The organism is Paenibacillus sp. FSL H8-0260 (assembly GCF_045040625.1).
GTDB lineage: Bacteria > Bacillota > Bacilli > Paenibacillales > Paenibacillaceae > Paenibacillus_AQ > Paenibacillus_AQ odorifer.
This window is the reverse complement of record NZ_CP150298.1, coordinates 3,806,315-3,863,985: the sequence shown is the minus strand read 5'-3', so window position 1 is coordinate 3,863,985 and position 57,671 is coordinate 3,806,315. Positions and strand designations below refer to the sequence as shown.

The 57,671-nt window shown below is 42.7% G+C and carries 58 protein-coding genes (2 of these 58 running past the window's edge); 46 read left to right on the top strand and 12 right to left on the bottom strand.

From position 1 onward, the window contains the following. The 6 genes from MHI51_RS17140 to MHI51_RS17115 form a co-directional block, all read left to right on the top strand. Nucleotides 1-76: the end of an SDR family oxidoreductase gene (locus tag MHI51_RS17140; RefSeq protein WP_405173120.1), read on the top strand. 791 nt of this gene lie to the left of the window's left edge; 76 of the gene's 867 nt are visible here — the last part of the coding sequence; its start codon lies off the left edge, out of view; it ends in the stop codon at nt 74-76. Between the two features lie 545 nt (nt 77-621). Then, entirely contained in the window at nt 622-2,763 is a 2,142-nt protein-coding gene (locus tag MHI51_RS17135) for a peptide ABC transporter substrate-binding protein (protein ID WP_405173119.1), read from the top strand. A 75-nt stretch (nt 2,764-2,838) separates the two neighbouring features. Further along, entirely contained in the window at nt 2,839-3,801 is a 963-nt protein-coding gene (locus MHI51_RS17130) for an ABC transporter permease (RefSeq protein WP_036687660.1), read from the top strand. A gap of 36 nt (nt 3,802-3,837) precedes the next feature. After that, nucleotides 3,838-4,740 (top strand): ABC transporter permease, encoded by a 903-nt coding sequence (locus MHI51_RS17125; protein WP_081383373.1) that lies wholly within the window; start codon nt 3,838-3,840, stop codon nt 4,738-4,740. A gap of 1 nt (nt 4,741) precedes the next feature. Continuing rightward, nucleotides 4,742-5,728: an ABC transporter ATP-binding protein gene (locus tag MHI51_RS17120; protein ID WP_036687658.1), complete on the top strand. Its 987-nt coding sequence runs from the start codon at nt 4,742-4,744 to the stop codon at nt 5,726-5,728. Continuing rightward, nucleotides 5,718-6,674 (top strand): ABC transporter ATP-binding protein, encoded by a 957-nt coding sequence (locus MHI51_RS17115; RefSeq protein WP_076218222.1) that lies wholly within the window; start codon nt 5,718-5,720, stop codon nt 6,672-6,674. The genes MHI51_RS17120 and MHI51_RS17115 overlap by 11 nt, the downstream gene beginning before the upstream one ends. Nucleotides 6,675-6,816: 142 nt before the next feature. Here the strand turns inward: MHI51_RS17115 and MHI51_RS17110 are convergent, their stop codons facing one another. The 3 genes from MHI51_RS17110 to MHI51_RS17100 all read right to left on the bottom strand — a co-directional run bounded on the left by MHI51_RS17110 (nt 6,817) and on the right by MHI51_RS17100 (nt 9,333). Then, nucleotides 6,817-7,524, bottom strand: a complete 708-nt coding sequence (locus tag MHI51_RS17110) for a DsbA family protein (protein ID WP_036687653.1) — start codon at nt 7,522-7,524, stop codon at nt 6,817-6,819. 108 nt (nt 7,525-7,632) lie between these two features. Next, nucleotides 7,633-8,379, bottom strand: a complete 747-nt coding sequence (locus MHI51_RS17105; protein WP_076277039.1) for an HAD family hydrolase — start codon at nt 8,377-8,379, stop codon at nt 7,633-7,635. Nucleotides 8,380-8,415: 36 nt separating this feature from the next. Then, entirely contained in the window at nt 8,416-9,333 is a 918-nt protein-coding gene (locus tag MHI51_RS17100; RefSeq protein WP_036687649.1) for a helix-turn-helix transcriptional regulator, read from the bottom strand. Between the two features lie 178 nt (nt 9,334-9,511). Between MHI51_RS17100 and MHI51_RS17095 the strand changes: the two genes are divergently transcribed. The 6 genes from MHI51_RS17095 (at nt 9,512) to MHI51_RS17070 (ending at nt 15,998) form a co-directional block, all read left to right on the top strand. After that, nucleotides 9,512-10,648, top strand: a complete 1,137-nt coding sequence (locus MHI51_RS17095) for an MFS transporter (protein WP_341004285.1) — start codon at nt 9,512-9,514, stop codon at nt 10,646-10,648. Between the two features lie 90 nt (nt 10,649-10,738). After that, entirely contained in the window at nt 10,739-11,464 is a 726-nt protein-coding gene (locus MHI51_RS17090; protein ID WP_036687647.1) for a phosphonate ABC transporter ATP-binding protein, read from the top strand. Nucleotides 11,465-11,498: 34 nt separating this feature from the next. Then, the gene (locus MHI51_RS17085; protein WP_256719017.1) at nt 11,499-12,779 is read left to right on the top strand and encodes a hypothetical protein; all 1,281 of its coding nucleotides are present in this window, start codon (nt 11,499-11,501) and stop codon (nt 12,777-12,779) included. Continuing rightward, nucleotides 12,772-13,470 (top strand): response regulator transcription factor, encoded by a 699-nt coding sequence (locus tag MHI51_RS17080; RefSeq protein ID WP_036687642.1) that lies wholly within the window; start codon nt 12,772-12,774, stop codon nt 13,468-13,470. The genes MHI51_RS17085 and MHI51_RS17080 overlap by 8 nt, the downstream gene beginning before the upstream one ends. Then, a complete protein-coding gene (locus tag MHI51_RS17075) occupies nt 13,467-14,933 on the top strand; it encodes a HAMP domain-containing sensor histidine kinase (protein WP_081387528.1) in 1,467 nt (488 codons plus the stop codon). Before MHI51_RS17080 ends, MHI51_RS17075 begins: the two co-directional genes overlap by 4 nt. 6 nt (nt 14,934-14,939) lie before the next feature. After that, nucleotides 14,940-15,998 (top strand): GNAT family N-acetyltransferase, encoded by a 1,059-nt coding sequence (locus tag MHI51_RS17070; RefSeq protein ID WP_081387185.1) that lies wholly within the window; start codon nt 14,940-14,942, stop codon nt 15,996-15,998. A 100-nt stretch (nt 15,999-16,098) separates the two neighbouring features. Here the strand turns inward: MHI51_RS17070 and MHI51_RS17065 are convergent, their stop codons facing one another. Beyond that, nucleotides 16,099-17,322, bottom strand: coding sequence for a glucose-1-phosphate adenylyltransferase (locus tag MHI51_RS17065; RefSeq protein ID WP_076130041.1), 1,224 nt, complete (start codon nt 17,320-17,322; stop codon nt 16,099-16,101). 216 nt (nt 17,323-17,538) lie between these two features. On the opposite strand from MHI51_RS17065, the gene glgB reads away from it, so the two are divergent. The 6 genes from glgB to MHI51_RS17035 all read left to right on the top strand — a co-directional run bounded on the left by glgB (nt 17,539) and on the right by MHI51_RS17035 (nt 25,265). Further along, the gene (glgB, locus tag MHI51_RS17060; RefSeq protein WP_280753134.1) at nt 17,539-19,476 is read left to right on the top strand and encodes a 1,4-alpha-glucan branching protein GlgB; all 1,938 of its coding nucleotides are present in this window, start codon (nt 17,539-17,541) and stop codon (nt 19,474-19,476) included. 47 nt (nt 19,477-19,523) lie between these two features. After that, nucleotides 19,524-20,948 carry a glycogen synthase GlgA gene (gene glgA, locus MHI51_RS17055; RefSeq protein ID WP_036687636.1) on the top strand — a complete coding sequence of 475 codons (1,425 nt, stop codon included), beginning with the start codon at nt 19,524-19,526 and terminating at the stop codon, nt 20,946-20,948. A gap of 326 nt (nt 20,949-21,274) precedes the next feature. Next, a complete protein-coding gene (locus MHI51_RS17050) occupies nt 21,275-22,093 on the top strand; it encodes a transporter substrate-binding domain-containing protein (protein WP_036687634.1) in 819 nt (272 codons plus the stop codon). Nucleotides 22,094-22,198: 105 nt separating this feature from the next. After that, nucleotides 22,199-22,864, top strand: coding sequence for an amino acid ABC transporter permease (locus MHI51_RS17045; RefSeq protein WP_232061382.1), 666 nt, complete (start codon nt 22,199-22,201; stop codon nt 22,862-22,864). Next, the gene (locus MHI51_RS17040) at nt 22,851-23,573 is read left to right on the top strand and encodes an amino acid ABC transporter ATP-binding protein (protein ID WP_076130044.1); all 723 of its coding nucleotides are present in this window, start codon (nt 22,851-22,853) and stop codon (nt 23,571-23,573) included. Before MHI51_RS17045 ends, MHI51_RS17040 begins: the two co-directional genes overlap by 14 nt. A 162-nt stretch (nt 23,574-23,735) precedes the next feature. Continuing rightward, on the top strand, nt 23,736-25,265 hold the full coding sequence (locus MHI51_RS17035) for a Ppx/GppA phosphatase family protein (protein WP_076218218.1): 1,530 nt from the start codon (nt 23,736-23,738) through the stop codon (nt 25,263-25,265). On the opposite strand, the gene ppk1 is transcribed toward MHI51_RS17035, so the two are convergent. Next, complete coding sequence (ppk1, locus tag MHI51_RS17030) at nt 25,213-27,327, bottom strand: polyphosphate kinase 1 (RefSeq protein WP_076130046.1); 2,115 nt, start codon at nt 27,325-27,327, stop codon at nt 25,213-25,215. The genes MHI51_RS17035 and ppk1 overlap by 53 nt on opposite strands. A 400-nt stretch (nt 27,328-27,727) precedes the next feature. Between ppk1 and MHI51_RS17025 the strand changes: the two genes are divergently transcribed. Next, nucleotides 27,728-28,384: a 3D domain-containing protein gene (locus MHI51_RS17025; RefSeq protein WP_076277037.1), complete on the top strand. Its 657-nt coding sequence runs from the start codon at nt 27,728-27,730 to the stop codon at nt 28,382-28,384. A 100-nt stretch (nt 28,385-28,484) separates the two neighbouring features. On the opposite strand, the gene MHI51_RS17020 is transcribed toward MHI51_RS17025, so the two are convergent. Then, nucleotides 28,485-29,366 carry a polysaccharide deacetylase family protein gene (locus MHI51_RS17020; protein ID WP_076184412.1) on the bottom strand — a complete coding sequence of 294 codons (882 nt, stop codon included), beginning with the start codon at nt 29,364-29,366 and terminating at the stop codon, nt 28,485-28,487. A 187-nt stretch (nt 29,367-29,553) separates the two neighbouring features. Here MHI51_RS17020 and MHI51_RS17015 point away from each other — a divergent pair, with 187 nt between their 5' ends. From MHI51_RS17015 to glp, 8 genes are all read left to right on the top strand, one after another. Continuing rightward, nucleotides 29,554-30,588, top strand: coding sequence for an NADH:flavin oxidoreductase/NADH oxidase (locus MHI51_RS17015; RefSeq protein ID WP_076218217.1), 1,035 nt, complete (start codon nt 29,554-29,556; stop codon nt 30,586-30,588). 87 nt (nt 30,589-30,675) lie between these two features. Next, nucleotides 30,676-31,380, top strand: coding sequence for a dihydroorotate dehydrogenase electron transfer subunit (locus MHI51_RS17010; protein ID WP_076277035.1), 705 nt, complete (start codon nt 30,676-30,678; stop codon nt 31,378-31,380). Continuing rightward, nucleotides 31,373-32,305 carry a dihydroorotate dehydrogenase gene (locus MHI51_RS17005; protein ID WP_076218216.1) on the top strand — a complete coding sequence of 311 codons (933 nt, stop codon included), beginning with the start codon at nt 31,373-31,375 and terminating at the stop codon, nt 32,303-32,305. Before MHI51_RS17010 ends, MHI51_RS17005 begins: the two co-directional genes overlap by 8 nt. Nucleotides 32,306-32,329: 24 nt before the next feature. Further along, nucleotides 32,330-32,668, top strand: a complete 339-nt coding sequence (locus MHI51_RS17000; RefSeq protein ID WP_076218215.1) for a hypothetical protein — start codon at nt 32,330-32,332, stop codon at nt 32,666-32,668. A 70-nt stretch (nt 32,669-32,738) separates the two neighbouring features. Then, a complete protein-coding gene (locus MHI51_RS16995) occupies nt 32,739-33,407 on the top strand; it encodes a PspA/IM30 family protein (protein WP_036687619.1) in 669 nt (222 codons plus the stop codon). A gap of 123 nt (nt 33,408-33,530) precedes the next feature. Continuing rightward, nucleotides 33,531-33,935: a DUF350 domain-containing protein gene (locus MHI51_RS16990; RefSeq protein ID WP_036687618.1), complete on the top strand. Its 405-nt coding sequence runs from the start codon at nt 33,531-33,533 to the stop codon at nt 33,933-33,935. Between the two features lie 14 nt (nt 33,936-33,949). After that, the gene (locus MHI51_RS16985) at nt 33,950-34,456 is read left to right on the top strand and encodes a DUF4178 domain-containing protein (protein ID WP_076130052.1); all 507 of its coding nucleotides are present in this window, start codon (nt 33,950-33,952) and stop codon (nt 34,454-34,456) included. A 168-nt stretch (nt 34,457-34,624) separates the two neighbouring features. Beyond that, entirely contained in the window at nt 34,625-35,887 is a 1,263-nt protein-coding gene (glp, locus tag MHI51_RS16980) for a gephyrin-like molybdotransferase Glp (protein ID WP_341002930.1), read from the top strand. A 669-nt stretch (nt 35,888-36,556) separates the two neighbouring features. Here the strand turns inward: glp and xerS are convergent. After that, nucleotides 36,557-37,639 carry a tyrosine recombinase XerS gene (gene xerS, locus MHI51_RS16975; protein ID WP_076130054.1) on the bottom strand — a complete coding sequence of 361 codons (1,083 nt, stop codon included), beginning with the start codon at nt 37,637-37,639 and terminating at the stop codon, nt 36,557-36,559. 165 nt (nt 37,640-37,804) lie between these two features. On the opposite strand from xerS, the gene MHI51_RS16970 reads away from it, so the two are divergent. From MHI51_RS16970 to MHI51_RS16935, 8 genes are all read left to right on the top strand, one after another. Further along, on the top strand, nt 37,805-38,314 hold the full coding sequence (locus MHI51_RS16970; RefSeq protein ID WP_076184408.1) for a GNAT family N-acetyltransferase: 510 nt from the start codon (nt 37,805-37,807) through the stop codon (nt 38,312-38,314). Nucleotides 38,315-38,677: 363 nt separating this feature from the next. After that, on the top strand, nt 38,678-38,779 hold the full coding sequence (locus MHI51_RS16965) for a sporulation protein YjcZ (RefSeq protein ID WP_197069683.1): 102 nt from the start codon (nt 38,678-38,680) through the stop codon (nt 38,777-38,779). 183 nt (nt 38,780-38,962) lie between these two features. Then, nucleotides 38,963-39,586 carry a TetR/AcrR family transcriptional regulator gene (locus MHI51_RS16960; RefSeq protein ID WP_076277031.1) on the top strand — a complete coding sequence of 208 codons (624 nt, stop codon included), beginning with the start codon at nt 38,963-38,965 and terminating at the stop codon, nt 39,584-39,586. Between the two features lie 60 nt (nt 39,587-39,646). Beyond that, nucleotides 39,647-40,498, top strand: a complete 852-nt coding sequence (locus tag MHI51_RS16955; protein ID WP_341002929.1) for a hypothetical protein — start codon at nt 39,647-39,649, stop codon at nt 40,496-40,498. 33 nt (nt 40,499-40,531) lie between these two features. Further along, the gene (locus MHI51_RS16950) at nt 40,532-41,011 is read left to right on the top strand and encodes a flavodoxin domain-containing protein (protein ID WP_076220204.1); all 480 of its coding nucleotides are present in this window, start codon (nt 40,532-40,534) and stop codon (nt 41,009-41,011) included. A 241-nt stretch (nt 41,012-41,252) separates the two neighbouring features. Continuing rightward, nucleotides 41,253-42,125 (top strand): AraC family transcriptional regulator, encoded by an 873-nt coding sequence (locus MHI51_RS16945; RefSeq protein WP_076220205.1) that lies wholly within the window; start codon nt 41,253-41,255, stop codon nt 42,123-42,125. A 227-nt stretch (nt 42,126-42,352) separates the two neighbouring features. Then, nucleotides 42,353-43,327 carry a phosphotransferase enzyme family protein gene (locus MHI51_RS16940; protein WP_405173118.1) on the top strand — a complete coding sequence of 325 codons (975 nt, stop codon included), beginning with the start codon at nt 42,353-42,355 and terminating at the stop codon, nt 43,325-43,327. 178 nt (nt 43,328-43,505) lie between these two features. After that, a complete protein-coding gene (locus MHI51_RS16935; RefSeq protein WP_081387526.1) occupies nt 43,506-44,246 on the top strand; it encodes a class I SAM-dependent methyltransferase in 741 nt (246 codons plus the stop codon). 158 nt (nt 44,247-44,404) lie between these two features. On the opposite strand, the gene map is transcribed toward MHI51_RS16935, so the two are convergent. Together map and MHI51_RS16925 are read right to left on the bottom strand one after the other, a co-directional pair. After that, entirely contained in the window at nt 44,405-45,151 is a 747-nt protein-coding gene (map, locus tag MHI51_RS16930) for a type I methionyl aminopeptidase (protein WP_076277026.1), read from the bottom strand. Nucleotides 45,152-45,158: 7 nt separating this feature from the next. Then, complete coding sequence (locus MHI51_RS16925; RefSeq protein WP_256719015.1) at nt 45,159-45,704, bottom strand: TetR/AcrR family transcriptional regulator; 546 nt, start codon at nt 45,702-45,704, stop codon at nt 45,159-45,161. Nucleotides 45,705-46,231: 527 nt separating this feature from the next. Between MHI51_RS16925 and MHI51_RS16920 the strand changes: the two genes are divergently transcribed. Then, on the top strand, nt 46,232-46,504 hold the full coding sequence (locus tag MHI51_RS16920; RefSeq protein WP_076277024.1) for a hypothetical protein: 273 nt from the start codon (nt 46,232-46,234) through the stop codon (nt 46,502-46,504). A gap of 169 nt (nt 46,505-46,673) precedes the next feature. Then, nucleotides 46,674-47,627 (top strand): hypothetical protein, encoded by a 954-nt coding sequence (locus tag MHI51_RS16915; protein WP_341002925.1) that lies wholly within the window; start codon nt 46,674-46,676, stop codon nt 47,625-47,627. A 29-nt stretch (nt 47,628-47,656) separates the two neighbouring features. Here MHI51_RS16915 and MHI51_RS16910 read toward each other — a convergent pair whose 3' ends face one another. Then, the gene (locus MHI51_RS16910) at nt 47,657-47,890 is read right to left on the bottom strand and encodes a hypothetical protein (protein WP_076217729.1); all 234 of its coding nucleotides are present in this window, start codon (nt 47,888-47,890) and stop codon (nt 47,657-47,659) included. 319 nt (nt 47,891-48,209) lie between these two features. Here MHI51_RS16910 and MHI51_RS16905 point away from each other — a divergent pair, with 319 nt between their 5' ends. From MHI51_RS16905 to MHI51_RS16875, 7 genes are all read left to right on the top strand, one after another. Beyond that, nucleotides 48,210-48,617, top strand: coding sequence for a hypothetical protein (locus MHI51_RS16905; RefSeq protein ID WP_256719014.1), 408 nt, complete (start codon nt 48,210-48,212; stop codon nt 48,615-48,617). Nucleotides 48,618-48,683: 66 nt separating this feature from the next. Then, nucleotides 48,684-49,109: a hypothetical protein gene (locus MHI51_RS16900; RefSeq protein WP_076217730.1), complete on the top strand. Its 426-nt coding sequence runs from the start codon at nt 48,684-48,686 to the stop codon at nt 49,107-49,109. Between the two features lie 48 nt (nt 49,110-49,157). Beyond that, a complete protein-coding gene (locus tag MHI51_RS16895) occupies nt 49,158-49,409 on the top strand; it encodes a hypothetical protein (protein WP_081387525.1) in 252 nt (83 codons plus the stop codon). Nucleotides 49,410-49,657: 248 nt separating this feature from the next. Next, nucleotides 49,658-50,470, top strand: a complete 813-nt coding sequence (locus tag MHI51_RS16890; RefSeq protein ID WP_076217732.1) for a hypothetical protein — start codon at nt 49,658-49,660, stop codon at nt 50,468-50,470. 558 nt (nt 50,471-51,028) lie between these two features. Next, nucleotides 51,029-51,991 (top strand): YafY family protein, encoded by a 963-nt coding sequence (locus tag MHI51_RS16885; protein WP_076190218.1) that lies wholly within the window; start codon nt 51,029-51,031, stop codon nt 51,989-51,991. Nucleotides 51,992-52,100: 109 nt separating this feature from the next. After that, entirely contained in the window at nt 52,101-52,727 is a 627-nt protein-coding gene (locus tag MHI51_RS16880; RefSeq protein ID WP_076217733.1) for a type 1 glutamine amidotransferase family protein, read from the top strand. Between the two features lie 196 nt (nt 52,728-52,923). Further along, a complete protein-coding gene (locus tag MHI51_RS16875) occupies nt 52,924-53,394 on the top strand; it encodes a DUF3889 domain-containing protein (protein WP_405173117.1) in 471 nt (156 codons plus the stop codon). Between the two features lie 356 nt (nt 53,395-53,750). On the opposite strand, the gene MHI51_RS16870 is transcribed toward MHI51_RS16875, so the two are convergent. Next, a complete protein-coding gene (locus MHI51_RS16870) occupies nt 53,751-54,686 on the bottom strand; it encodes a Gfo/Idh/MocA family oxidoreductase (protein ID WP_339243659.1) in 936 nt (311 codons plus the stop codon). Nucleotides 54,687-54,797: 111 nt separating this feature from the next. Here MHI51_RS16870 and MHI51_RS16865 point away from each other — a divergent pair, with 111 nt between their 5' ends. Next, complete coding sequence (locus MHI51_RS16865) at nt 54,798-55,754, top strand: WYL domain-containing protein (protein ID WP_341002923.1); 957 nt, start codon at nt 54,798-54,800, stop codon at nt 55,752-55,754. Nucleotides 55,755-55,917: 163 nt separating this feature from the next. Here MHI51_RS16865 and MHI51_RS16860 read toward each other — a convergent pair whose 3' ends face one another. Further along, on the bottom strand, nt 55,918-57,162 hold the full coding sequence (locus MHI51_RS16860) for an MFS transporter (RefSeq protein ID WP_076126732.1): 1,245 nt from the start codon (nt 57,160-57,162) through the stop codon (nt 55,918-55,920). A gap of 143 nt (nt 57,163-57,305) precedes the next feature. Between MHI51_RS16860 and MHI51_RS16855 the strand changes: the two genes are divergently transcribed. After that, nucleotides 57,306-57,671: the start of an ABC transporter substrate-binding protein gene (locus tag MHI51_RS16855; protein ID WP_248548704.1), read on the top strand. Its footprint extends 1,407 nt past the window's final position; 366 of the gene's 1,773 nt are visible here — the first part of the coding sequence; it begins with the start codon at nt 57,306-57,308; its stop codon lies beyond the right edge, outside the window.

The window sequence follows — 57,671 nt, the reverse complement described above, 5'->3', positions numbered from 1 at the left end:
TGTGAAGCGTTTACTCGACAGAGATCCACGCACATTAGACGCCTTTCTACATGAGTGTGTAGATAATTTCCGGTAGAGGCGGAGTCCACCTATTCTGATATTTGTATCGATAACAGTATTTTATTCCGATTCCCATATCTAAATGGTTCAGAGTGTATCCCAAAGGTCATAAAATGACTGCCGGGATGCACTCTTTTTATTGTGTCCTAAGGAACTCAACTCATAGAACTAGTTCTTCTATAGCATTTATATCAGCATTACAAGAAATAAGCTAAAATTCGTCAATAAGTTAGTGTTATTTACGAAATAACACTAAAAAAGCTAATAAAAAATTAACGAAAAATTCATATTATAATATTAAGTTATATTAATAATAACTAGTTATGCTAACTAACGTAACATTTTTTCTTGACAATCTTTGTGGAAAATTTTAGAATGTAAGCGATTACTCTTAGTTTACTAAGTGATATTCAAAAGAAGACATTCGTAAGTTCACAAACAAACATCGGAGTTTAAATTTAGGGGGGCAAAGCATGAAAAGGTGAAGGATAACATAATAGATAACAAGATAATAAAATGTTAGTTTTTTTTATGACTATGTATGAGGGGGTTCACTTGAGGATGAAAAAAAAGAACGCGTTCTTAGCTCTACTTCTGTCATTTTCTTTGTTATCTGTGACTGCTTGCAGTAATTCCTCTAATAGTGCCAATGAGAACGGTAAAAATGCTGCAGGTAATAGCAATACTTCGGTAAAAGCAACCAGTGATGTGGGTCAAACGGCAGTTAAGAATGAGGGCGCTTCTGATCTTGAAATTAAAGCGGGAAGTTCGGTAACCGTTTTCAATCCAAAGATCCCGACGCTCGATCCTACACAATGGCAAGGACAAATTCTGGTAGGGCAAGGAACTTTGCTCGAAGGGCTTTATGGCTACAATCAGGATAATGAAATCGTTCCGAAAATTGCGACAGGTTATACCGTTTCCGATGACAAAAAAACTTGGACATTTACCCTCCGTAAAGATGCCAAATGGTCAAACGGCGATCCAGTAACCGCCCATGATTTTTATTTTTCTTATATGTATCAATTGGATCCAGCTAACACAACCGCACAACTTTGGCTAAGCGTACTTAATTTTGTGAAGAACGGATATGCATACCATGCCGGATCTGTAAGTAAAGAAGAAGTTGGTCTAAAAGTAGTTGATGATTACACGCTGGAAATTACGACCACGCTGCCTCACGCTATTCTGGGGGATATGGTTCTTTCCGGGTCGATGCCTATGAATCCTAAAGCGGTCGAAGCGAACCCTGGTAAGTGGTTTGAACCGGGGAATTTTGTGAGCAATGGCCCTTACATGGTTAAATCTTTTACACCTAACGGTGAACTGGTCATGGTGAGCAATCCGAATTATGTAGGTGCAGCCGGCCAGCTTAATCACGGCAATGTAGAGACCATCCATGTTCTTCCGGCGACAACCGTGCCGGTGGAGGATTATATGTCCGGCCATGCAGATGTCGTTCTAATCCAAAGCGCGTCTGATTTACAATACGTGAAGAAAACGGAGGAGCTAAAGTCCCAGCTGTATACTGCAGCGACTTATGCGATCAAATATTTGCTCTGGAGCAACCCGACAACGGAATCTCCATATGACAAAAAAGAGGTGCGCCAGGCTATCGCCAAAGCGATCCAGCGTAAACCGATCGTAGAATCGGTGCTGAACGGCATGGGCGGGGCGACCAATATCTTTGCTTCACCAGGTTGGCCAACGGAAAAACTGGAGCAAGGACTTCCGGAAGATCTCGAGGCAGCCAAACAATTATTGAAGGATGCTGGTTATGAAGGCGGTAAAGGTCTGCCAACCCTATCGTTGTATGTTGGGGTCAAGCAAGTAGATGCTCAGGGTGAACAAATCGCTTTGGCGTTAGGTCAATTACTGCAACAAAATCTTGGTATCAAAACAGAGCTAGTTCAGCTCAATGAGGCGCAGTTTAACGCTTATCAGTACAGCGGACCTCAGGGCGATGCAAAACCAGGCTTTATTCTGGCGTCGGGCGCAACCAACTGGAGTGAACCAGGAAGTTTGGACATGGGTGCAACGCAGCAACTATATTCCATAGGAACACTGGATGCCCCGCTAGAAGCTACGAAACAATTCGTGGATTGGACCAAGGAAACTTATTATAAACCGGCCATTGAAAAATATGGGGATCCGGATAATAAGAACGCCGGTGTGGAATGGAGCGACTGGGCAGCATTAGAAAAAGCTGCTAATGAGGATATCGCCTTTTTGGATAAATGGACAGCAGAGCAGCCTGCAGATTGGCAGCCTTATTTGAAACAACCGGGGCTTCCAACGGCCGCTGAACAATGGCAACAGATTGTAGACCTTTGGAAAAATGCTAAAAATAACGATGAAAAACATGCTGCCTTTGTAACCGCTTGGACCTTCGTAGCACCAAACGCGCCAGGTGGCAAGTTGAATCAAAATGCACTTGATGTACAGGTATATTACAACAGTTATCAATCTGATACCTTAAGAGATTTGAGAATGTGGCAAGCGCAATTCGTAAATGCGCTGACCGTCGAAGACGCTGCTCCTATCGCGGCTAAGGTAGTTAATAACCTGCTCGAAGAAGCTTATGCTGTTCCGTTGTATTATCAACAGCAATACTTCTTGGTAAAACCCGGCATTACAGGAGTGCAATCAAATCCTTGGGCATGGGGCAACTTCTATGGGCTACATCTTTTATCTGTAGAATAATCCTAAATGGGTTGAATAATTACCAATCACGGGCGCCAATTATGGTGCCCGTGAATCGGTAAAGGAGGGTCGGATTTGACCATATTGAAATTTATTTCAAAGCGCATTTTACAAATTATTATCACTTTAATCTTGGTCATTTCAGTTAGCTATACCATGATGTATTATTCACCTGGCGGTTTCATGAATACGAATACCATGGCTACGGCACTGGCTCCGCTGCAAGGGCAAAACCCTGTTCTCTATCAACAAGTCATGGACCAGTTTCAAAGCCGGTATGGTTTGAATTTACCGCTGTGGCAACAAATCATGAAGTATATTTGGCATCAATTAACCTTCGATTTCGGTAATTCGATGCAGAATCCGTCTTTGCAAATTGCGACTCAACTGAAGCAGGCTTTGCCGATCAGTACACTTTTGGCCTTTGGATCTGTTGTTCTTTCGGTAATTATCGGGGTTCCGCTTGGCATTATTGCAGCACTCAAACGTAACACTTGGATTGATTATGTTGTTAGCACCATCTCATTGACGGGTCAGGCTATTCCGGCATTTGTTCTCGCGGTGATTATGGTTTTGTTATTTGGTGTTGTGTTTCAAGGGATTCTGCCCGTAACGGGATGGGGTCACTGGAGGCAAGCAATTTTGCCGATTATTTGTTTATCTGCGGCGAATGTCGGTGTTGTTGCCAGATATATGCGGGGCAGTCTGATCGAAACCATGAGGTCGGATTTTATGCGAACCGCAAAAGCTAAGGGTGTCAAATATTGGCCGATGATTTTTAAGCATGGTGTCAAAAACTCGCTGACTGCGATGATAACCGTCATCGGACCTCAATTTGCTTTTACAGTGATGGGCACGATCTGGGTGGAGCAAATTTTCGCCATTCCAGCGCTTGGTCAGGTGATGCAGACGGCATTTACCAGTTTCGACTATCCGCTCGCCATCACATCTGTATTTCTGCTGGGATCCATGATTATGATTATGAATTTACTCGTTGACATTATTTATGCCTTTATTGATCCGCGTGTCAGATTATAAGCGGCACAGACTATACGAACCTAGGAGGGGGAGCAATTGGCTGGCACAGTTGCAGCAACTCAATCGGATGTAGCTTTGAAGAGAAAAAAGAATCTTCAGAGATCCCAGTTTTATCAAGGTTGGAAGCGATTTAAAAGACATCGTCTTGCCGTTATTGGTTTGGTCTGGGTTATCCTTTTTTTGATCGCGGGGATCATTGGACCTTGGGTGGCCCCATATGACTATCGCACGGGAGATTTTTTGGCTATCAATCAAGGGCCGACCTGGCAGCATATTTTTGGTACGGATAATGTGGGGCATGACATGTTCAGCCAGATTCTGTTCAGTGTTCGAAGCGCTCTGATTATTGCTTTTGGCGCGACTTTGGTCAGCTTCATTATCGGGATCATATTGGGCTTGTGGGCCGGATTGCGCGGCGGAATCGCCGATATGATTATTATGCGTGCTGTGGATTTTATGATGACCTTGCCGGGATTTTTGTTCGCCTTGATATTAGTCATTATGCTGGGACGTGGGTATTTATCTTTGATTCTAGCAATTGGAATTCCGGGTTGGGCGGGGTATGCACGCTTGATCCGAAGTCTGGTCCTAAGTATGCGGGACGGGGAGATGGTGGAAGCGGCAAGAGCGTTAGGCGCATCTCAGGCGCATATTGCCAGACGGTATATGTTGCCGAATGTTATCGGCAGTATGGGTGTCTCTCTCGCTTTCGGGATTCCCGGTGATCTCATCCAGATTGCAGGCTTAAGTATTTTTGGCATGGGGCTTCGGCCGCCAATCCCTTCATTTGGGAGTATGATTGCTCAAGCCAGTGAGAATATTCTCGGCTTTCCATGGCTGCTGTATTTTCCGGCAGGTATCTTTGCAATAACCTTGCTTTCGTTTCTGTTTGTAGCAGACGGTCTCCAGGAAGCATTCAGTCCGAAAGGAGGCAATTAATATGGGTGAACCGCTACTTTCTATTGATGACCTTCATGTGAAGTTCTCCCGCAGTGAAGATGAAGTTTATGCCGTAAACGGCGTCAGTTTTTCGATCAATGAAAATGAATCCTTGGGGATTGTTGGTGAAAGTGGCTCCGGTAAGTCAGTTACATTGATGTCATCAATTGGGCTCATCCGTGAAAATGGAAAAATAACATCGGGGACAGCTCAGTTTAATGGTAAGGACTTACTTAAAATGCGTCCCAAACAATTAGAAGATATTCGTGGACGTGACATCGGCGTTGTTTTTCAAGATCCGATGACCAGCTTGAACCCGATCATGCGTATCGGGGATCAAATAATGGAAGCCATGCTGACACATCAATATGCAAACCGGAAGGAAGCTTTTGACCGAACCATTCAGCTCTTGCATGAAATGGGGATTCCGGATCCTAAATCACGGTTTAAAAGTTATCCTCACGAATTTTCCGGGGGGATGCGCCAACGTATCATGATTGCTATTGCTTTGGCATGTGAACCGCAATTATTGATTGCCGATGAGCCAACAACCGCGCTTGATGTCACTGTGCAGATGCAGATTCTTGCACTATTGCAGGAATTACGCAGAAAACATGGGATGAGCGTAGTGATGGTAACGCATGATTTTGGCCTTGCGACCAACTTTTGTGACAAAATCATCGTGATGTACGGGGGCCAAATCATGGAGAAAGCCACTACGGACAAGTTCATAAGTGAGGCGGCGCATCCCTATTCACTTGGATTGAAACGCTCCATTATCGAAGTGGGCCACAAGGGAAAAGAAATAATGCCTATTCCAAAGACGGCAAAGACACTTACACAGACATTGACCGGCTGCCCATTTGCCGATCGTTGCTTCTATACAACTGAACGGTGTCAGAATGAAGTTCCCAAGCTTCGTGATTTTAGCACCGATCATCAGATCGCCTGCCATCATGCTGAGGAGGTCGCTTCCTATGCCCAATAATCCGCTCTTGCGCGTAGAAAATGTCTCGAAAACTTTTCGGGTACAAGGAAAAAAGCTGCATGCCATCGAGAATGTTTCTTTTACCCTGGAAGCGGGGAAAACACTGGGGCTTGTTGGGGAAAGTGGCTCAGGAAAATCAACCTTAGGGCGAATGGTTCTGCGTCTACTCGAATCTGACAAAGGAAAAATATTTTTTGAGGACGTGGAGCTCTCAAAGGCAAATAAAGAGAAGCTGCGGGCGATGCGCCGGGATATGCAAATTATTTTCCAGGATCCCAAGGCGAGTCTCAGTCCGAGAATGACGGTAGGAGACGCTATTGAAGATGCAATGGCTATCCACAAAATTGGAACTAAAGTAAGCCGGCATGAGCGTGTGATCGAATTACTTGAGCGGGTCGGTTTGCCTTCTGAAGTCCAATACGCTTATCCGCATGAACTGTCAGGTGGACAATTGCAGCGGGTTGGGATTGCCAGAGCGTTGTCACTGAATCCCAAATTGCTCATTTGTGATGAACCGGTGTCCGCATTGGATGTATCTATTCAGGTTCAAGTCATTCAACTACTAAAGGATTTGCAGAAGGAGTTTAACCTGACTTATATCTTTATTTCGCATAATTTGGCAGTAGTGGAGTATTTGAGTGATGAAATCGCGGTTCTTTATTTAGGAGAGGTGGTTGAGCAAGCTCCGGCGGATGAATTGTTCAAGAAACCTACGCATCCTTACACGCAGGTCCTGCTAAATTCGATTTTGAAGATTCCGGATAGTGTGGAGCAGAAGCAGCAGATGGTATCGATTCAAGGCGAGGTGCCATCACCGCTTAATCCACCAAGTGGCTGCACTTTTCATCCGCGGTGTTCTTTTGCCTCGGATGTATGTATGGCTGTCAAGCCTGAACGGAAAATCGTGTCAGAAGGCCATAGTGCCGTGTGTCATTTGGTAGAATAAGCAGTGGCTTAATTAAGTAATCAGCAGATGACTTCTGTATATCACAGAAGTCATCTTTTTTAATTCATACACACAAAAAAGCCCTATAAGCTGTTCACTTTTTTCAAAGTGAACAGCTTATAGGGCGCAGTTTAAAGACTGATTACTGCTTGTCAATCGCTGCTGCTAACCCTTCATAGGAAGAATCCTGAAGCAGCACTCCGTTCACCATAAATTTAGGAGTACCGTTGACTCCGTAGGAACCAGCGATCTTAAAGTCTTCTTTTACATCGAACATGTAGGTATGATTCTTGAGATCTGTTTCAAATTGGGCGTAATCAATGCCCTCGATGTTATTCTTAACGAATTTTAAAATGAATTTCTGAGTGGCCCAAATTTCGCTCTCATCGCCTTGATTAGCGTACAGCTTATGAAGGTATTCCCAGAACTTCTCGTTGCTTTGCTTGTAGATGGCTTCGCCGGCGCTAGCAGCAAGATAAGAGTCCCGGTCCAAAAATGCAAAGTTCATGAAGAAAAGTTCCACTTTTCCGGTATCTACGTAGTCTTTAATAAAAGTATCCAGATACTTTTCAGTCCACATTTTGCAGGCGGGACATTTGAAATCTGCGAATTCGATAACTTTAACTTTGGCATCAGGACTTCCAAGATGAGGTTGCTTCTCATATTTCAGCCCATCAACAACAATGCTTCCCTTTACGTCGGTGTAGTTGGGTAGATCTGCTGTATCATCAGTCTTATTGCTTAAGATGAAAACAATTACAGCGAGAAGGATTACAACAACGACACCTAATATCATGGGAAGCAAAGGTCTTTTGGTCTGAGATTGTTTAGCTGACACTTTCTTATTCATATCTCACCTCCTAGACAATATAGGAATACTATAAAAATAGTATAATCATCCAGTAGGTAGTGAAGATATGTCATTTGTAACAATGCTACGTAACGTTGTAGCTAGTTATTAGTTTTTGAATTTAGCGGCTGAGCGAATGACAGGGGGCACCTCGTGGATGGCCGAAATAGTCATCACGGCTTGCTGCATCTCTTGCTCCAGCTCGATAAGGTTATAGCTCCATTCATTTTGCTGCTTCAGGTAAATACTGTTGATGCCTGCGGTAACTGCGGGAAGTACATCTGTACGTAACGAGTTGCCAATCATCCAGGTACGTTTGCGGTCAAAGCTTTGGGTAGCCAAAATATTTTCAAGCGCCTCAACATTTTTATGCTTCCGAATATAGATACGATCGTCAAAATAAGCATCCAGCTTCATTTGTTCAATTTTACGTTGCTGAATGGTGTCGTCCCCGCCAGTATACAAGAATAAATGATGACCCTCTTGCTTCAGCGTATCGAGTGTTTCAACCATGCCAGGGTAAGCTTCAATTTCTTGGTCATAGACGCTTAGGCCGAGCTTGTGTAATTGCTGCTCCTGAAAGCGATCTGTCGGACGGTTATATTTGGCGCAGAAATAACGGTAGGTGGCGATTAAGGATTTAGGGAAGTTGTCGCTGGCCAGGCCACTTGTGTTGACGGTATCAACATCAATTTCTATTTGCTTGCTGCGTAATTCACTGGTGCTTGGCCCAAATTCATTAAACCAATCAGTCATGAGCTCGAAATATTGTCCTAAAATTAAATCGAAATATTTGTTGCAGTGAACCAGCGTATCATCTAGATCGAAAATTACTTGTTGAGTTGTGTATTTCATATCTCTCACTCCTTGGATCTGTATCTGTATAGTGTTCTATAGGTGAATATAAGATTCTAGAAACATTTGAAGCTCAGAAGCGCCGTCTGGACGGATACTGAAGCGCTCGTCTTGTTCCCCGCGAAGATGGATACGGAGTAAACCGGCTACGCGTAGGATCATTAGGTGATGCATAAGCATTTCTCTGGATTGATTTAGATCGGACTGCATCTCCCATAGAGATTTGGGTTCATGGGCGACATACCGAAGCAATCGGAGTCTGGTTGGATCTGACAGCGCCTTGGTCATGCGCAATAGCACCATCGGTGGTTCATTTTCATCTTCCAATGGCACATCTACAGGATACTGTACAATCACCATAGTTTTGTAGAAGCAGTAGGTGTTGATTGGTCGATTATGAACGGTAGGCAATAATACTATAGTCTTAAGATCCCGTATATCCTCGAAAACTACACCACCGGATGCATATTCAATTAAAGAAATAGGGTCCATTTTGCTTTCCAGCATTTTTTTCTCAGAGGCATCTTCAATTAATAACGGTAAAATCTTGTGTTCTACATGACGAAAATATTGCTCATACCAGAGTCTAAGAAGCGGACTATAGCTGCTCTTGATCCGGGAAGCTTCATCTATGGTGAAATCATGAATTAACGGTGCGATCTGCTGATAACACTCTTCTATAGAAGCTGAATCCAGATCATCCAGGAAATGCAGCACTGATGTTGCGGGCCCTCGGCTGTAAACCCAAGCATATAACACATCATAATCTGTAAATGGCCACTCGGCAGCTTGCATGAGAGCTGTTACTTTATGAGGAGTAATGCGATCTTCCACATCACTAACCCAGTGGGGACCGAGGTCTAAATTGGAGATCCATTTTCTGGTTACATATATCATAAAACTGTCCAACAGTTCATAAACCGGCGATACGTCGATTTTTAATTCGTAATCCATGTAACATGCACCCCCAGAAATCCGTAACTTCTACATATTATCTCTTGTTTTGAAGAGGGTTGTCCACTATAATGTTCGGTGTTTGCCAATTGGCGTTAGATCACATCATTGTTTTTATTATAGGGGGATATCATCCGTGTCAGACCGGCTTAAAGTATCTGTACGAAGTAATAGCAAAATGACTTTCATGATTCTTATTACCGCTACTATAGCCGCAGGGCTTAGCCAAGGGCTGTTGCTGCCCATTCTATCCATTCTTTTGGAGCAAAAAGGAGTCTCCTCGTCACTGAACGGATTGAATGCTGCTGCACTATACATAGGATCATTTGGAATGACCTTGATTGCTGAACGTGTTCTTGGAGCGGTTGGATTTAAAAAATTGATAGCTGGTGGGATTAGTTTAGTCTTAGTAAGCTTGCTCATGTTTCCCTTTTTTACAGGGATCAAGGTATGGTTTGTATTGCGTCTGCTTGTGGGTGTAGGCGATGCTGCCATTAATTACGGGGCCCAGCTTTGGGTTCTGCTTATGACACCTGCCGAGCATCGCGGGCGTAATCTTTCACTATATGGTATGTCCTATGGTCTGGGTTTTAGCTTGGGACCACTTGGGATTAGTCTGCTGCGTTATGGACAGGCCGTGCCTTTTATTGTTCTCGCATTTCTATTTTTGTTAGTCTTAATCCTTGTGACTACAATTCTGCCGGATTCCCGGCCAGATAAAGCGGAGAGTGGTGAAAGCCAGGTTCGCCGTTTCGGTCGTTGTTACAGCTTAGCCTGGTTCGCTTTAATTCCAGCCCTTTTATATGGCTTTATGGAAGCCAGCTTAAATAGCAGCTTTCCGGTATATGGTCTGCGTATCGGTTACAGCACAGATCAAATTGCAGCGTTATTACCTTTTGCGGGGATTGGAGGACTGCTTCTGCAGTTTCCATTAGGTCTGTGGAGCGACCGGTTTGGCCGCAAGCGGGTACTGATTATTGCCGGGATCGGAGGCGGGATCGCCTTTGCGATGTTGCCGCTGGCAGGTGATCATTTTACATTGACAATGGTGCTTCTGATGATCGCAGGAGGACTAGTAGGTTCCTTTTTCTCTTTAGGTCTAAGTCTGGCTGCGGATATTTTACCAAGACATCTACTGCCTGCTGCCAATGTGGTTGCTTCTTTCCATTTTAGTATTGGTAGTATTATCGGCCCCGGCATTGGTGGTTTGTTGCTGCAAGTGGGCTTAAGCGGCGGTATTTTCGCCCTGATGGGTGGTTTATATATCGTGTTCGGCTTGCTGGGGTTATTATTCTCGCCACAACCTAGAAATTGAGGTAAGATAAGAACGAGTGCTCGCATGGAAATTGAACTCACATTCAGAGTACACTATAGATTATAGATGAAGACAGGGAGAGGCTGAACTATGATCACAGTTGAACACTTAGCCAAGGCAGTTGGGGAAGACAAAAATCCGGTCCTGCAGGATATAGGATTTCAATTAGAGCCGGGTGAACTCGTAGCCATACTTGGAGCGAGTGGGAGCGGTAAGACCACTTTATTACGCTGTTTAGCGCTGCGAGAGAAGTGGGACAGAGGGAATTTTAGAGTGGACGGTACGGATATTATGGCGAGTGCCTTTTCCGGAAAAAGAAAAATTCGACGGGAGTGGGCTTACCTGGAGCAGAATGCAGAGCTCAATCCTAACCGCACAGCGCTGAAAAACGTGCTGATCGGCCAGTCCGCACAGACGCCAATGTGGCGTATGGTTACAGGGATGGTTCGTTCAGATGATTATATGGGTGCGATGGATGAATTAGATGCCCTTGGACTTCTAGACAAAGCGAAGATGAAGACTAGCCAGCTAAGCGGTGGAGAACGTCAGCGTGTAGCGATTGCTAGAGCATTAACTCATGGTGCCAAAGTAATTCTAGCGGATGAACCGGTTACGGGTCTGGACCCCAAATCGGCAGAAAGTGTATTGGAAACTTTGCGCAGACTGTGTAAAGAGACGGGTCTTACCGTAGTGACGGTGCTGCCTATTGAACTGGCTGAACGTTTCGCTTCACGTATATGGGTACTAGAAGATGGACGAATTAAGCATGATATAAAGGGACGTAGATTAACGTCTCAGGAACGCGCAAATTTGTAAAGTTCGGACACGGATAAGGAAAAGAGTGATGAGGTTGAGTATAAAAAGTCTTAGGTGCCTGGCAGCTGCAACACTGTCGTTATCCGTACTTTCGGGTTGTACTTTCATCAGTGATCCTGTTTCGAAGATGAAAGCTCCGCAGCTGTCTGCTGACAAAGCAACACTTATGGCTGCTATTAATTCACATATTCCAGCGGGTACGGAGTTGATCCGCCCGGTTAATGATGAGAGCTCAATTTTCACAGAGGATCTCAATAACGATGGAATTATGGAGTCGTTGGTGTTCTATAGAACGCCAAGCGAAGCTGTAGAGATTCACGGGATGATCTTAGAGAAGCAAGGAGATGCCTGGGTCAAAAAGCTTGTTTTTGATGGGGATGGAACTATGCTGGAGTCCGTCGATCTGAAAGATATGACAGGTGACGGGAAGCTGAATATCATTACAGGTTATTCACGCGGGGAAGAAAAAGGCCTCGTCGTGTATAGCTATTCCAGCGGATCATTGGAAGAAGTGCTTTCACTTCCTTACACCAAATATATGCTTGATGATCTTAACAAGGATGGAATTGAAGACATCACCGTTGTTTATTTTAAAAGAAATGAATTTGCAACCATTTCGATCTATCAGTACAATGATGGCTTTAAGGTGCTCGATAAGATTGAGGATATCGATCCGTATTTTTCTAATTATTACAATATTGTCGCAGGAAAGATTGCCAAGGATAAAGAAGGAATCGTATTAGACGCTTCGGTGGATTTCCAATCCGCCTACAGCTTAATGGTTCTTATGGAGCATAACAAGCTGCGTGTGGTTTTGCCAGGTGATACGAGGACTTACAAAGATCGTCTGATTGCAAGCGAAGATATCGATCATGATGGCATTATTGAAGTTGGATTGCTTGAAGCGCCAAAAGGATGGGAGTATTTCGACCCCGCAGATATTCCTTATTTCACCTCCTATTATAAATGGGATGGAAAAGATGGCCTAACCTTTGCAGTCCAGCTATATCGTGATCCATCGGATCGCTTTACTATTAATTTTGATCCAGAGCTGCATGGAAAGGTAAGTATTGACACGAAATCTGTTCTGGATAAAAACCTTAAATTCATCATGACCGATACCGGAGAGACTTTTGCTGAGGTTTCCTTCTTTTCTCCTTCGGAATGGGATAAGGCTAAGAATGAAGGCTGGGAGCTGCTTGGGCGGGATTCAGATAAAGTCATCGGCTACCGTGGTGAGCTAGAACAAAGTACAACTAAAGAAGGAAGCAATAAGATTGCCTCCCCTATTGAAAGGAAGGGAATAGATGAGTAAAGTTCTGATATTGGAAGATGAAGAATCCATTCGCAGTTTCATAGTCATTAATTTGAAGCGTAATGGTTTCGAAGTGCTGGAGGCTGCTGACGGGAATGAAGCATTGCATAAATTAACCACTATACCTGATATTGATATTGCGTTATTGGATGTTATGGTTCCCGGCATTGATGGATTTGAAGTTTGTAGACGGATTAGGGAGACTAATGAACGCTTGGGAATTATTTTTCTTACCGCCAAGGTTCAGGAGCAGGATAAAGTTTACGCTTTGTCCGTAGGTGCAGATGATCATGTTAGTAAGCCATTTAGCCCAACGGAGCTAATTGCACGTATTCAATCTTTGCTGCGCCGTGTAAATGTGCATCGTGAACAGTCGGCCAAGGTTTCTTTTCATTCGGGGCCTTTCAGCTTGGATCTTATTACCAAACAATTCAAACGTGATAATGTAGCCATTGAACTGACGCCTACGGAGTTCTCTCTGATTCAATTCTTTCTTGAAAAGGAAAACACTCCACTTAGCCGCGATCTTCTGTTGGATCATGTGTGGGGCAAGGAGTATATGGGTGATCCCAAAATTGTAGATGTAAATATCCGGCGCTTACGCCAGAAGATTGAGAACAATCCTTCGGAGCCGGAATTTTTGCAGACTGTATGGGGGCACGGATATAGATGGAAAGGCCAAGGACAATGATTAAGAAGGGGATGCGCAGACAGATTGTTCTGCACTACATTCTTGTAGTTTTTTTGGCGCTTCTCCTCGTAGAAGTTATCTTCCTGCTGGCCATCAGAACATATTATTATGACAGTGTATACAGCAAGATTAAAAATCACATTTCTGTTTCAGAGTCGTTTTTTCAAAAGAACATGATACCCAGCGATAATAGCATCTATCTGCTACAAGAAGTACTGGAGAGGTTCTCATTGAGCAAGACGGAGCTGGAAATCTTATCGCTAAATGGGGATATCATCACTAGTTCCACTGGCTTTCAACCGGATCGGACCATTACGACCAGTGATGTACCAGAAGCCGTTGGCGGCAGCGTTGGGCGCTGGGTAGGGCGTCAGGCAGGCACGAATGAGAGCGTGATGGCGGTTTCCAAAATGCTGCAGATTCATGGACAGGATAAGTATGTCCTAAGGTATATTACTTCACTAGAACAAATCAATAATGATTTGCTTAATCTAACTTTATTGTCCACTGCTATTGCTGCAGCTGTTATGGCTGTAGTTGTTGGGTTTAGCTTCGGACTGGCCAACTCAATTGTGAAGCCGCTGAATAATATTACGGCAGTTTCAGCTCAGATGGCGAAGGGGAGATTCAACGTACGGATTAAGGGAGACTATAAATTTGAGATTGGTGATTTGGCTTCAACGCTGAATTATATGGCTCAGGAAATTGTACGCAGTAATCAGATTAAGGATGATTTTATCTCGTCCATTTCTCACGAGCTGCGGACACCTCTTACAAGTATCAAGGGCTGGAGTGAAACCTTGGTATCCGGCGGGTATGATCCGGAGGAGACAAAACTTGGAGTCAGCATCATTTCCAAAGAAAGTGAACGCCTGATTGGGCTGGTGGAAGAAATTCTCGACTTTTCTAAGCTGCAGCAGAACCAGATGAAGCTGTCGATTGGGGTTGTAGATGTAAAGGTACTGCTGCAAGAGACGATACTGAATGTTTGGGCTAAAGCGGAAAAGAAACGAATACATCTGTTGCTGGAATGTGAAGATGCGATCTTTGTTAAAGGGGATGCCAATCGGCTAAAACAGGTATTCTTAAACTTGGTAGACAATGCAGTGAAGTTCTCACATGAAGATTCCAGTATTGAACTGTCAGCAAAGAGACTGTCTGCTACAGAAACAGCGATTATGGTACGAGACAGCGGGATAGGGATTAGTGAAGCACATATATCCAGAGTGAAGGACCGTTTCTTTCAAGTGGATGCACTTAATGGAGGAACAGGCTTGGGGTTAGCGATTTCACAGCAACTTGTAGAACTTCATAATGGGACACTTGATATGGTAAGTGAGCTTGGAAAAGGAACGGAAGTTACCGTCATCTTGCCTCTTACAGAACCACAGCCGGAAGTTATCACAGAAGAGGTAACTCAAGTGACAGCTACCTTTCCTGAATTAGATGATTGGGAGGCCTAACGTGAGATGGGGGTAACGAAGAATTCGATCCGTATAGTTCGTGGAGAGCCAGATCGGGTTAGCGACATCTTGAGGCTACTGCAAGAAGCGGCGGGGTGGATGGAGCTTAATGGAATTAAGCAATGGACACCCGGACAATTTACCGAGACCGATATAGCAGGATATTTTGCTGACAGACATGTTTATTTAGCCCTTGACGATGGGGCTGTAGTTGGCATGTTCACGTTGCAATTCAGTGATCCACAGTACTGGGGCAGTAAAAATGATGAGTCCTACGCTTATTTGCACCGATTGGCTGTGAAAGACTCCCACCGCGGCCGAGGACTTGGACAGCAAATGCTTAAATATGCAGTAGTTCTAGCCAAAGATCTAGGCTGTAAGAGCCTTAGGTTTGACACTGTGGCACATAACATTAAGCTCAATCGTTATTATCAGAGCATGGGTTTTCACTACATGGGCACTAACGATATGGGAAATGGTCGTTTAGTGAACTTATATGAACATTTTGAGGAAGGTGCTGAGTCAGACCGTCTGATTCTCAGATTTATATCAGAATCTGATTTTGAACACTTAAAGCGCTGGAGTGTTTCTCCAGAGTATCTGAAGCAGTGGGCAGGACCTTCGCTAACTTATCCTTTAGAGGATGAGCAGCTTGTTAAATACTTAAAGGATGCTAATCATCCAGGCTTATCCGATCGTCTTATCTTCTGTGCAATTCAAGAAGCTACGCAGCAGGTAGTGGGCCATATTAGCTTTTCAGCCATTGACCGGGTTAATCGTTCTGCACGTATCGGCAGGGTAGTAGTAGATCCTGAGTTTCAAGGTAAAGGCATTGGTAAACGGATGATGCAAGAGATGCTTCGAATCGGATTTGAAGGTCTGGACCTGCATCGTCTGTCTCTGGGTGCTTTCGATTTCAATACGGCTGCCCTGAAAGCTTATGAAGCTGTTGGCTTTAAGCGGGAGGGTGTTCAACGTGAGTCTGCTTTATTCGGTGAGCAATATGTAGATTGTGTGGAAATGAGCATATTAGACAGAGAATGGACGGCTAGCCGTAATTCATAAAATCACTAATTCCTTACAACCGAAGGGGCTGTTGCTCTGGTCATGATCGACCAGGACAACAGCCCCTTTTTATATAAAGTATTTTTCTATATAATGGTTGTTATGAAGGAAGAACTTCACGCAAACGTCCTGTCTTCTCATACACATCCTGAAACAGACGGGAAGGTTGGTTTCGGACCGCCGGCTTGGCAGCCACAGTCTCATGTGGTCCAACGACAACGATATTATTTATGCTTCCCTTGATGACTGCTCCATCCTTAATGATTGCCCCTTCACCAATAATGGCATTCTCAATCAGCACTCCACGGCCAATGCGAACTCCAGGCATAATAACACTTTGCTTGATCTGGCTCATCTTACCGATTTCTACCCCATTAAAGACTACAGAACGTTGTAGACTACCTTCTTGGGAGCAGGATTCATTCACGAGAGAGTCCGTTGCTGGGTTCTGTACACGTGGTTTATGAACTGCAAGCTTAGTCCGGCGAACCCGACTATACATAGGCCAATGAGTCTTGTCTAACTTCATGCCATTGTCTTTTTGCAGAAGATCCATATGTGCTTCCCAGAGACTGCCGACTGTACCTACATCTCTCCAGTAACCCTTGAAACGGTAAGCGAATAAATCATCGTTCTGATCCAGCATGGTAGGAATTACGTCTTTACCAAAGTCATGGCTGGAATTAGGATTAGCTGCATCCCGCAACAAGTGCTCCTTCAGATAAGCCCACTCGAACAGGTAGATACCCATTGAAGCAAGATTACTTTTTGGTACTTTAGGTTTTTCCGCGAATTCGGAAATTTTCAGATCATCGTTTACGTTCATTACTCCAAAACGACTAGCCTCATCCCAAGGAACCTCCATTACGGAGATGGTTGCTTTTGCTCCTTTTTCAATATGATAATTCAGCATCTTACGGTAATTCATATGGTAAATATGGTCACCGGATAGAATGAGCACATGTTCTGGGTTGCGGCTATCAATAAAGTCAATGTTTTTATAAATCGCATCAGCAGTCCCTGTATAACTGTCTCTGCCTTCAACACCTGAAGGAAGCAGTGTGACACCTTTATCCTTTTGACTAACTAAGCCCCAAGGCTCACCTTCACCGATATGATTATGCAAAGAGTCAGCTTCGTATTGTGTCAGAACACCTACTGTATCAATGTTCGAATTTACACAGTTACTTAGCGGGAAATCAATAATTTTATACTGTCCACCGAAAGGGACTGCAGGCTTAGCCATACTGGAAGTCAAGGGAGCCAATCTGCGGCCTTCCCCTCCTGCCAATAACATGGCGATACAATCTTTTTTGTTGTTCATTTGTTATCCCTCCCATTATTTTGTCAATGCTTGTAATATAAACTTACGACAAGCGCTTGAAACGACATAGGTGAAATATATTGCTTTGTAAACAGAAAAATTACAATTAATATTTCTTTATCAGAAAATCTTTTCTTTTAACATCAAAACATTTTCAAAATGGTAATATTCGGGTAAGGTAATAGGTACAAGCACATTGAAAAAGGTGGTGTAGAATTGGCTGAAAAAGCAAAAATCGAGACCCTTCCGTCAGCTGCTGATATCTATCTGTTCCATGAGGGCACCAATTATCGCAGCTATTCTATGCTGGGTGCACACACTGCCGCTGAAGAAGGCGTTACCGGTGTGCGCTTTACCGTGTGGGCTCCTCATGCGACATATGTAGGACTAGCTGGTGATCATAATGATTGGGACGGAACACAGGGCGTGGACTCGTTATATAAGATACCCGATTCAGGATTTTGGAGTCGTTTTTTTCCGGGAATACAGCCGGGAACTTTTTACAAATACAGGATTCTTGCCTCAGATGGATCAAGTTTCCTTAAAGCGGATCCTTTTGCTTTTAAAGCTGAGGTTCGACCGGCAACGGCTTCGGTAGTAGCAGAACTGGATGGCTACCGCTGGGGAGATGCAGCATGGCGTCGGAAAAGCAAAGCTCCATATCAACAACCGATGAACATTTATGAAATGCACTTCGGTACCTGGCGTCAAAAAGAGGATGGTGAGTTCTATACCTACCGGGAAATGAGCGAGCTGTTAATTCCTTATTTGGTGGAGATGAACTATACACACGTGGAATTTATGCCGTTGGCAGAACATCCATATGATCTATCCTGGGGTTATCAAGGGACGGGGTATTTTGCGGCAACCAGCCGTTATGGCGAACCCCATGAGTTGATGTATTTGATCGATCAGCTGCATCAGGCAGGTATCGGTGTGATTTTAGATTGGGTTCCCGCTCACTTTGCCAAAGACGCACACGGATTACGTATGTTTGATGGAGCGCCACTTTATGAATATGCCGATCCAATGTTAGCTGAAAAACCAGGCTGGGGGACACTTTCGTTTGATTTCAGTAAGCCGGAGATTTCTTCATTTCTTATTTCTAATGCGCTGTTTTGGTTCGAGTATTATCATATCGACGGAATGCGTGTAGATGCGGTTACGAGTATGCTTCGATTAGATTTCGAAAAGCGGGATCATCAATATCGGCGGAATGTTAATGGTGGATTGGAGAATCTGGAGGCCATCAAATTTATCCAGAATCTGAACAAGGCTATCTTTCATTATTTCCCAAAAGCATTGATGATGGCGGAGGAGTCCAGTGCTTGGCCAGGGGTTACTGCACCAGTGCATGAAGGGGGCCTTGGCTTCAATTACAAATGGAATATGGGTTGGATGAATGATACGCTAGGCTACATAGAACATGATTTTGGTGGGCGCCCTTATCATCATAATTTACTTACGTTCCCAATATGTTATGCTTATGCCGAAAATTACGCATTGCCGCTATCGCATGATGAGGTTGTTCACGGCAAGAAGTCTTTGTTAGACAAAATGCCGGGTACTTATGAACAAAAGTTCGCAGGCCTCAGGCAGCTGCTGGGATATCAGATCTCTCATCCCGGTAAAAAGCTTCTGTTTATGGGTGGGGAATTCGGTCAGTTTATCGAGTGGAAGGATCAGGAGCAGCTGGACTGGCTGCTGTTGGATTATGAGAGCCATCGTCGTATGCTTGCCTACACGGCTGCACTTAATAAACTGTATCGCTCCGAAAAAGCGTTGTGGGAGCTGGATCATTCTCAAGAGGGTTATCAGTGGATTGATGCGGATGACAATGATCAAAGTGTGATTTCGTATATACGCCGAGGGAAGAAACCAGGAGATACGCTGCTTATAGTCATCAATTTTCAACCGGTAGAACGGCACAATTATCGTATAGGCGTGCCACGGGCCGGGACTTATGAGGAGCTCTTTAGCTCAGAAAATGAAGAGTATGGTGGCTCCGGATTGCACAATGTCCCTCAAAAGAGCGTTAAGCTGGAATGGCACAATCAGGTGAACAGCATAGAGCTGACTCTTCCGCCCCTTAGCTTTCTGGTGTTTAAAAAAACGTCACGAATGGGTAAGAATAAAGAGGCAAAAGAGTTATAGATCTAAGTACGAATAGAGAATCCGTACAGTTTAAGGGGGAAATAATCATGAAAGTTTTATTTGCCGCAGCTGAAGCCCATCCTTTTGTCAAAACGGGTGGTTTGGCCGATGTCATTGGAGCATTACCTAAAGCGCTGAAGGCTGCCGGGGTAGATGTACGAGTGATTTTGCCTAAATATCGTGGGATTCCTGACAAGTTCACCGCTCAAATGGAGCATTTAACGGAAGTGTATGTTCCAATTGGCTGGCGAAAGCAATACTGTGGAATTGAACGCATTATCTATGAGGGTATCCCCGTTTATTTTATCGACAACGAGTATTATTTTGGCCGTGATGGAATTTATGGTTATATGGACGATGGTGAACGGTTTGCGTTCTATAATCGTGCAGTGCTGGAGTGTCTGCCAGCCATTGATTTCCAGCCTGATGTACTGCATTGCCATGATTGGCACGCGGCCGTAATTCCAATGCTGCTACAGGGGCATTATCGCCACAATCCATTTTACAGTGAAATGCGGAGTGTATTTACAATACATAACCTGTTGTATCAGGGAGTGTTTCCTTATGAGGTACTTGGAGAGCTGTTAGGTCTGGATAGCAGCTATTTTGGTAGTGTGGAGTACTATGGTAATGTGAATTTCTTAAAAGGCGGGATTGTATTCAGTGATCGGGTCACGACCGTCAGTCCGACTTATTCAGAAGAAATTCGCACACCTTATTATGGTTACGGTTTGGATGGTTTGTTGAACGCACGGTCAGATGTTTTAAGTGGGATTGTGAATGGCATTGATACTAAAAGTTATAATCCAGCGACAGATTCGAGCCTTGTTACCCGTTATCGTTCTAATTTGACCAAGAAGACGGAGAACAAAGTAGCCTTGCAGGAAGAGCTGGGATTACCTGTGGATGCTAATATCCCAATGGTAGCCATGGTCACGCGTCTCGTGGACTCCAAAGGTTTAGACCTGCTTACCCGAGTGCTGGATGAGTTGCTATATCACGATGATATTCAATTTGTGCTGCTTGGAACAGGTGATGAATCCTACGAGCGTTGGTTCAAGGAAGCGGCATGGCGGTATCCGACCAAGCTGTCTTCACAGATCTTATTTAATGATGCACTCTCACGAAAAATATATGCTGCCAGCGATATCTTCCTTATGCCGTCTAAGTTTGAGCCCTGTGGCATCAGCCAGCTGCTCGCTTTACGGTATGGTAGCATACCCGTTGTCCGTGAGACAGGTGGCCTAAATGATACTGTGCACGCTTATAATGAAGAAACCGGTGAAGGCAATGGCTTTACGTTCAGCAATTATAATGCACACGATATGATGTTTACGCTACGCCGGGCGCTTTCTTTTTACAAGCAGCCTGAACATTGGAAAAAGATCACAAAAAATGCTTTCGCGGGAGATTATAGCTGGAATGTATCCGCTCAGCAGTACATGGATATCTACGATGATATAACCAGATAAAGTTTAACGAATTCTGTAATGGGTTAATAAGGGATTGCACCTGGGAGTATGGTAAATACTCTGGGAGCAGTCCTTTTTTTATGAAATTAGGAATAAACAGTCGAATGATTTAGCCAGTATAGGGGATAGTAAAAATGTATAAATTTAGCTTCAACGTGAATAAAAGTGATTTTTTAGCTGCGTATTATAGAATTCCCCTCATAGAAATCCATTAAAAGGAAGTTATTGTCACAATTATGCCTTTGCATATTCATGCGTTCTGATTTATAATAAGTCAGTCATTGGGTCAACTTAGATTTTTTCATATGAATAGGGGAGATATAGAAATGAACAAATGGGGTAAACTTAGTTTAGGAATGGTATTAGCGGTAGGTCTGCTTTCAGGCTGCGGTCAAAATAAAAATGATAATGATACCGCTGCTAGTGGTAATGCAAATTCCGGTGCAGTTACTAAAAAGCTGATTATGGGAACAAGTGCAGATTTTCCTCCGTACGAATTCCATAAAGTAGTGGACGGAAAAGATACCATCGTAGGTTTTGATATCGACATCGCTAAGGAAATTGCTGCCGACATGGGCGCTGAGCTTGAAGTTAAGGATCTGCCTTTTGATTCACTGCTTAACGAATTGTCCAGTGGACGCGTAGATATGGTAATTTCCGGCCTTAGCCCGACTGAAGAACGCAAAAAAGCGGTTGAACTTTCAGATATTTATTACAAAGCAGAACAAGCTATTGTAGTACGCGAAGCAGATAAAGATAAATACGCTACTATGGACGCGGTGAAGGGTACCAAAATTGGTGTACAGACAGGCTCTATTCAAGAAGAAATCGCCAAAGAGATTGAAGGCGCAAAGATCACCTCTCTTGGTAAAATCTCCGAGATCGTTCTGCAATTGCAATCAAACCGTATCGATACAGCAATTATTGAAGGACCTGTAGCCAAATCTTTTGTTAAGAATTTAGCGGGTCTTGTAATTACCGATGCTAAGCCTGAAGTAGAAGATGATGGATACGCAATTGGGATTAAAAAAGGCAATACAGAGCTTCTGGATAAAGTAAATGCCACACTTAAACGTCTAGAATCAGAAGGTAAGATTGATGAATATGTAGCGGCTGCCAGCGAGCTTGCTGAAAGCACGAAGTAAGGAATGTATATTGTTTTAGGTCTGCTGAAGTAAATTGTATGTGTATTACAGAAAATAGCGGAACTTTGCTATTTTCTATTTTTTTGGAGATAGGAGGATAAGATATTGGATATTACTTTATTTAGAATGGCTTATGATTATCGTGATCTTTTCTTGACTGGACTACAATATACCTTGCTACTTGCTGTTCTTGGTGTATTATTTGGCTTCATTCTTGGGATTATCGTCTCTCTACTACGCATGTCAAAATGGAGAGTGTTACGTTTCTTAGCCACAGCTTGGGTTGAATTTTTGCGGGGCACTCCAATGCTTGTGCAATTGTTTCTCATCCATTACGGGCTGGCGACATTTGGGATTGAGTTTACTCCGATTCAGTCCGGGGCGATTACACTCTCCATTAACAGTTCTGCTTATCTGGCAGAAATTTTTCGTGCCGGGATTCAGGGTGTCGATCGTGGACAAACGGAGGCCGCACGTTCACTTGGAATGAAACAAGGGATGACCATGCGTCATATTGTACTTCCTCAGGCACTTAAAAGTGTACTTCCGGCAATCGGTAATGAGTTCATTACCATTATCAAGGAATCATCGATTATTTCATTTATCGGAGTAACGGATTTGATGTTTCAAGCTCGTACAGTTACAACGATTTCGTATGATGGCATGACACCACTCGTGATTGCTGCATTTATGTATTTTGTTCTAACATTTACGCTTTCCAAGATCCTAGGTAGACTCGAAAGGAGGCTGAATACCGATGATCGCCGTTAAGAACCTGCAGAAGCATTACGGAAAGCTGGAGATTCTCAAAGGAATCGATTTGGAGATTAAAAAGGGTGAGGTTGTCGTTGTAATCGGGCCCAGTGGTTCGGGAAAAAGTACCTTTCTGCGCTGCTTGAATTTATTGGAGCAGCCTACAGGTGGCGAGATCACTTTTGAAGGGGAATCGATCACCTCAAAGAAGCATGATATCAATGCAACGCGTGAGAAGATGGGGATGGTTTTTCAGCAGTTCAACCTTTTTCCGCACAAAACCGTTCTGCAAAACATTACGCTCGCACCGATTAAAGTAAGAAAACAGCAGCAGGCTGTGGCCGATAAATTCGCAATGGAGCTCCTCAAGACTGTAGGGCTTGAAGATAAAAAGGATGTTTATCCAGCTCAATTGTCCGGTGGACAAAAGCAGCGGATCGCGATTGCTCGTGCATTAGCCATGCAGCCCCATGTGATGCTTTTTGATGAGCCTACCTCAGCGCTTGATCCGGAAATGGTAGGAGAGGTACTTGAGGTTATGAAAAAGCTTGCCGAAGACGGAATGACAATGGTTATTGTTACACATGAGATGGGCTTTGCCCGTGAAGTGGGTGACCGCATTCTGTTTATGGATGGCGGGTTCATCGTTGAACAGGGTACTCCTGAACAAGTATTCGGTAATCCTACACATGCTCGGACTAAGGATTTTTTAAGTAAAGTATTATAAAGAATTCGTCAAAACGGCCCTGGACAAGTATCCGGTGGCCGTTTTGTTATAGGGTCCTGAGGGTAATGTGGGAATATATCGCTGGGGGCTGAGTTCATTTATTTATGTAAACCATGTATAATAGATGGTCAGTCAATCAACAGGAAAAGGAGTACATACATAATGAGAGATGATCTACGCCGGATAGGCATTATTGATATTGGTTCGAACTCCATTCGTCTTGTAATTTATGATACAACGCGCGAAGGAGGCTATAAGATCATCAAGGAGTGTAAGTACTCCGCTCGCCTTAGTGAGAAGATTACAAAGGAGAATAGACTGGAACAAAAGGACATGGAAACGATAGTTCCGGTCTTGCGGCAGTTTAAGGAAATCTGCAACGCTTTTGCAGTGGAAACCATTCGGGCGGGTGCAACGGCAGCCATTCGTAATGCGGCTAACTCAAGTGAAATAATAAGCTTTTTGTCACAATCCTCTTCCATTCCGATTGAGGTGATCAGTGGCCACCAGGAGGCATATTATGGCTTCTTGGGTGTTATTAATGCCTTTAATGTAGAGGATGGTTATGTCATTGATATTGGTGGCGGGAGTACTGAAATCACTCTTTTTTGTGAGCGGCGTTATCAACACAGCATTTCTTTCCCGTTCGGGGCAGTAAATACCAACCTAATGTTCGGTCAAGGTGGGAATTGGAGCGATGAGCAGATTCACAAGCTGCAGACCTTTGTCCTGGGCAGACTGGTTGAGCATGATTGGCTAAATGCCAAAGCTGGACTTCCTTTATTCGGTTTAGGAGGGACGGTTCGTTCCTTAGGGAAGCTGGATCAGAAGACACGAGCATACTCATTGCCTAACTCCCATGGCTATACGATGACCAGTGAGACGATCGAGTACTTTATGAACACCCTACCTTCAATGCCTTACGAAAAACGTAAGGATTTAGATGGATTATCTAAGAGTCGGGCGGATATCATTGTATCCGGGTTGATTATTTTCCATACGGTGTATCAGTATATTGGGGCGAGTGAGGCGGTAATCAGCGGGGAAGGGCTCAGAGAAGGCTTGCTGCATGATCTGCTGGAGCCGGAGCAGCCAGTGCGTGATAGTGCATTGGAATATAGCTTAAACACGATCATTCGCTTTGATATTCATACTTCTAAACGGTATTTAGATCATATCAACAAGCTAGCACTCAGCCTGTTTGACGCATTTAAAGATGAATCGAATAGAGCAGAGCACGAGATGTTAATTTACGTGTCCATCATGCTGCATCGTACGGGAACGAATATTAACTATTACCAATCCAAAAGACATACTTTGTATTGGTTGATGAATTCACCAATTCGTGGACTTACCCACCGTCAGCTTATTCTTTGCGCTATGATTGCCTCATACAGCACAAAAAGCCGGAAGCAGAAATTGTCCCAACAACATAAGGACATTTTGCTGCCATCCGACGAAGAGTGGATTCATAAGCTCGGATCGCTTGTCCAGCTTAGCATTGCGCTGGACAGCACGGAGATTGGAATTGTAAGCGGCCTGAAGGCCAATCTGCACGGCAATACGCTTCATCTGGACTTAGAGGGCGCATCGTCACTGCTAATTGGCCTAGAGGACATTGAGAACGCGATAAAAGCATTTAAGAATGCTTGGGCGGTGAAGGTAAAACTCGGCTTCCCTTCCAACGTGTAACATCCATCGCAGCAAACTGGCTCCGGAAAGGGGCCTTTTTGTCGTCTGGTTGTTCGTAATATCCATTAGCCTGCAAGAAGCTGGCTTTAACATTATCTTTTAGAGACAACTCTAGAATTTTGACGATCTGTTTACGGATGCCGCTGTCTCTGACAGGACACATCAGCTCAATCCGGCGGGTTAGGTTTCTAGTCATCCAGTCGGCACTGGATAAATACACCTCAGGTTTGCCGCCATTTTCGAAATAATAGATCCGGGAGTGCTCCAGAAAACGGTCTACAATACTGCGTACGGTAATGTTTTCGCTTAAGCCCTCTATTCCCGGACGTAGGCAGCAAACCCCTCGCACGATTAAGTCAATGGAGACTCCGGCTTGGGCTGCGCTATATAAATCGTCGATCACTTGCTGATTAGAGAGCGAGTTCATCTTGGCGATTATGCGAGCGGGTCTGCCTGCCCGTGCATGTTCAGCTTCACGCATCATTAGCTTTTGCAGGGATAAGCTCATATTCGTCGGTGCAACAATGAAGGAATGCCAGTCAAAATTAGCCGAATATCCAGTCATTTGATTAAACAGCTCAGAAGCGTCCAGTCCGATATCGCTTTGGGCGGTGAATAGACTGAGATCCGTGTAGGCCTTGGCTGTACTGTCATTATAGTTTCCTGTGCCTACATGCACGTAACGGCGCAGTTCAGGGCCTTCCTGGCGGACAATCAAGGTCACTTTGGCATGCGTTTTGAGTCCGATCAAACCATAAACGACATGACAGCCTGATTTTTCAAGCTGGCGTGCCCAAGCGATATTCCGTTCCTCATCAAATCGAGCTTTTAACTCTACAACCACTGTAACTTGCTTACCAGACTCCGCAGCATTGGCTAGTGCAGTAATAAGTGGAGAATTTCCACTGACACGGTATAAGGTCATTTTAATCGCCATCACTTGCTCATCCTCTGAAGCTTGAATGATAAAGTCTGTCATTGCATCAAAAGACTCGTAAGGGTGGTAGACTAATACATCCCGTTCACGCAGCACCTCGAAGAAATCCTCATTTTCTTGAAATTCAGCAGGATAAACCGGCTCAATAGGTGGATAGTTCATGTAACCAAAACCTTTTAAGCTTCCGGCAAAATTACGAAGAAAGCCTAGATCGAGCGGACCTTCAATTTCAAATACGAAGTCCTCCAGCTCAAATTCCGCTTGCAGCTGCTCAAGAGCATAGGGATGGATACCTTTTTGTACTTCCAGACGGGCTGGCACCCCGCGACGACGCTTGCGAAGCTCTTTTTCGATCTCTTCCAGCAGATCCTCTGCACCTTCCTCATCGATCGTAAGATCTGAGTTACGAGTCAAACGAAACTCACTAACCGCAACAGGTTCGTAACCGCTGAATAAGGTTTGAATGTGATGGCGGATCACATCTTCAATAAATACAAATTGTCTTTTCTTACTATTAGAGCGGTGGGGAAGAGGGATACATCTTGGCAAATTAGAAGGAATTTGCAGGATAGCAAAATAAGGCTCCTCTTCAAGACCATTCTTACGAGTAAGAACAACAGCTAGGTAGATAAACTGGCTGTGCACGAGTGGAAACGGCCGGCTCTGATCAACAGCCATTGGCGTAAGTACAGGATAGATGATATCCCGGTAATACTGTTCTATGGACTGCTCTTGGGCATGGGTAAGATCCTCATAATCCACAAATACGATGCCTTCTTTATGCAAACTCCGCGAAATATCACGGAACGTCCGGTATTGATCGGCAATGATTTTGGTTACGCGTTTGATGAGGCGTTTATACAGCCCGGAAGGGGTGTAGCCTGTGAAATCTTTTTTAGTATAGCCCGCCCGGATCTGATCCTGAATTCCCGCCACACGAACGCTTATGAATTCATCCAGATTGCTCGAGACGATCGCCAGAAATCTGGCACGTTCCATTAAAGGGTTATCAGGGTCCTGCGCCTCCTTGAGTACGCGGCGGTTAAACTCGATCCAGCTCAAATCCCTATTGAGGTAAGCAGTGGCTGGACTGCTCTGATTGTTTTTAATCTCTTCTGTATTCATGGGACCTCCAAATATGCTTCGATGTCTATATCTCAAATCTATTTATCATATTCTATCATTTTACTATTGGATGAGGCACGAAATGTTAAATCTATGTAAAATCTCAAAGAATATTATTTAATTATCTTATATAATAGGATGTGATTGTCGCTTTTTAGTTAACATAATCAAAATTACGTTAACTTCTTAATGGACAAAAGACAATAATTAAACATGTTATTTCAGAATGGTAACAATTACATGCGCATAGGTTACAAAATTGTGATATATTAAGTCCTGTCAGTTTTACAAATGACAACAATACATCAGGACATCACACAAGATGTACATAAGTACAGGAAATGTACACGAGCGTATACGGAAGTCATACCGCTTACGCCCATCTAAAGAGGAGGCATTTATGAAGAACAAGTTCAGAACCATTAAAATCCTTGCTGCAGTTATGGGAATTAGTGCATTGCTGCACACCGCTCCTGCTTTTGCAGACAGCGTTCATATTGCAAAGGAAGGCAATACTTTCTATACTCTATCTCAGCAATACAATGTCGGTGTTAATGATTTAATGAAAGCTAATCCAAACGTTGCTGCTCTTAATATTTACGATGGACTTAAAATAACGATCCCAAGTAAAATGCAAGCAGAGTCTGTGGCTACGACAGAAACTCCAGTGCTTACACCAAGCCTGAATGTTACTCCAGAATCAAAAACAGTTGAAGCATGGGGCAAGTCCTTTAACTACGAGAAATCGATACAAGTTAAGGCTTCTGCTTATTCCTCAGCGGCTAGTGAGAATGGAGGCTGGGGTGCCGTTGATTATTTCGGGAACCCACTCAAGCTAGGAACCATCGCAGTTGATCCAAGTGTAATTCCTCTCGGAACAAAAGTATTGGTTACCGGACATTCACACGCAGGATTGCCTAAAGAAGCTTTTCTGGCTACTGCAACCGATATGGGAAGTGCCATTAAAGGTAACCGGATCGATATCTTTATCCCAGGCAGCCAAAGCTTTGTAGCCGATTTTGGTTATCAATATGTACAATTATACATTGTTAAATAGCTAGATAAAAATATAGAGATTTATTATAGAGATATGAAATGGGTTAAATAGGTTAAACAAGAAACGGAGGGAGTCCTTAGCGGCTGCCTCCGTTTCTTGTTTATTTATTTTTAGAGACCTGCAGCAATTGAGGAACGGTAACGAATGAATAGCCACGTTTACGCATAATCGTGATTACCTCAGGTAAAGCCTGAATCGTTCCGCGAAGATCACTACCCGGCCCACCTCCACCATGCTGAAGGATAATTGCTCCTTTTCCAGCATTAGCTAAGATGTTATTTCTAACTTGAGTTTTGGAAAGTCCCTTCCAGTCCAACGAATCCACATTCCAATTTACAAGCTTATAACCATGATTTTTTGCCCATCTCAACTGTTGCTCAGAGATATCTCCATAGGGTGGACGAATCAAGCGTGGTTTATATCCGGCTAAGGTTTGAATAATGTTCTCGGTCTCAATGATCTGTGATCTGAAATCATGCATCTTTAGCTTCACAAACTGAGGATGATCATAAGAGTGATTTCCAATAGCATGTCCTTCTCTAATCATCCTCTTCACTAGAGCGGGATGTTTCTCAGCTCGGCTTCCCACCACGAAGAAGGTTGCTTTGACATGATATTTCTTAAGAACATCTAGCAATTGGGGTGTAAACCTTGGGTCAGGCACATCATCAAAAGTTAAGGCGATGACTTTATTCCTAGGACCGCTGGTCTTAAAGGTCTCGGGATATTTGTGTAATAGCTGACTCAGAGACAAGCCCTTAGTGTTCTTATTGTTGCTGCTCGTTGAATTATTTGTAGTAGAAGTTCCCGCAGATATCGCCTTGTCTTCGTCAGTGGTTTGCGTACTTTTAATTTGATCCTGTGAGGATTTCTGACTCTGAGCTGGGGCTGAAGCAACCTCTGCTGAAGAGGTTGGAAATAGCAGGACAATGATTGATCCTAATACTACTAGCAGTTTCTGGACTCTCCGTTGATCATACATCCCCATATGCCTCCTTTACTACCTGATCATCACCATATTCTTCATTGTTATCTCCATTGAAGGATGAATTTATGCCGTTTCTTCAAGGGCTCTGGTAAAGATTTCTTGCACACCCTAATGCGTGTATACTAAATAGAACGGGATATTCCCGGGCCAATTATAGACAGGTGGAAGGATGGGGACAAGGATGTCAGAATTGTTTGCACCTTATGAATTGAAGGGTTTAACACTGAAAAATCGTATTGTTATGCCGCCTATGTGCCAGTATTCGGTGGATAAAGAGGATGGCATTCCCAATGATTGGCATTTTGTTCATTATGTAAGCCGTGCTATTGGAGGTACTGGTCTAATTATTGTTGAGATGACTGGAGTCCATCCGGACGGTAGAATAACGAACCGGGATACAGGGATTTGGAGTGATACACATATAGAGGCTTATCGTAAGCTCACAGATAGTGTACATGCCTATGGGGCAAAAATAGCCATTCAACTAGGTCATGCTGGACGTAAAGCAGTCGATGCTGAACCGCCGGTAGCCCCTTCTGCAATTCCATTTGATGTTCGTTCTAAGCAGCCACAGGCGCTTTCTAAGGAAGGCATCCTTGAGATGATAGAAGCCTTTCGTGCTGCCGCTCGTCGAGCTGTAGAGGCAGGATTTGATACTGTGGAGATTCATGGTGCGCATGGCTACTTAATTCACCAGTTTCATTCACCTCTGACCAACATCAGATTGGATGAATATGGACAAGATCCAGCACTTTTTGGAGTACAAGTAGTTGCAGCAATCCGAGAAGTAGTGCCAGTAGATATGCCCTTGATCATGAGGGTTTCCGCGAAAGAATATGTGGATGGTGGATATGATGCTGACTATGCCCTGGCGTTTTGCCGCCGATATAAGGATGCTGGAGTGGATATGTTCCATGTGTCTTCAGGTGGTGAAGGTCCCATTGGCTCTAATGGTGGACCTAATGCGGGCCCAGCCTACCAAGCAGATCTGGCAGAATATATTCGCAGTGGATTACAAGTGCCAGTAATTGCGGTAGGACGGCTTGAAGCCTATTCTGAGGCACAGTCCATCATTGCAGAAAAAAGGGCGGAGCTTGTAGCTATTGGCCGTGGGATGTTAAGTGATCCTTATTGGGCTTTACATGCTGAAGAAGCGCTTGGTGGCGTACATGATGTACCTAAACCTTATGAACGTGGGATTTGGAAAAGAGGCTAGGCCATTTTCGGTGTGAAGTTTGTCACAGATTTTATGCTCCTTCTAAGGCAATCTTAATAAAGATAAAATTTGAAGGAGCTTGATAACGTGGGGACGGTTCTAAGTAACGAACGGCTGACAGATGGTGTGTATCACCTTAAGGTAGAGACGAATAGTGGCGGAGCAATGGGTCAATTCTACATGTTACGGGCATGGGGAGCTTACCCCATCCTATCCAGACCCTTAAGTATACATGAAGTACACGAGGATAGTGTTGAATTTCTGTATCACGTAGTTGGGGAAGGTACGGAGATATTCTCACGACTGGGTTCAGGTGATTCGGTAGCGCTTGAGGGCCCTTTTGGAAATGGATTTCCACAGGTCGAAGGGAAGGTTGCACTCATCGGCGGTGGGATCGGAATTGCACCGCTTTATTATTGTGCGAAGCAGCATCCGGGGAGTGATATTTTTTTGGGCTTTAGCCGTGAAGCTTACCGGACAGAAGCGTTTCGCCCACTTGCAAGTGAGCTTGTAGTCGATGTTGGCGGTTTAATTTTGGATAGTGTGGATTTCAGCCAATATGATCATGTCTTTGTCTGCGGCCCACACCCTATGCTTAAAGCTGCTCAACGTAAAGGCATTGCTGCTGAAGAAGCAGGCAGTAGAACGAAAGTATACCTTTCTCTAGAGAACCGAATGGCTTGTGGGATTGGAGCCTGTCTGGTCTGCAGTGTATCCTGCCGTGATGGTCAAAAGAAGGCCTGTGCAGACGGACCTGTGTTTCTTTCTGAGGAGGTGCTTTTCCATGACTAAGTTGAACACAACAATTGCTGGCGTTCATTTTAAAAATCCAATTATAATGGCCTCTGGAACGTTTGGTTTTGGCCGTGAATATGGCAAGCTGTATGATGTGTCTCTGCTGGGCGGAATCTCTGGCAAGGGGTTAACCCTCAATCCGAAAGCGGGGAATCCCGGCACTCGTGTATACGAGACAGCTTCTGGTATGCTGAATAGTGTGGGACTCGAGAATCCGGGTGTAGCTGCATTTTTAGATAAAGAATGCCCTTATTGGGAAACACTCGACACCGCTCGTTTGGTCAACCTGGGTGGAGGCACACTTGAAGATTATGTTCTTGGAGCTGAGATGATTCAGCGGGATGCAGATGCTCGTGCGAGTGCAGGTAAGATAGCAGTAGACATGATTGAATTGAATATTTCTTGTCCAAATGTTAAAGAGGGCGGCATTGCGTTTGGGATCCAAACTTCAGAAGCTCAAAAAGTAGTACAGGCTGTTAGACGCGCAACTAAACTGCCCCTCGCTGTAAAGCTGTCGCCGGGAGCCGAAAATATCGTTGAAATGGCACAAATGTGTCAGGAGGAGGGTGCAGACGCTGTCTCGCTCATCAACACTATCTCAGGAATGAAGATTGATGTCCGGCGCAGAAGCAGTGTATTCAATAACTTATATGCTGGATTGTCTGGACCTGCGATTAAGCCTGTCGCTCTGCGTATGGTGCATCAAGTCGCACAAAACGTAACGATTCCCGTGATCGGAATGGGTGGCATCACTTCAGCAACGGATATCATCGAGTTTATTATGGCAGGTGCTGCAGTTATCCAAGTGGGAACTTATAATTTCATGAACTTGCGTGCAGGTAGTCAGCTAGTTGCAGAGCTTGAGCAATTTATGGTTGAAGAAAATATTCAATCACTAGAGGAAATACGGGGCATTATATAAAGTGAAGTAGTGAGGGGAATACTAATGACTACTAACCAGATTGATCCTGAGGATATTGAGCTGAAGGCGACGGCTGTCGGACGTGATCTCTTGCTCTTAATTAGTGGAGGTGTTCGGCATATTGGTGCGACGAGTACTGCTTATCTGGAGGGGGAGCAGGTTAAAGTACTGACTTCAGCGGTTCCTCATCATAAAGAGCACACGATAAGCGAGCCCATTGCGATCAGAGTAGCTGAAGCGCTGAACAAGACGGTCACAGTAGTGATGGGGATTCATTACGACAATCTCACGAAAGAAGGTATTATGGAAGTCGTGGAAATTGTGAATTTAAAAGTAAATCAATATTTAGCGCAACAAATATGAAACGGTAGTGGCAATTCTACGTAAAAGATAGCATGTGAGGAATTAAATTATCTTTTGGAGGAATGAAACCATGTCTATATTTAAAAGATTGCGCGATTTAACCATGTCTAATGTGAACGCGATTATTGACAAAGCAGAAGACCCGATTAAAATGACAGATCAATACATTCGTGATATGACCGAAGATTTAGAAGATGCAGAAAAAGCTGTAGCGGCGCAAATCGCCATTGAGAAGAAATTCAAACAGCTGTATGAAGAACAAGAAGCGCTTGTTAACAAACGTACCCAACAGGCTCATGCAGCAGCTCAAGCGGGTAATGTTGACCTTGCTCGCCGCGCTCTGGAAGAGAAAAATGCTGCTGAAGCTAAACTGGTAGAATACAAAGCCAGCTTTGATCAGAACAAAGCCTCTGCGGATAACCTTCGTGGCAAGCTTGAAGAGATGCGCAAACAGCTTACCCAAATGAAGAACAAACGTGAGACATTGGTTGCACGTTATAATGCTGCCAAAGCTCAAACCGAGATCAACAAGGCAATGAGCGGATTTAGTTCCGATTCAGCGTCTGCAGGACTCAAACGTATGGAAGATAAAATGCTGCAAGCAGAAGCTCAGGCTGAAGCCAGCAATGAGATGAGTTCAGGCAATAAATCTCTGGATGATGAATTCGAGAAGCTGAACAAAGATCAAGCGGTTGAAGATGAACTGGCGGCTCTGATGAAACAATACGAGAAGCAATAACATTTGATCTTTAGCCGGTTCACGGCTGGTGTTCACAGGCGAAGGGGAGACAGAAATTCGTTTCTTCTTCGCTTTATCTATGCTTATGAAAGGCATGCAAAATGATTAAGCGGGGGCTATAGAATGGATCTCCATATTCTGGTGTCCATGGTCGTGTGGACGGTGAGCGGCGCTGTGTTGCTGTTTGTACTGATGTATATAGATTCACTTTTTACTCGTTATAACGATATAGAAGAGTTAAAGGCTGGAAATATGGCGGTGACTACACGGTTTGTAATGAAGCTTTTAGCTCAGGCCTTCATTTTATCTTCATCGATAGCGGCTTCTAATAGTTTGTTAGATGCGTTGCTAATTTCGTTGGTATCATTTTTGCTTTTGTTAATTTTAGAAAGAACAGTTCGACTTCTACTAGCAAATTGGGGGAAGCTGGATCTGGATCATGGTACACAGCTTGGTAAAATCGGATATGGCCTGCTATCAGGTTCACTGCAAATTACGGGTGCTTTAATTATTACTGCCTTTATGTAGGAGGAACGATCAAGTTGAGTATGTGGAAACGTATAGGTAACCTTTTCTCTAAGCCAGCGCCTCAGGAAGTTCAAAAAAGTATGCTTAATTTGTCTCCCGGAGACATTTGTGAAGTATCACTTGTCACCTATGAAGTTACTGGCCGGACACATAATCGGGGCCGTAATGCTGTTGTTCTGACCCTTAGAGATGGAAGCCAGATAGCTTATCTTCATATAGAAGAGCGGGAACAGCTGCAATATGGATTGTACAGACCAATCGATGGGCGGTTAGATAATCCTGCTGAGGTTCCAGCAACGCTTGAGCTCGATGGCTATACATTTTTCCTGGAGGAAGAATATGAAGGTTTTGTTGCTGTTGCAGGTCAAACTCCATTTATGAACGGTGGAGAGCAGCATGTGTGGCAATATCAATCAGATGATTCACGTCTACTGCGTGTAGAGTGGCAACATGGACGGTTTATGCTTTATGAAGGGGAGAAAATAATCCCTGGGGATGTAAAGGTAATTAGAGCATCCTAGACTAGTAGAGAAGTAACGGATCACTATACCGGAAAAAATATTGTAGAAAAGGCTGCTGCCCATAAACATGGATGGTGGCCTTTTGTGTTTATAATTTTACTTCAAGAGGTCTCATGTTAAAATAATACCTATTACTGCAAACATCGACGTTTCAGAGCGGAGGTCTTTATGAAGGATAATAAATTTCAGCGTGAAGCGCTGCAAGTAAAAGAAGCTCAGGCCAAAATAATCAAATATGCCAATCCGCTAGAATCAGAAGACGTATCGCTGGATGAGTGTTGTGGACGTTATTTGGCTGAAAAAGTGATCGCTCCACACCCATTTCCTGCGTTTAATCGTTCGAGTATGGATGGATATGCGATTATCGCGGGGGATACCCGTAACTGTGTTAATGGACAAGTGGTATGGTTAGAAATTGTGGATAATATTCCGTGTGGCGCAGTGCCTGCGGTAGATATAACTCCGGGAACAGCCGCAAGAATTATGACGGGTGCACAAGTACCGGTAGGGGCAGATGCTGTGGTGATGCTGGAGGTCACGGAGAGACGTGAAGAGGAAGGAAAGACTTACGTTGGTATTCGAAAAAAACTAGAAGCAAACAGCAATATCACACCTCAAGGTTTCGAATTAAGCCAAGGTGATCTTGTATTGCCTACAGGAAGGTTAATCTCTGCGGGGGATATAGCTGTTCTTGCAGCGTTTGGATTACATACCGTGAAAGTCTATCGTCGTCCCAAGGTAGCCATCTTTGCCACAGGAACAGAGCTGCTGGAAGTGCATGAGCCGCTGGAGCCTGGCAAAATCCGCAATAGTAACTCCCCTATGCTAGAAGCTTTAGTTAAAGAAACAGGGGGTGTTCCAGTAATGTTAGGCGCTATTGTGGATGATCTGGAGCTGGCTAGAAGTAAAGTACAGATGGCGCTGGAAACTTATGATTTTGTGATTACAACGGGTGGCGTTTCTGTGGGGGATTATGATATCATGGGCGACTTGGTTCGCGAACAAAGTGGTAATATGTTGTTCAACAAAGTGACGATGCGTCCGGGAAGCGTAACTACTGCTGCGGTTAGAGGGGGTAAGCTGCTGTTAGCTTTATCCGGGAATCCGGGGGCTTGTTTCGTTGGGTTTCAACTGTTTGCACGTCCTGTGATTTCACTGATGCAAAGTGCTTCTCAGCCTTTTTTACCGGAATGGAGCGCTACACTCGGTACAGATTATAAAAGAGTGAATAATTTTACTAGATTTGTGCGAGCTCGGTTAGAAATTAAAGACGGCAGCCTGTTTGCTTATCCGGCACTCATTGATGAATCTTCCGTAACGGTCACGATCAAGGATAGCGACTGTTTGATAGTTGTACCCCCAGAAGAAAAAGGGCTATCTGCCGGAGATAAGGTAACAGTGATCAAACTGCCAGGGGAGATTCGGGGCTAGATGTGGAGGGTACTCTGGCCATCGATGATTAAAAGGTATTTGATATCCACGCACGCACAGAAATCGCCATATAATTGCTAAGCCAACGTTATTATTTCCAACATTTCAACATATGAAAAATTCACAATAGATAAACAAAAAACAGTTTTCGTGCTAACCCAATAGTCGCTTACAACCGGTTTAAAGGGAGATTTTACCCCAGAAACTAGAATAAGAAAACCCACTTGCGTACCGTAAGTGGGTTTTTAGTGCAACAATAAAAGGGTTAGGGGTGCCCGCCGGTTGTACTTAAATTTGAAAAAAAGCGAGAATGAAATGTCCGGGTAGGCGACACTATCATAGCAATTCTCCTATCGGAAGAGTCGCTGCTCTGCTGGTTGAAGTTATTAGCCTGCACCACTGCCGAGATTAATCCCCCGCGGATGCTTAAGGACCCAGATGATCTTATTTGTTTATTTATCACCTTTTAAGCGGGGGTTCGGACCTCAGCGTCGCTATTTCATAGAATGGAGCTCATATTTACGTATTTCAGGCCAATAGCGACCTTGGGGTCCGTTAGCCACCCAAATGTGAGATAATCCTGCATTTAAGGTCCGCTGAGACCGATAACAACTCTGCACTAGCGAAGAGCGGCTACTCATCCGAAGTATAAGCTCCCCTTGGTGATGATTAATTATCGGCACGCCGCTCGATCGCCTCAGACATCGTTTTATCCGTTAAATGAGCGTAGATCTCAGTTGTTTCGGTGGATGCGTGCCCGAGCTGTTCCTTCGTTTTATAAATATCATTTTGCAGATAATAATCTGTTGCAAAAGAATGACGCAGCTTATGAACCGTAAGATACGGTTTACCAAAGCGTTTAGCGTACTTAATAATCATTTCTTGAATTGCACGTTTGGTCATACGTTTGCCTTCTTGACGCCCGTTAGGGAGAGAGATAAACAAGGCTTTTTCTCTCTTGGGTGTTTTGTAGCGGGATTGGCGTAAGCTAAGATAAAGGGCTAGATCATCTTTAGCTTGCTCTCGAAAATAGACAGGTGTCTTAAACGTTTCGTCGTTATTCCCTTTGCGGGTGACATAGAGCAGCTTGTTGTTAACATCCAAATCGTCTACGTTTAGATTAACTACTTCAGATACACGCAGGCCAGAGTTCAGAATCAAGCTGGCAATACAGGCGTCGCGCTCATGATTTAATTGAAACGAATAATAAGCCTGTTTGTTGCCTTCCACATCCCGTCCATAACCTTCATAAATGTACCCCACAAACTCCAGTAATTCCTCATCTTCCAAAATCTTACCCTTTAACTTAGCGGCAGTATCCTTTGGCTTATGTGTTCGTTTGACCTCAACCTTAGCCATAATGTTGCGTTTAAGCAATGGATAAAAGTTCTCATCCTCGGCGATTTGACTTAAATAATGAAATAAGGAGCGTAATGCAGATAACTTACGGGATACAGTAACTCGAGTGTTCGTTCCCTCGGCGCGGGTAGTTAGATGCAACCGGTATCCGACAATACTGTCCATATGTAGGGTTTCCAATTCTAGAAGTGTGATCTCGGTATTTGAGCCGGCTTGAGATAAGCCCTCCGCACGCAACCAGCCGAAAAAAGATTCATAATCCCGGATATACTCCAGCAGTGTGGAAGGGGAGAGATCAGGGCGTTTATAATCAATAAACTGCTGAACGAACCAGGGCATGAGGGGTAGCTTTTGATCAAGTTTTTTACGGTCATCGTTCTTTTGAACGCTCATGTGATTCACCTTTTTCCATAGATTGCATAAAATCTCTTCCTTCTATCTTAACATGTTTTGTCCCGGATTGGACTTCGAATGAAGGGGAAACTAGGTCCGAGCCTTGCTCCTGATGCCGCTAAGCTTTATGATGTGAAGTAAACATAAATGTCAGAGGTGCACATAATGAAACTTGAAATTGAGCTGGTTCCCAAAGAACGTAAGCATACTATAAGCAGATTAATGCAGTTCTACCTATATGATTTCACCCGTTATTTAGAATTTGATGTCAATCAAGACGGGGTATTTCCGGCCTATCCGGGACTAGAAGCTTATTGGAGTAGCGGAAATAATAAATTCGCATATTTGTTTAAGGTGGACGGGCATATTGCTGGTTTTGCTTTGGTGGACAGGTTATTGCGTAATCCTGAAGGCCAGTTTTATATGACTGAGTTTTTTGTGATGCAAAAATACCGCCGAAGTGGTGTAGGTACATGGGCTGCGCATAAGCTCTTTGATATGTACTCTGGGGAATGGAAGGTTTCACAAGTCCGTGCGAATATACCTGCTCGTGATTTCTGGCATAAAGTGATCGGGGACTATACCCATGGAGAGTTTCAAGAGCGCTTTAATCCACAGCAAGGCAACCCCAGCCAATACTTCAACACATTAACTATTAATAGGATTAAGAAATAAAAACCGTTATATTGCTGGTTTCTTTTAGCTATGGAGCTTGCTACTAACGGCAAATGGATTGAAAAAGGGGCTAAGCGAGTGAGCGCTAGACAGTAGAGAATGACAAAGAGAGCGTCAAGACGGAAGGTCAGGAAATTGTGATTTTTTATAAAACTGGCTAGCTATTAAGAACATATACGAATTGTGATGTAGGGAGCATCTTATGCTCTCTATTGTAGTTAACATAACATTTATTATGTCAACCTATTAAACCATTCACCATAAAAAAGGTCGTTGGTTTATTTTTTGTGTTCAAAATACCCAGTCAGTGAGGGCAATATTGCATATCTTATGATGTACTCAATTACAAAGGAGGAGTCAACAATGGGCGAATTTGCAGGAGGATACGGTGGTTTCACTTCCACAGGAGCTATTCTGGTTCTGTTTATCCTGTTGGTTATCATTACTAAAACCCTCTGTCTGTAATCCTTTAACTTCACAAATTAAAGGTTCCGTCAGTCTAAATGACTGGCGGATTTTTTATGTCCGATATGTACATTGGGGGAGGAGAATACATGTGACTAAGGAGATTGACATAAAATAATTCAAAATATATATTAAACAATGTTCAAATATTAAACGGTGTTCAATCCACAAGGAGACGAATTTATGACTAAAGAACAACGAAAAGTACGTGAGCGTGAAGAAATGAGAAATCTGATCCTGCAAAATGCAGCTTTATTGATTGCCGAAGAGGGAATAGAGAAGCTGTCTATCCGAAAAATCGCTGAGAAAATCGAATATTCACCGGGAATTATTTATCATTATTTTAAAGGCAAAGAAGAGATTATCGAGAACTATTTGCAACAAAAATATACGGATATGCTTTCTGAGCTTCAGTCTGTGCAACAAGAGGTACAGCAGGAATTACCTCCAGATACACTTTTAAAACGATCATTGGAGAAGTTCATCAGGATGTCTCTTTCTATGGGTGTAGAATACCGGAATGTCATGCTAAACGATGCACCGGCTGTTCTTAGTTACACGGCTGTTCTATTTAGAGGAGCTGCACAGGAACGTAAAGCGATAGGGATGCTCTGCCAGGGCCTGCTCAGATTTGAAGCACAAAAAAACCGTGAAGAAGCTTTCGTAGAACTCACAGCTCAGGTGATATGGAGTGCAGCGTTCGGTTTAATTATGCGGTTGCTTGTCGAAAAGGATCTGCCTAATGATCAGGTCGAAGCTCTGATTTCATGTCATTTGGATTCAATGGTTGCTATTGCCTCGAGGTGAAATCTAAATATTTTCATGGAGGAAGGGGAGGGTGTTATAAAACATATAAGGAAAGTCGTAGTGCTGTCGGTGTTGATTTCGGTTATTGCAGTGTTTGCAACAGCGGTTGGGTTGTTTTCAGATGGGATAAGTGATGGAACAAAATATACTTTCACGTCAATATGGGGCGAGGATGTAAAGCTTCAGGGGTCAGGAGTGTACAGCCATGATTCTGTCTCTGCGGCGGCACAAGCTAAAGCACAGGATGGAGTTACATTATTTCTTGCCATACCTTTACTGCTCAGTTCGCTCATCATGACAATTAAAGGCTCGATAAAGGGGAGGATGCTCCTTACGGGCACTTTGGGGTACTTTTTATATACTTACGCATCCTACAGCTTTCTGACGATGTACAATTCATTGTTTTTAGTTTATGTGCTGTTGTTTTCTTTAAGTTTTTTTGCATTCATCCTAGCCTTATTTTCCTTTGATAAAGAATCCATACATACTTACTTTAAAAACAGTTTACCTTCTAAAGGAATCGGCTTTTCCCTAATGGTTATTGCTTTTATGATTTTATTGCTCTGGCTAGGGAAAATACTGAATTCACTACTGGGGGGAACACCGCCACAAGGGCTAGAGCACTATAGTACATTGGTAATTCAAGTTTTGGATCTTGCGATCTTAGTCCCATTAGCAATTGTAACGGGGATTATGGTCATTCGTAGACAACCTTTTGGGTACCTACTGGCAACTGTCGTTGTTTTTAAAGGAGTTACATTACTGCTAGCAATTACGGCAATGCTGGTGGCAATGATCTATAGAGGTGTGGCTGTGTCTATAGCCGAGTGTGTAATTTTTCCGACGATGACTGTAGCTATTGCTGCTTGTATGGTTATTTTGTTAAAGCATGTACGTGAACCCTTAAGATAATAAGTGACCAGCAAGCGGCAGGGAGTGATTAGAATGAAGACAATAATTATGTATACCTCGAAATATGGGTGTGCGGAAAAAGCGGCTTATTTATTAAAATCTCAACTGGGCGAAGAAACCGAAGTAGTTAATTTGATGCATGTTAAAGAGCTGACACTAGAACGATATGATACGGTCATCTTGGGAGGATCTATTTATTATGGAAAAATCCAAAAACAAATGACTGATTTTACAACAAAATATCAAAATGAACTAGGGAAAAAACGAGTAGGATTGTTTGTTTGTGCAGGAGCAACAGGTGAACAGGCCTCACAAGAATTGAAATCTGCGTTTCCAGAAGTGTTATATGACCAATCGGTGACGAAAGAAGTTTTTGGAGATGAGATCTATGAAGAGAAGCTAACTTTGCTAGACCGGTTTGTACTGCGGATGGTAAAAGGAAAAAATAAGAACGTAAATGGGTTATCAAAAGAGACGATCGAGCGTTTTGCTCTTGCTATGAAAAGGTTGTGAAAGTGAGTGGACGATCGAGCTTCTGAACGCACTTCGGATTATAGTTAACATAATTATTATTATGTTAACTATAATTTTGACAATCAAAAAAAGTAGTCCTTCTTGTGAGAAGAGAGTAACTTCCTCGTATTGAGTCTCTGTTCATCGAAACATGAAAAAACCCTACAGAATCGTGCAGATAAAGTCGGGAAGATAAAAATCATCTCTGATAACCTTATAATTAACGAGGGGAGGCAACGTCATGGATACGCTGGTACAACTGAACAAAGCAATAAGCTATATTGAGGAGAACCTAACAAATCCCATTGATTATCAGGAGGTTGTGAAAATAGCCTGCTGTTCGGAATATCATTTTACTCGTATGTTCTCCTTCCTAGCAGGCATTACTCTGTCGGAATACATCCGGCGTCGACGTCTAACTTTGGCAGCACTCGAGCTTTCACAAAGTAATATCAAAATTATCGATGCTGCTCTGAAGTATGGTTATAATTCGCCGGATTCCTTTTCTAGGGCTTTCCATAGCATGCATGGGGTTAGTCCTTCGGAAGCTCGGGTCCATGGACATTCCCTTAAGGCATTCCCTCGGATGTCGTTTCAGTTGACTATCAAAGGAGGAAATGAAATGAATTACCGGATTGAAAACAAAGAGTCTTTTCGCATCGTGGGTATAAAAAAACGGGTTCCAATCATTTTCCAAGGGGTTAATCCGGAGATTGCATCGATGTATGAAGGGTTGACGCCGGAAATGATTGATGAGATGAAGAGATTTTCTGATGTTGAGCCCTCAGGATTTATAAGCGCCTCTACAAATTTCTCTGAAGGACGTATGGAGGAAAAAGGAGAGTTCGATCATTATATTGGCGTTGCCACTACGAAAGACGCATGGAATGGCTTGGATCAGCTGGAAGTGGCGGCCTCTATGTGGGCTGTATTCACAGTCGTCGGCTCTTTTCCGAGTGCGCTACAAGAGATCTGGGGGCGAATATATTCGGAATGGGCTCCGTCATCGGGATATGAGCTAATTAAAGGGCCTGAAATTCTATGGAATGAGCACAAAGATATCACATCGCCAAATTTTAAAAGTGAAATATGGGTGCCTATCACTAAGAAATAAAAGAGTTTGGTTGGACTATTGAAACTGAGCGCTGAATATCCTTTCACAACGAAGCTGCCGCGAAAAATCATTCCGGCAGCTTCGTCAAGCTATAGGCAGGATATTTCGAAAATATTGTAGAAGTACAATTGGTGAATTGAATGATTTTTAGAATGTAGTAGATTTCAATTTTTATGACTCAGACGAAGATTGAATTAATGAATCCTTCTATTTTAAAGGAGTCCCTTATGACGAACGAGAAGCTTTTGGACTTACTAGGCAGGTACGATATCCAACAGCCTGAGATTATTTTCTTAAGGCATAACGAGAACAGAACCTATCGTGTTAATGACAGAACGGGAAAATCATATTTACTCCGCATTCATGAACCTTTTATAGAGGACATGAAAGGTCTGCAACATACATACAGCGGCATTCTTGGAGAATTGCAAATGCTTGAGAAGCTGGGAAGCTGGAGCACCAACGAAATACAGACTCCCGTAAGAAACAATGAGGGTGAACTTATTACGATCATTGAATACGAAGGTGAACTGCTAAACTGCTCCGTCCTCACCTGGTTGGATGGAAGAGACATGAATATGAATGATGTTAACAATCTTGAACTGGTAAAAGAACTGGGATCTCAAATAGCAGAACTGCATACTTTTTTTCGGCAGTACGAACATTCAGGTATGGAGATTCGCCCGAGTCAAGGCAAAGCTTATAATGAACGGATGATCCGTGTGATTCATTCGGGTGTGAAAAAGAATTTATTTACGCCTTCTGAGGCTAATGTCATTGAACAAACGCTGCAATTGATCAACTTCCGGTTAGATGACCATGGCGGGGAGGCTGGCCCGGACCTTATTCATGGGGATTTGTGTATGGGTAATATCATCATCACAACCGAAGGAAAGGTGCGCTTCATCGATTTTGGCTTTTTCGGAAAAGGTTATGCTTTACTTGATGTAGCCATGGGAGCTATGATGCTACCAACCGATCGAAGAGATACTTTCCTAAAGGGGTATTACAAAGAGTGTGAAAATACAGCGAATGATCTACTGCAGTTGGAAGGGTTAATGTTGGTCGCTATTATTGGGTATTACGTGTTCCAAATAGAGAATGTACATGTTCATGACTGGATGCGTGAAAGAATGCCCAAATTATGCGCTGAGTATTGTCGCCCCTTCCTCAATGGTGAAAGTATATTTTATAAAATATGAAATGGAACGTTCAGGGTTGAACTAACGAGGACTGGTATGTTTGATAAAAATTGATTATAACCGTTTATCACCAAACGTGTTATCAAAAAAAAAGTAAAATAATACTGTTAAGCGCGATGGCTGTCGATTAGCATTTATTTCGATTATATTCTAACAAGGAATGAAAGGGGGAATGGTATTGATTGAACATAGCAATCTTGAAGAATTTCAAGATCCGGTAAATTACGATCTTGAATTTGACGATGAAATGGACAAATATCAGTTCTATCTTGAGCTTGCCAGATCGAGTTCTGGGGAAGTGTTAGAACTTGCTTGTGGTACAGGCTTAACAACGATCCCCCTCTCGAAAGCCGGTATAACAATGACCGGTGTAGATATCTCTTCAGCGATGATTGCGTATGCGCGGTTGAAGGCGAAAGGGCTGACTGTAACTTTTATGGAAGGTGATGCCCGTACCTTCGAATCGGACAAGCGATTTTCGATGATTTATTTGACTGGTAATGCTTTTCAGGCATTTTTAAGTGATCAAGATCAAAGCGATTTGCTCACGACCGTTCACAAACATTTACAACCTCATGGAATCTTTGCATTTGAGACCCGAAATCCGGAGGGAACGGATTTATCTGATCAAGAGGAGACAGAATGGGGATCATTTATTGATAAGGATGGAAATAACGTCAAGGTATCAGGCACCCAATGTTACGATGCTGGCCAGCATATCATGCATTGGGTCACGATGCGTGATTGGGGGTATAAGCGAACGACCTCCCGAATTGCTTGTCGGTTCACGGATCCGAATACGCTACATGCTTTATTAACTCGTCACGGCTTTTGCGTCGAACATCAATATGCTGACTGGGATAAAACGCCGTTTTCTCTGTCATCTTCATCTATCATTAGTGTTTGTAGGAAATGTTAGTCGAAACGTAATGCATTGCGATAGAACCCCCCCTCAGATTGAGGGGGATTTTTCGCATCCTTTTCGCATTAAGAATTCAATCGGTCCGCGGGCCATTCGTTTTCTGCTCAATAAATAAAAAAGAAGTCGACCCTCTCGTTGGTCGGCTTCTAATTGTTCTATTGCGCGGTCAGGATTTGTGGTCCTTCAGCGGTGATGGCGATCGTATGCTCGTATTGGGCGGCGAGCTTGCGGTCCAGCGTCCGGGCGGTCCAGCCGTCCTGGTCAATTGTCATGTTGTAGGTGCCTTCAGTGATCATGGGCTCGATCGTGAATACCATGCCTTCCTTGATGCGGGGGCCTTTGCCGGGCTTGCCGACATGCATATAGGTCGGCTCCTCGTGAAGGTCACGACCGATGCCATGAGCGAGAAGGTCGCGCACGACACCGAAGTTGTTCGATTCGGCATGCCGCTGGATTGCGCTCGTCACGTCACCGAGCCGATTGCCGGGCTGTGCCTGCGCGATGCCGAGGTCAAGGCACTCCTTCGTGACGCGCATCAGCTTCTCAGCCGTCGGTGAGATCTTCCCGACCGCATAGCTCCAGGCTGAATCGCCGAGCCAGCCGTCGAGCTCCGCTACCGTGTCGATCGTCACGATATCGCCTTCCTCAAGTGGCTTATTTGTAGGGAAGCCATGTGCAATTACGTCGTTGACGGAGGCACAAGTCGCATATTGATAGCCATTGTAGCCCTTCGTGTATGGTTTGGCGCCGTGCTTCAAAATAATATCCTCGAATATGCGCTCAATCTCGTTCGTTGTGATGCCCGGTTTGATGAGCGGGGCAATTGTGCGATGGCATTCGGCCACAACCTGGCATGCCTTGCGGATGGCTTCGATTTCATACTTGCTTTTTAAGATAACCATGTTTGTATTAGGACTCCTTTGTAATAGCTTGCATCGCGAGCTGGGCAATTCGATCGATGTCCAACTCGGAAGTGTTCGCATAGTAGTGCAGACCGCAGCAGCTGACCAACACGGCAAGCATAAGGTCGACGCTGTCGTCTTCGCGCTGGATGATCGATTGGAGTGGAACATACAGTCTTTCCGTGAATCGTCTTTTGGCAGGATGCCGATCTTTTTCTGGCAAGCCTGTATAATGCTCCGCCGCCATTTTGTAGACGAGATATGCGCGGGCATCTGACTGCCACAACCGGAGTAACGACTTGCAATACGTTAACAACTGCCTGTCGTCAGGGGTGTCCCGGCTGATGTTCGCCCATTGAGTCAGGGCTTGCTCACATCGCTCGAATCCGCTGCTCAGCACATCTTCTATTAGTAAATGCCGGTTGGGGTAATAATGGTATACCGTGCCATAACCGAGACCAGCCTCGCGGGCGACATCGCGAATATCAAAGCTTCCGCCCGTAAGGAAGTAGGTGCGCGCGGCGAAGTCGAGGATCTGTTCTCTGCGCTGCATACGTATGAGCTCATTTTGTTCTTTGGTACGGGGACACATGACACGTTAACCTCCTTTTTATAGACCTGCAAATTTGTCAATATAAAGAGTGTAACGTATGAGGCGGAGAAATGCAATTATCTGTTGGCGTTCGATGAAAACAACAAGGACACCATCATTGCGTCCTTAAAACGAAAGATGAAGAAGCTCGAAGAAGAAAATAAAAAGTTGCGAGAACAACTTAAGTTTTCCTATGCGGATGTCTATCAAAGGATTCGAGGGAATGAATGTTAACTTATTCACTTACGGGCAGCTTAGTTTAAGATCAGACTCGGTGAACCGTATCACAAGTAGTGGTAAAGCGGAGAGTTGAATTGCCTGTGTTATCGTCTGACATATGGAAGTAGGAATTGATGAGGTGGTAAAGAGATAGTAACATACCGTATTCGGTGGAGGGGCGTAAAGCCTCTCTTTTTTTGTTGACTTTTTTTGAAAGTGAAGTAGGATTTGAAAAACTTACCTGCAAATATGAGGAAGGAGGTGAATGTGTGAACGAGGGAATACAACCGAATAAGTACGGGATGTATCTTAAGCAAGATGTGATTAACAGCCAAAAGCCAATTTATGATTTCACAAAAGATGAAGAGCCAGATATGGACGTTATTGATATGTGCACATTAGCGGAGATAAAAAATCTGGCTAAGATTAACCTATCAGCAGAACAAAAAGAGCAGTTAACCATCGTCGGATTTTTAAGAATGTCTGGATACAGAGGTTACGCAGCATTATACAGTTTAAAACAAGTGCTTGAAATAGTTTAAGAAACCAATATGTGTTTTTAGGTGTTTGCGTCTCCTTACGCGATGAGACGCCATAAACAACTTAAAAACACTTTATTGTTTCCGTTTTTAAAAAAGCCGGCACACTCTAATAGCCGGCTAGGTTCAGATTTTTACCGAAGTGCCTTTTATGAAGAAGTGAAGTGGTGTCTTGAAATCAGAGATAGAGAAGTGGCTTGAAGTGTTTGATAACGATAAGAAACCGAATGTGTTTGAAATAAGCATTGATAGACTAACATTATTGGGAAACTGGACTTATAAAGGTCCTGACAAATTTCAAAAATTATTAGATAACTATAAATATGACATCAGAATTACTAAAGGTAATAAAACAAGAACACCGTCAGGTTTTATTTTTTACGATAAGTGTTTTTTCGAAATCATAGATAAACTTAAATTTAAAGATGCGCGTTCATTTCGTCTTGATTTCAATCCAAATAAGTTAACAGCAAAAGAAATACAGTTTTTAAAAAGAAAAATACTTCCTTTATTGTCTGATGTATCTGCGACCAGAATAGATTTGGCTTTTGACATAGAACTTAATTTAGAAGAGTATCAGTTTATCGAGGATAACCATCCTAGAAAGCGAATGTATATAAGAGGTAGGGGCTTGGAATTACAGACGCTGAATATTGGCTCTCAAGAATCCGATTATAGGGTTACCATTTACAATAAGCTGTTGGAACGTAAAGCAAAATTGAGTATGAACCCAGAAGAGGTTTCAAGAGAAGAGGAAAATCTCCTTGAAACTAAGAAAAATTGGTGGCGAGTGGAGTTTAAGCTTGAAGGTCAGGCAGCCCTAGTTGAAACAAACCTTAACGCTTTTTCGGAGTACAATGTATTTCGAGGGCTAAAGATATACAAACCCAACTACAAAGCTGTGGATGATATCAGAACGCGAGCAATGATGTTTTATTTAATCAATCATGAAAATGAATGGGGTAATCTAACGTGGGAAAGTAAGAAGAAATATAAAGAGTGTTTTGAAGCATTTTCAGAGTATGATTTAGTAGATTATCTTAAAGACCGCTATCTACTAAAGCGTGAAAAATTAGAAGCACAATACATGGACTATATTCTTTCGGATTCAAGTAAAATCAGATAAGCAAGTTAGACCCTTGCCTATCTGTTTATTTATTCACTAACTTCAGTAATCGCATGTACAAAGACACTAAATCCGGTGTCTTTTTTTGATAGAGTAAACGACGCAACGACCTTTGACCTATCAGGGATATCCTTCGTAAGATTCTGATTACCGAGGAACTGATATCTTTCCCAACTCGCTAAGTCCACAAATGTATAGATAGCAAATTTATCATTTTTAGTAGCTCTGCAAGATACAAAGACCATATCATTGGTATAGAACATTGGCTATTCACCTCCTTCGTCGAAGATAAAATAACTTAAATTTTTGGAAAGTCAATAATTGCGTCAAATTATGTGATGGAGTTTGCAAGCGGAGCGGTTCATTGATGTGGAGGGGCGGACATTGTAGGCTGTCCTGCTGTCAGACCCCTAGCGTAGCGTCCTAAAGGGAATGGCGGCTGGGCTGACATACAGTGTCTAGCAGAGGCTCCGAGTCAATGATGCTAAGGTATTGTTGAACTGACAAATAGTTATATGACGCAGTGTTTTATGGTACATTTTATTTATGTAAGTTTTTGGTTGATAAGAAGAGTGCTGTGTCATGGAAGTGTGGGTTCCGTATGAGAAGGTTAGAAATCTTCCTCCGGATTTTAGTATTAAATATCTGATTTATTCCGAAGAAGAGGGTGGAAGAAAGCATCCCGTGTTCCAGGGATTGCGTTGTGATTTTGCATATGACGGAGACGACATCAAAGAGACTGGCATATTTGCAATTCATCCTGAATTTGAAGATAAATGCGGAAGCATTATTCTAGATAGAAATCTTCTGGTGCCTAAACAAGGTACTGCAAGAATGTGGATACTTTTCCCCGAGATGAGAAGAGAGGTACACATAAATCGAATTAAAGTTGGAGTCATTGGTTATTTCATGGCAGGTTCAAGAAGGTTGGGACAAGTCGAAGTGATTGAAATTTTGGGCTTAAACTCGAATGCGGAGTCTTTAAGTTAATATGGAACAGAGTAATGATTAGAACGTATACAATACAGATGCGATGTTAATAGGTAGGGGAGTTTAATGGAAATTAAAGAAATAGCTATTGTTGGTGGAGGAACTATATGTTTCATAATAGCTGGATTATTAATTAATAGAGCTGCAAACGGGGACCATATAAGGTTATTAAAATGGTCCATCACTACGAGTTATGTACTTCTAATTCTTAGTATTACGTTTAGTCTATACAACGATTATCATATTGATAGGTCGTTTGATTTTTATCTATTCGGTGTTTATGACACCAAAACATTCATAAAGAGCTATTTCTTCGTAGCATTCAATTTGTTTTTCATTATGTTACAAGTGTTAATGAAAATGATTGTGCGCTGGAGAGGTGTTAATAATATAACAGTAGAGCAAAAGGTTAATATGTTAATCACAACCTCCATTGTTGTAAATCCAATATTACAAATCGGATACATCGGTTCTGTATTAAACTACTGGTGAATGAAATAGTTTTGGTTGACCGCCTGCTGTTTTGGGGGCGGTTTTCATTTGCTCAAAATCAATTTCAAACAGTTACATATCAATAAGGACATGGTTCATGAAGCATTGAAACAATTTAACGAGTTGTTCAATGATACGTCGAATGAGGAGAAGAAAGCATTACTTCGTGCATTGATAAAAGAAGTGCACATGGAAAGCGATAGAACGACCCTTAAAAAAATCGTCTTCTGGTTTCTGGAGGACGATGATTTTTCGGAAAGTGGTTTACCAGTTGGTGATGCAAGGAGAACCGTATCATAAATAGGGGCAAGTTTAACCTTTGAAACCAGTGAGCTAGGATCAATTTCGTTTCGAGTTAATGTAAATAATAGCCGTTATTTTAAAATATGCGACTAGAATTGCATTTAAGGAAACATTATTGTATGATTTTGGTGTGTTAAAAATTGGAAAATTTAATCGTCATTGTGTGGACAGTACGGAAACTACTTCAGCAGTTAATTATGGCGTAACCAAAGTTTCTTATACTCATTAACTAAGGAGAAGCAGCCTTGCGTAAGAGAAAATATGTTAGCATAGCCTTAATTACATTGATTGTGATGATGGTCGTTCTATTCTTCAGTATGAAAAATGTTCTTTTCGACGGCTCTTCTAACAAATCAGAGGAACAGGCCGCCACAACAACCAGTGAGATGATTAACGAGACAGAGAAACCAGCTGCCACAATAACGAATAAGGGAACCAATGAAAAGAAGAGCGTAACCGCGATGGAGGCACTGCGCCTTGGGTACTCAGAGGCGAAGAAGCTGACGGAAGAAGAGCCATTACTTATTAACATAACAAGCACGGATGACACTTCTGTTTCCCAGGAACGAACCGATGGTTCGGATGGAACAAGAGATGCTTGGAATCTCGAATTTGGCAGCAAGAAAGGGAATGTTTTTATTTATATCAAGATCGATAATGGAATGGCCATTAAGACTGATGTGAAAAAGCACGATAAGAATTTACTTGTAAAAGGACAGTATGCGATATCTGATATTCAAATTGATTCTTCCGATGCAGTTAAACAAGCTGTTGAGAGACTGGGGATGAAACCAGGAAATCCTGCTATAGCAGATGACTGGATCAAGGGGTATCATTTTACTATCAGCGGGTATAATACTGATCCTAACTCCTCCAAAACACGTCTGCTGCTAAGAGTTATGGGTATCTCGCCGAATTCTCCTAATCGTGAGAATGATAGTTTGAGAATGAGCGCTTTCTTTGATGTCAAAACAGGCGAATTGATGAGCGCTACCGAGATGACAGGCTTCGACAAGGATGGGAATACCATGTGGAAGGATATTGAGCTTAAATACTGATGACGGCATAAATAAATGAAGAAGGAAGATATTTTCATAAAAATACAACATATTACCAAATAAAGAGTTATTATTGATGGAACTTACCGTGCGTTACTGCTCATGAGCAGACGCATGGTAAGTTTGTTTTTGTGTAAAGGCGTTATTAACTGTCTACTTGGTAAAGGCTATACGCATCACTCAAGTTTATTGAAACTGGGAATATCCATTCTTCCAGGTGATGTATATGCTGTGTATATTCTTTAGTCCCCTGAACGGCGGTTAGGGCAATTGGAACCTAGCGGATCAAAGAAAGAGCATTCTGCAAAGGATGGCCCAAAAATTTACCGTTACAAACAGCGCGGTGAACTGTATCACAAGTTGTGGTAAAGTAGAATGTTGAGTTGAGCTAAGAGCAGCAATGTTAAAAATTGCAGATTGTTCTTAAGTTACGGGAGTCGACACACATTGAATGCTACGTTAGGATTGAAAGGCTGCAAGATTGATGAATAAAGGGATGCAGGCGATTCGCAAAACAAATAATTTTGAGCGATCCTAATAAAAGATGAGGTATATGTGATGCCAAAAAACGATAATATGCTGGCAATCCTATGGATGCTGAATTCGGGTGTTAAAATGACCGCAAAACAAATATCCGAAAAGTTAGAAATAAATATAAGGACAGTCTATCGGTATATTGATGCGCTAAGTGCCAGTGGAGTGCCTATAATATCCGACACTGGTCATAATGGCGGGTATAGCTTACTGAATAATTTTATCAGAGCACCTCTGCTATTTGATATTGAAGAAAAAAAAGCACTTCTTCATGCTGCTGTTTTTGCAAAAGAAGCGGGATACCCTTTGAGTGAGGCTTTAGGTAATGCGACATCCAAATTGAAAATGTATTCGAATCAGGAACAGGAAAGTGTTCTCAGCCATCATTTAGCCGGATTTGAAGTTATAAACCGTAGGGGAGACCCTTCTATTCAGCCAGTATTGGCGGAATTGGAGCAAGCTGTAGCAAACGAATTCTCTGTAGAAATTGATTATCACACACGCCGTGATGATCAACCCAAGACTAGGGTGATAGATCCCTATGGAATGGTGTACTGGAACAATAAATGGTATATTGTTGCATTTTGCCACCTGAGAAATGAGATCCGCAGCTTTCGGGTAGAACGGATTTTACAAATCAAGCGGACTCAAAACATATTTAAACGTTCCGAAGCTTTTTTGGCTCGGGAATTTTTTTTGCGAAATCTATTACCTGATTTAGTCGGCAAGGACGGGTTAATTGCTTTAATTATCGAGGGTAGGTCAGAGGCGTTGGATGACTTATGCCTGCATTGGTTTTTGGGGCATCATCTGAAAGAGCGTACATCAAATCAAGCAATCTTTTTACTTGAGGAAAAATCAATTCATACCTATGTTCCTAATTTTCTCTTATCCTACGGGAAATCCATTCAAGTAATCGAACCACAGAGTTTGAAGGAAAAACTTGTTGGTGTTGTGTCGGAGTTAATGGAATATTATCAACTTTAAAAACTTTACTGACAGCGGATGTCAGTGAAGTCATTTTATAATGATGATAATCATTGATTACCGATGGTTGGTATCACTTGATGAATTGTAAAATAGGGAGAACTTGCAAATGAATAATACGGTATATCTTTATGTGTTTGACACAATGGCAGACTGGGAAATAGGTTACTTAACTGCCGAACTGAACTCGGGAAGATATTATAAAAAGGGGCTGGCCCCATCAAAAATAGTTACCGTGGGAATTGATAAGACTCCAATAACTACAATGGGCGGATTGAAAATATTGCCTGACATCAAATTGGATGATTGCAGTATTGAAAGATCCGATCTATTGATTTTACCCGGTGGAGATACATGGACAGAAACCATTCACCACCCCCTCTTAAAAATCGCTGAAAGGTGTTTAAGGGAAGGTATATGGGTTGCAGCGATTTGTGGTGCTACAATGGGACTTGCCCAGACAGGATTGCTGAATTCACGCGGGCATACAAGCAATGATCTGGAATACCTTAAAATGATCTGTCCCACTTATACAGGAGAAAAGCATTATAAAATGGAGTCTGCTGTAACTGATGGAAAACTGATCACAGCATCTGGGATAGCTCCGTTGGAATTTTCTGCACACATCTTGAAAGCTTTGGATGTGTTTTCTCCAAAAACATTAGACGCTTGGTATAGCCTTTATAAGACTAGTGATTCTAAATATTACTATGAGTTGATGAATTCAATACAATAAAAGATATGGGAGTGTCAGGTAAATATACAAGAATGGAACACCCAACGACTTTACATCTATTACCCATATATAACAGTGTGTTATATATGGGTAAGGACAAGATGCCGTATGAGTAACAACGCGATTTAAAATATTCGTTCCACAGAAATCCTAACGGAGTACGATAGTTAAGCATAAAGGGTTCCACATATTAGTCATGACTAATATGTGGAACCCTTTATTATATCTGACTTTCCTAAATCTAGATCTTGATAAATTTAAAAATAAAGTTGTAGACTGTACGCTGGCGTTAAGTTGTCTAAGAATACATTTGGATAAAGTGGGAGATATTACTGAAAACTTCTCCAGATGGGCGGTTATTATGAAAAAAATACTGATATCATTTTTGGCGATACTTATTTTTTCTACTTTTACAGTAGAGGCTGCGCCTGAATACGCAAAATGGGGCAAAATTGCAGTAGAGGAAACACAAAAACGATACAATGCAGTCATAATTGATTATAAGCACATTGGTCGTACTGAACTAACACCTAAAAAGTCTGAAGAGAAATTCAAACTATGGATTAGAAGCAAAGCAGGTAACGAGTTTGGAGTTTTTGTATCGATCCAATTTGACCCGCTAACTGATACAATCCAATCGATTCAGTTTTCTGAAACTAATCGTTAGATTTAATAAATCTCGCGATTACGCTAATGGGGCACGATAGTACAATGACAACAGACTGCCGAGATCATAGGCAGCCTGTTCAGCTAACTTATCCTCTAATTGAACGACCTTAATCCCAAGGATGAAACCCCTCCAAAATGCTGTGAAATAACAGCTTTTTATGAACAAGAACTAACCATAGCGTACCAAAAAGGACTGAATTTACTACTTTATTCTACAATTTCAACATATGAAAAATTCACAATAGAAAACTCAAAACCTATTCCTCTCCCTAGCTACTATCCACTAATTCCATAAGTTCTACACCCCCACAAACAAAACCCATGAAAAAGGATACCTAACACCAACCCCTATGTTTACACAAGCCTTTTTTCTATTTTTATTGCTAATTCCATAGCTTGTAAGGCATAGTCTAACTCGATTATTGATGTAGAACCCTCCTCTAAGCATTGGAGAGCATGCGTAATACTCTTTTCAAAAGGATTAGCTTGTTCTAACAAAAGTTGCTGTTTACCTGCAGAGGTATATTCAATTAATGATCCTTCAACCGTGCCGTTCATGTCGTCACTTTCTTGATAGACTAGCTTTCCTTGTTCAAAATAAGCCTCATACCCTACGGAAAAAGGATAACCCGTTGGCATTTGTGAGGATACAACGATCTCTGCGGAGACATTCGTTTTCTGAAAATGGGTACGCACTAAAGCTTGTTCACTTCGTCCACCATCGGTTCCCCACACAAAGTATTCTTCTAACGATCCAAGCAGCCACGTTACAAAATCAAGTTCGTGAATCATCAGATTTGTGGAGATAGAATGAAGTCCGAGATCCCCCCAGAGAGGAGACGTTTCTCTTTTTAAGGTGAAGGCTAAAAGCTTTCCATATTTCTCATTAGAAGTGGTTTCGTATAAATATTTGTACGCAGGATCAAATTTAATAAATTGGTTCACGAGAATTCGTCTGCCATACAATTGTTCTGCTTCCTTCATCGCAAGGGCATCTTCAATGGTAAAGCATACGGGGGTTTCACAGAATACATGTTTTCCATGTTTAAGCGCCTCAACGGCATACTGTCTATGTAAAGTCACGGGCAGACAGATATCGATCACATCAATCGTGGTATCAAGCATGATATCCTCTATATTTGTGGTAATCTCAACGCCTAACGTTTGTTTTAAATTTTGCAGCTTAGCTTCATTTCTACCATAAACAATAACTTTGTCTACACGCTCATTTTTCGTCAATAATTCTGCATGATAAGCTCCGAACCCTGTTCCTAATACGGCAATTTTCATATGTTTCAGCTCCCTTTATGTAATGAACTAATCATAACCTGTTATTGCTGACAACATCATGGCAAGAATTTTGAAGTATACTAGATAAAAAAGAAAAGCTCGGAGGTTCTCATGCGCTTGCATCGTTTGATTGCTATTTTATTATTAGTGGAATCGAGAGGGAAAATGAAGGCCAATGAACTAGCTCAAGCCTTGGAGACCTCTGTACGTTCAATCTATAGAGATATTGATGTGCTAGCTGAAGCTGGAATTCCTTTGTTGTCTATGTCGGGGCCCAATGGTGGCATCTCCTTAATGGAGGGATACACAGTTAACCTGAAGCAGTTACATGGTGAAGATGTAATCAATCTATATTTAACAGGTATGGGCATCTATTCTGGGGGACATTCTGAATCGGGTCTTAAGCTGAAAACGACGCTGTTGAAATTAGAAAAAACATTGCCCGCATCCTACCAACCTGACATTCAGAAAGCGCAAAAACGCTTTTATTTCGATGACACACCTTGGTGGACAGAACGAATAGAAATTCCCTGTCTGGAATCTATTCGGACAGCTGTTTGGCGATCTCAGAAACTACAGATTGCGTACCAAAAGGTTAGCGGAGAAATATCATGCAGGAAATTACAGCCCTATGGTCTTGTGGTGAAAAAAGAGGAATGGTATCTTATAGCCTACTGTGAAGAAGCTAAGCACATCCGCACATTTAAATGTGAGCGAATTGCCTCTACGCAGCTTTTGGAAGAAGAGTACTCTATACCTATGGATTTTTCATTAGAAGAGCACTGGAAGCAGCAGGGACAGGTTTTTAAGCAAGCTTGTAAAGAGGAAGAGGTCTATCCTGTTGTGATTAGAGCCGATAAGAGAACAAGGTCTTCTTTATCTCAGCTAGAGGTCATGGAAATGAGGGAAGAAGGGGATGCATTCATTTTAAAGGTGAATATGTTTGGTTATGAAAGTGCATGTGCTAATATCTGGAGCATAATAGGACATTCCGAAATCATTGAGCCCTTAGAGCTAAGGCAATATGTGAAAGGTCAGTTGAGTTTTCTGCAGGGAATATATGATTAACCGTTTTTTCTATGTAAAAGAGACCGTAGCTATTGCATATTCTGCAAAGATACGGTCCCGATTTTCTGATAAATGAATTAATTCATATAGTTAGTTAACATAATAATGATTATGTTAACTAAGGTGAATATGATCCAGTAAATGACATATTTAATTAGATAAGTTATCCTTTTATTGCTCTAGTTTCAACACCAAGTGTTAATTTCTCTCTGGCAACAAGTCTTTTGTGCGCTACGAGAAGAAAAGGAAGACCAAAAGCTGTTGTTAAAGCCAACGGTACGAAGATCGCAAGGCCATTCTGAGCGCCATAATGGTCTAACAACACCCCCCCGAAGATAGGTGCCATAACACTCCCTAAATTATTAAAGCCAATCGTACCAAAGTACGTCCCTTTCATTTCAGGTTTGGCAATCCGATCGATCAACATATCCATCATCGTAAAGAGTAAGACTTCCCCTATAGTGAACAGAACTACACTGATCATTAATAGAGCCACACCACCTGCAAGCCCCACTAAGAGAAGACTAAGTGCAACGCAGATATTCCCAAGGATTAAAGGGACAATCGGCGGGAATTTACTTGCCGTTCGTACAATGGGATACTGCACTACTAACACGGTTATAGCATTCAGTGACAACATATAGGAGAACAATTGCCCACCATTGGTGAAATGCGTATTCATCGCTAAATATTGAGCCATTGTTGAGCCGAAGTGACCGTATCCTAACACACAAAAGATGGTACCCAGAAGTACAGGTAGGAACACACGGTCTTTACCGGTGATTGTCAAAGCTTCGAGTAAACGTGGTGCTTGAGCTTGTGTACGGGCGGGCATGCTTGAACGATGTGCCTTAAATTGCATGAATAATACAATTCCATATGCAACATATACGATTCCTGCGATTAGAAAAGGAAAAGTTGATTCCGCAGAGCCAAGCTGTAGCCCAATGATTGGACCAAATACTACACCAAGATTAATTGCTGCATATCTAAGATTAAAGACAAGCAGCTTACTCTCGGGTGGTGTAATATCGGACAAAAGTGCCCGTGAAGTAGGCTCGAATACAGATCGACATAAGCCGTTCAAGGTGTTCACCAGGAAAAATACCCATAGATGTTGAGCCACTGAGAATCCGAAGAAGACGGCTGCCCAGCCAAATACCGAGATTAACATGACGATTTTGCGGCCAACAATATCAGAAATATAACCGCCATAAAAACTGGCCAATACGCCTGCCAGCGAGCTAACCGCGACCGTAATCCCTGTTTGTGTCGGGGAAGCTCCGAGAACTTGGGTTAGATAGATGGATAAGAACGGGATGCTCATCGAGGTCACCAGACGTCCGAACATGGTGCCGATGATAATTGTCCAGGCTAGTGGGTGAATGTGCCTTAGATGCTGATTCATAATGATTACGATCTCCTAGTCTTATTGCTCTAATATTGTTGCTGCATATTCCTTGTTGATTTATGTATAATTATAATGATAAAAGGGGGAAGGAAAAGTGTAAGAATTACATTGATCATTTCACCTTTAAAGGAGTGAACCATTTGGACCAGATAAGTAATCATTTTTTATGTTTAGCAGCAGGCGTTACTAGTTCCTTCAAAGTGAATGAACCTGTTCCTGTGACGATAGATTTATTGGCTTCGATCCTGATTTGCACTCCACGTAATGTTAAATTCGTGCTGCGGAAACTGGAAGAGCAGGAATATATTCAATGGCAGCCGGGGAGAGGCAGGGGGCATATCTCTCAACTTACTTTTTTAAAAAGTATTGATGAGGTATTCGAGGATAGCTTTCAGGAGTTAGTTAGTAAAGGCAAGATAAAAGAAGCTATCGAATTGATGAGCAGCGATCAGGTGACCGGTCCCTTAAAGGAACGATTGTTAACGATGTTAAATAAACAGATGGGT

Coding starts and splice junctions, on each gene's coding strand:
- MHI51_RS17135 (WP_405173119.1), top strand. CDS start 622: ATGAAAAAAAAGAACGCGTTCTTAGCTCTACTTCTGTCATTTTCTTTG.
- MHI51_RS17120 (WP_036687658.1), top strand. CDS start 4,742: ATGGGTGAACCGCTACTTTCTATTGATGACCTTCATGTGAAGTTCTCC.
- MHI51_RS17115 (WP_076218222.1), top strand. CDS start 5,718: ATGCCCAATAATCCGCTCTTGCGCGTAGAAAATGTCTCGAAAACTTTT.
- MHI51_RS17110 (WP_036687653.1), bottom strand. CDS start 7,524: ATGAATAAGAAAGTGTCAGCTAAACAATCTCAGACCAAAAGACCTTTG.
- MHI51_RS17105 (WP_076277039.1), bottom strand. CDS start 8,379: ATGAAATACACAACTCAACAAGTAATTTTCGATCTAGATGATACGCTG.
- MHI51_RS17100 (WP_036687649.1), bottom strand. CDS start 9,333: ATGGATTACGAATTAAAAATCGACGTATCGCCGGTTTATGAACTGTTG.
- MHI51_RS17095 (WP_341004285.1), top strand. CDS start 9,512: ATGACTTTCATGATTCTTATTACCGCTACTATAGCCGCAGGGCTTAGC.
- MHI51_RS17090 (WP_036687647.1), top strand. CDS start 10,739: ATGATCACAGTTGAACACTTAGCCAAGGCAGTTGGGGAAGACAAAAAT.
- MHI51_RS17080 (WP_036687642.1), top strand. CDS start 12,772: ATGAGTAAAGTTCTGATATTGGAAGATGAAGAATCCATTCGCAGTTTC.
- MHI51_RS17075 (WP_081387528.1), top strand. CDS start 13,467: ATGATTAAGAAGGGGATGCGCAGACAGATTGTTCTGCACTACATTCTT.
- MHI51_RS17070 (WP_081387185.1), top strand. CDS start 14,940: ATGGGGGTAACGAAGAATTCGATCCGTATAGTTCGTGGAGAGCCAGAT.
- MHI51_RS17065 (WP_076130041.1), bottom strand. CDS start 17,322: ATGAACAACAAAAAAGATTGTATCGCCATGTTATTGGCAGGAGGGGAA.
- glgA (WP_036687636.1), top strand. CDS start 19,524: ATGAAAGTTTTATTTGCCGCAGCTGAAGCCCATCCTTTTGTCAAAACG.
- MHI51_RS17050 (WP_036687634.1), top strand. CDS start 21,275: ATGAACAAATGGGGTAAACTTAGTTTAGGAATGGTATTAGCGGTAGGT.
- MHI51_RS17040 (WP_076130044.1), top strand. CDS start 22,851: ATGATCGCCGTTAAGAACCTGCAGAAGCATTACGGAAAGCTGGAGATT.
- MHI51_RS17035 (WP_076218218.1), top strand. CDS start 23,736: ATGAGAGATGATCTACGCCGGATAGGCATTATTGATATTGGTTCGAAC.
- ppk1 (WP_076130046.1), bottom strand. CDS start 27,327: ATGAATACAGAAGAGATTAAAAACAATCAGAGCAGTCCAGCCACTGCT.
- MHI51_RS17025 (WP_076277037.1), top strand. CDS start 27,728: ATGAAGAACAAGTTCAGAACCATTAAAATCCTTGCTGCAGTTATGGGA.
- MHI51_RS17020 (WP_076184412.1), bottom strand. CDS start 29,366: ATGTATGATCAACGGAGAGTCCAGAAACTGCTAGTAGTATTAGGATCA.
- MHI51_RS17015 (WP_076218217.1), top strand. CDS start 29,554: ATGTCAGAATTGTTTGCACCTTATGAATTGAAGGGTTTAACACTGAAA.
- MHI51_RS17005 (WP_076218216.1), top strand. CDS start 31,373: ATGACTAAGTTGAACACAACAATTGCTGGCGTTCATTTTAAAAATCCA.
- MHI51_RS17000 (WP_076218215.1), top strand. CDS start 32,330: ATGACTACTAACCAGATTGATCCTGAGGATATTGAGCTGAAGGCGACG.
- MHI51_RS16995 (WP_036687619.1), top strand. CDS start 32,739: ATGTCTATATTTAAAAGATTGCGCGATTTAACCATGTCTAATGTGAAC.
- MHI51_RS16990 (WP_036687618.1), top strand. CDS start 33,531: ATGGATCTCCATATTCTGGTGTCCATGGTCGTGTGGACGGTGAGCGGC.
- glp (WP_341002930.1), top strand. CDS start 34,625: ATGAAGGATAATAAATTTCAGCGTGAAGCGCTGCAAGTAAAAGAAGCT.
- xerS (WP_076130054.1), bottom strand. CDS start 37,639: ATGAGCGTTCAAAAGAACGATGACCGTAAAAAACTTGATCAAAAGCTA.
- MHI51_RS16970 (WP_076184408.1), top strand. CDS start 37,805: ATGAAACTTGAAATTGAGCTGGTTCCCAAAGAACGTAAGCATACTATA.
- MHI51_RS16965 (WP_197069683.1), top strand. CDS start 38,678: ATGGGCGAATTTGCAGGAGGATACGGTGGTTTCACTTCCACAGGAGCT.
- MHI51_RS16960 (WP_076277031.1), top strand. CDS start 38,963: ATGACTAAAGAACAACGAAAAGTACGTGAGCGTGAAGAAATGAGAAAT.
- MHI51_RS16950 (WP_076220204.1), top strand. CDS start 40,532: ATGAAGACAATAATTATGTATACCTCGAAATATGGGTGTGCGGAAAAA.
- MHI51_RS16945 (WP_076220205.1), top strand. CDS start 41,253: ATGGATACGCTGGTACAACTGAACAAAGCAATAAGCTATATTGAGGAG.
- MHI51_RS16940 (WP_405173118.1), top strand. CDS start 42,353: ATGACGAACGAGAAGCTTTTGGACTTACTAGGCAGGTACGATATCCAA.
- map (WP_076277026.1), bottom strand. CDS start 45,151: ATGGTTATCTTAAAAAGCAAGTATGAAATCGAAGCCATCCGCAAGGCA.
- MHI51_RS16925 (WP_256719015.1), bottom strand. CDS start 45,704: ATGCAGCGCAGAGAACAGATCCTCGACTTCGCCGCGCGCACCTACTTC.
- MHI51_RS16910 (WP_076217729.1), bottom strand. CDS start 47,890: ATGTTCTATACCAATGATATGGTCTTTGTATCTTGCAGAGCTACTAAA.
- MHI51_RS16905 (WP_256719014.1), top strand. CDS start 48,210: ATGGAAGTGTGGGTTCCGTATGAGAAGGTTAGAAATCTTCCTCCGGAT.
- MHI51_RS16900 (WP_076217730.1), top strand. CDS start 48,684: ATGGAAATTAAAGAAATAGCTATTGTTGGTGGAGGAACTATATGTTTC.
- MHI51_RS16885 (WP_076190218.1), top strand. CDS start 51,029: ATGCCAAAAAACGATAATATGCTGGCAATCCTATGGATGCTGAATTCG.
- MHI51_RS16880 (WP_076217733.1), top strand. CDS start 52,101: ATGAATAATACGGTATATCTTTATGTGTTTGACACAATGGCAGACTGG.
- MHI51_RS16875 (WP_405173117.1), top strand. CDS start 52,924: ATGACTAATATGTGGAACCCTTTATTATATCTGACTTTCCTAAATCTA.
- MHI51_RS16870 (WP_339243659.1), bottom strand. CDS start 54,686: ATGAAAATTGCCGTATTAGGAACAGGGTTCGGAGCTTATCATGCAGAA.
- MHI51_RS16865 (WP_341002923.1), top strand. CDS start 54,798: ATGCGCTTGCATCGTTTGATTGCTATTTTATTATTAGTGGAATCGAGA.
- MHI51_RS16860 (WP_076126732.1), bottom strand. CDS start 57,162: ATGAATCAGCATCTAAGGCACATTCACCCACTAGCCTGGACAATTATC.